Origin of the sequence: Streptomyces sp. NPDC060049, from assembly GCF_042736715.1 — a bacterium.
Classification (GTDB): Bacteria; Actinomycetota; Actinomycetes; order Streptomycetales; family Streptomycetaceae; genus Streptomyces.
The window spans coordinates 115,133-169,483 of record NZ_JBHWVV010000011.1; the positions used below are offsets into that span (position 1 = coordinate 115,133).

The 54,351-nt window shown below is 73.0% G+C and carries 55 protein-coding genes, 1 tRNA gene and 3 pseudogenes (2 of these 59 only partly in view); 26 read left to right on the forward strand and 33 right to left on the reverse strand.

The window, feature by feature from the left end:
- Positions 1-89, forward strand: the 3' portion of a protein-coding gene (locus ACFWBY_RS21790; RefSeq protein WP_385333793.1) for an MFS transporter. Its footprint begins 1,033 nt before the window's first position; 89 of the gene's 1,122 nt are visible here — the last part of the coding sequence; its start codon lies beyond the left edge, outside the window; its stop codon occupies positions 87-89.
- An 85-nt stretch (positions 90-174) separates the two neighbouring features.
- Here the strand turns inward: ACFWBY_RS21790 and ACFWBY_RS21795 are convergent, their stop codons facing one another.
- Positions 175-1,116, reverse strand: coding sequence for an NAD-dependent epimerase/dehydratase family protein (locus ACFWBY_RS21795; protein ID WP_385333673.1), 942 nt, complete (start codon positions 1,114-1,116; stop codon positions 175-177).
- 37 nt (positions 1,117-1,153) lie between these two features.
- Positions 1,154-1,990: pseudogene (locus ACFWBY_RS21800) on the reverse strand (ABC transporter ATP-binding protein); the annotation flags it as partial.
- A gap of 4 nt (positions 1,991-1,994) precedes the next feature.
- On the opposite strand from ACFWBY_RS21800, the pseudogene ACFWBY_RS21805 reads away from it, so the two are divergent.
- Positions 1,995-2,345 (forward strand): annotated as a pseudogene (locus ACFWBY_RS21805) (hypothetical protein); the annotation flags it as partial.
- A 113-nt stretch (positions 2,346-2,458) separates the two neighbouring features.
- A pseudogene (locus tag ACFWBY_RS21810) lies at positions 2,459-2,744 on the forward strand (hypothetical protein); the annotation flags it as partial.
- A 459-nt stretch (positions 2,745-3,203) separates the two neighbouring features.
- Here ACFWBY_RS21810 and ACFWBY_RS21815 read toward each other — a convergent pair.
- From ACFWBY_RS21815 to dhaK, 3 genes are read right to left on the reverse strand one after another with little or no spacing between them, the layout of a single operon-like run.
- Positions 3,204-3,632 carry a PTS-dependent dihydroxyacetone kinase phosphotransferase subunit DhaM gene (locus tag ACFWBY_RS21815; RefSeq protein ID WP_385333670.1) on the reverse strand — a complete coding sequence of 143 codons (429 nt, stop codon included), beginning with the start codon at positions 3,630-3,632 and terminating at the stop codon, positions 3,204-3,206.
- Positions 3,629-4,294, reverse strand: a complete 666-nt coding sequence (gene dhaL, locus ACFWBY_RS21820) for a dihydroxyacetone kinase subunit DhaL (protein ID WP_385333667.1) — start codon at positions 4,292-4,294, stop codon at positions 3,629-3,631. The genes ACFWBY_RS21815 and dhaL overlap by 4 nt, the downstream gene beginning before the upstream one ends.
- Positions 4,295-4,350: 56 nt before the next feature.
- Complete coding sequence (dhaK, locus tag ACFWBY_RS21825; RefSeq protein WP_385333664.1) at positions 4,351-5,355, reverse strand: dihydroxyacetone kinase subunit DhaK; 1,005 nt, start codon at positions 5,353-5,355, stop codon at positions 4,351-4,353.
- Positions 5,356-5,590: 235 nt separating this feature from the next.
- Here dhaK and ACFWBY_RS21830 point away from each other — a divergent pair, with 235 nt between their 5' ends.
- The 3 genes from ACFWBY_RS21830 (at position 5,591) to ACFWBY_RS21840 (ending at position 9,848) form a co-directional block, all read left to right on the forward strand.
- Positions 5,591-6,439 carry an MIP/aquaporin family protein gene (locus ACFWBY_RS21830; RefSeq protein WP_385333661.1) on the forward strand — a complete coding sequence of 283 codons (849 nt, stop codon included), beginning with the start codon at positions 5,591-5,593 and terminating at the stop codon, positions 6,437-6,439.
- Between the two features lie 74 nt (positions 6,440-6,513).
- Positions 6,514-8,031: a glycerol kinase GlpK gene (gene glpK / locus ACFWBY_RS21835; RefSeq protein ID WP_385333659.1), complete on the forward strand. Its 1,518-nt coding sequence runs from the start codon at positions 6,514-6,516 to the stop codon at positions 8,029-8,031.
- A gap of 104 nt (positions 8,032-8,135) precedes the next feature.
- Entirely contained in the window at positions 8,136-9,848 is a 1,713-nt protein-coding gene (locus ACFWBY_RS21840; protein WP_385333657.1) for a glycerol-3-phosphate dehydrogenase/oxidase, read from the forward strand.
- On the opposite strand, the gene ACFWBY_RS21845 is transcribed toward ACFWBY_RS21840, so the two are convergent.
- Both ACFWBY_RS21845 and ACFWBY_RS21850 read right to left on the reverse strand, forming a co-directional pair.
- A complete protein-coding gene (locus ACFWBY_RS21845) occupies positions 9,841-10,260 on the reverse strand; it encodes a cation transporter (protein WP_385333655.1) in 420 nt (139 codons plus the stop codon). The two genes, ACFWBY_RS21840 and ACFWBY_RS21845, sit on opposite strands and share 8 nt — an antisense overlap.
- Positions 10,261-10,452: 192 nt before the next feature.
- A complete protein-coding gene (locus ACFWBY_RS21850; RefSeq protein WP_385333652.1) occupies positions 10,453-10,710 on the reverse strand; it encodes a DUF2933 domain-containing protein in 258 nt (85 codons plus the stop codon).
- A gap of 91 nt (positions 10,711-10,801) precedes the next feature.
- On the opposite strand from ACFWBY_RS21850, the gene ACFWBY_RS21855 reads away from it, so the two are divergent.
- Complete coding sequence (locus ACFWBY_RS21855) at positions 10,802-11,194, forward strand: MFS transporter (protein WP_385333649.1); 393 nt, start codon at positions 10,802-10,804, stop codon at positions 11,192-11,194.
- Positions 11,195-11,403: 209 nt separating this feature from the next.
- Here ACFWBY_RS21855 and ACFWBY_RS21860 read toward each other — a convergent pair whose 3' ends face one another.
- Entirely contained in the window at positions 11,404-12,711 is a 1,308-nt protein-coding gene (locus tag ACFWBY_RS21860; protein ID WP_385409687.1) for a protein kinase, read from the reverse strand.
- 108 nt (positions 12,712-12,819) lie between these two features.
- Between ACFWBY_RS21860 and ACFWBY_RS21865 the strand changes: the two genes are divergently transcribed.
- The gene (locus ACFWBY_RS21865) at positions 12,820-13,437 is read left to right on the forward strand and encodes a tyrosine-type recombinase/integrase (RefSeq protein ID WP_385333646.1); all 618 of its coding nucleotides are present in this window, start codon (positions 12,820-12,822) and stop codon (positions 13,435-13,437) included.
- 28 nt (positions 13,438-13,465) lie between these two features.
- Here the strand turns inward: ACFWBY_RS21865 and ACFWBY_RS21870 are convergent.
- Positions 13,466-13,542 (reverse strand) — tRNA-Pro (locus ACFWBY_RS21870).
- Between the two features lie 119 nt (positions 13,543-13,661).
- On the opposite strand from ACFWBY_RS21870, the gene ACFWBY_RS21875 reads away from it, so the two are divergent.
- Positions 13,662-14,183, forward strand: a complete 522-nt coding sequence (locus ACFWBY_RS21875; protein ID WP_385333643.1) for a DUF309 domain-containing protein — start codon at positions 13,662-13,664, stop codon at positions 14,181-14,183.
- Between the two features lie 66 nt (positions 14,184-14,249).
- Here the strand turns inward: ACFWBY_RS21875 and ACFWBY_RS21880 are convergent, their stop codons facing one another.
- From ACFWBY_RS21880 to ACFWBY_RS21895, 4 genes are read right to left on the reverse strand one after another with little or no spacing between them, the layout of a single operon-like run.
- Positions 14,250-14,639, reverse strand: a complete 390-nt coding sequence (locus ACFWBY_RS21880; RefSeq protein ID WP_385333641.1) for a VOC family protein — start codon at positions 14,637-14,639, stop codon at positions 14,250-14,252.
- 5 nt (positions 14,640-14,644) lie between these two features.
- Positions 14,645-15,283 carry a lactate utilization protein C gene (locus ACFWBY_RS21885; RefSeq protein ID WP_385333639.1) on the reverse strand — a complete coding sequence of 213 codons (639 nt, stop codon included), beginning with the start codon at positions 15,281-15,283 and terminating at the stop codon, positions 14,645-14,647.
- Positions 15,280-16,827, reverse strand: coding sequence for a lactate utilization protein B (locus tag ACFWBY_RS21890; protein WP_385333636.1), 1,548 nt, complete (start codon positions 16,825-16,827; stop codon positions 15,280-15,282). Before ACFWBY_RS21890 ends, ACFWBY_RS21885 begins: the two co-directional genes overlap by 4 nt.
- On the reverse strand, positions 16,824-17,579 hold the full coding sequence (locus ACFWBY_RS21895) for a (Fe-S)-binding protein (protein WP_385333633.1): 756 nt from the start codon (positions 17,577-17,579) through the stop codon (positions 16,824-16,826). The genes ACFWBY_RS21890 and ACFWBY_RS21895 overlap by 4 nt, the downstream gene beginning before the upstream one ends.
- Positions 17,580-17,597: 18 nt before the next feature.
- On the opposite strand from ACFWBY_RS21895, the gene cobF reads away from it, so the two are divergent.
- The gene (gene cobF / locus ACFWBY_RS21900; protein ID WP_385333630.1) at positions 17,598-18,350 is read left to right on the forward strand and encodes a precorrin-6A synthase (deacetylating); all 753 of its coding nucleotides are present in this window, start codon (positions 17,598-17,600) and stop codon (positions 18,348-18,350) included.
- Positions 18,351-18,519: 169 nt separating this feature from the next.
- Here cobF and ACFWBY_RS21905 read toward each other — a convergent pair whose 3' ends face one another.
- Complete coding sequence (locus ACFWBY_RS21905) at positions 18,520-19,296, reverse strand: alpha/beta fold hydrolase (RefSeq protein WP_385333627.1); 777 nt, start codon at positions 19,294-19,296, stop codon at positions 18,520-18,522.
- A 139-nt stretch (positions 19,297-19,435) separates the two neighbouring features.
- Here ACFWBY_RS21905 and ACFWBY_RS21910 point away from each other — a divergent pair, with 139 nt between their 5' ends.
- Positions 19,436-19,975: a PadR family transcriptional regulator gene (locus ACFWBY_RS21910; RefSeq protein WP_385333624.1), complete on the forward strand. Its 540-nt coding sequence runs from the start codon at positions 19,436-19,438 to the stop codon at positions 19,973-19,975.
- Between the two features lie 69 nt (positions 19,976-20,044).
- Here ACFWBY_RS21910 and ACFWBY_RS21915 read toward each other — a convergent pair whose 3' ends face one another.
- Positions 20,045-21,223 carry an aminotransferase class V-fold PLP-dependent enzyme gene (locus ACFWBY_RS21915; RefSeq protein WP_385333621.1) on the reverse strand — a complete coding sequence of 393 codons (1,179 nt, stop codon included), beginning with the start codon at positions 21,221-21,223 and terminating at the stop codon, positions 20,045-20,047.
- 44 nt (positions 21,224-21,267) lie between these two features.
- Positions 21,268-22,188, reverse strand: coding sequence for a LysR family transcriptional regulator (locus ACFWBY_RS21920; protein ID WP_385333619.1), 921 nt, complete (start codon positions 22,186-22,188; stop codon positions 21,268-21,270).
- A gap of 137 nt (positions 22,189-22,325) precedes the next feature.
- Here ACFWBY_RS21920 and ACFWBY_RS21925 point away from each other — a divergent pair, with 137 nt between their 5' ends.
- The gene (locus ACFWBY_RS21925) at positions 22,326-22,709 is read left to right on the forward strand and encodes a YybH family protein (RefSeq protein ID WP_385333616.1); all 384 of its coding nucleotides are present in this window, start codon (positions 22,326-22,328) and stop codon (positions 22,707-22,709) included.
- 63 nt (positions 22,710-22,772) lie between these two features.
- Here the strand turns inward: ACFWBY_RS21925 and ACFWBY_RS21930 are convergent, their stop codons facing one another.
- Entirely contained in the window at positions 22,773-24,389 is a 1,617-nt protein-coding gene (locus ACFWBY_RS21930) for an endo-1,3-alpha-glucanase family glycosylhydrolase (RefSeq protein WP_385333613.1), read from the reverse strand.
- Positions 24,390-24,743: 354 nt separating this feature from the next.
- Between ACFWBY_RS21930 and ACFWBY_RS21935 the strand changes: the two genes are divergently transcribed.
- Positions 24,744-25,202: a hypothetical protein gene (locus ACFWBY_RS21935; RefSeq protein WP_385333610.1), complete on the forward strand. Its 459-nt coding sequence runs from the start codon at positions 24,744-24,746 to the stop codon at positions 25,200-25,202.
- A 69-nt stretch (positions 25,203-25,271) separates the two neighbouring features.
- Here ACFWBY_RS21935 and ACFWBY_RS21940 read toward each other — a convergent pair whose 3' ends face one another.
- The 3 genes from ACFWBY_RS21940 to ACFWBY_RS21950 form a co-directional block, all read right to left on the reverse strand.
- Entirely contained in the window at positions 25,272-25,805 is a 534-nt protein-coding gene (locus ACFWBY_RS21940) for a GNAT family N-acetyltransferase (RefSeq protein ID WP_385333606.1), read from the reverse strand.
- 146 nt (positions 25,806-25,951) lie between these two features.
- A complete protein-coding gene (locus ACFWBY_RS21945) occupies positions 25,952-28,171 on the reverse strand; it encodes an NADP-dependent isocitrate dehydrogenase (RefSeq protein WP_385333603.1) in 2,220 nt (739 codons plus the stop codon).
- Positions 28,172-28,394: 223 nt separating this feature from the next.
- A complete protein-coding gene (locus tag ACFWBY_RS21950; RefSeq protein ID WP_385333601.1) occupies positions 28,395-28,748 on the reverse strand; it encodes a DUF805 domain-containing protein in 354 nt (117 codons plus the stop codon).
- 271 nt (positions 28,749-29,019) lie between these two features.
- Here ACFWBY_RS21950 and ACFWBY_RS21955 point away from each other — a divergent pair, with 271 nt between their 5' ends.
- Positions 29,020-30,066, forward strand: coding sequence for an NAD-dependent epimerase/dehydratase family protein (locus ACFWBY_RS21955; protein WP_385333599.1), 1,047 nt, complete (start codon positions 29,020-29,022; stop codon positions 30,064-30,066).
- Here ACFWBY_RS21955 and ACFWBY_RS21960 read toward each other — a convergent pair.
- Together ACFWBY_RS21960 and ACFWBY_RS21965 are read right to left on the reverse strand one after the other, a co-directional pair.
- Positions 30,057-31,196, reverse strand: coding sequence for a sensor histidine kinase (locus ACFWBY_RS21960; protein ID WP_385333597.1), 1,140 nt, complete (start codon positions 31,194-31,196; stop codon positions 30,057-30,059). The two genes, ACFWBY_RS21955 and ACFWBY_RS21960, sit on opposite strands and share 10 nt — an antisense overlap.
- A complete protein-coding gene (locus tag ACFWBY_RS21965; protein ID WP_385333595.1) occupies positions 31,193-31,939 on the reverse strand; it encodes a response regulator in 747 nt (248 codons plus the stop codon). Before ACFWBY_RS21965 ends, ACFWBY_RS21960 begins: the two co-directional genes overlap by 4 nt.
- Before the next feature lie 123 nt (positions 31,940-32,062).
- On the opposite strand from ACFWBY_RS21965, the gene ACFWBY_RS21970 reads away from it, so the two are divergent.
- From ACFWBY_RS21970 to ACFWBY_RS21980, 3 genes are read left to right on the forward strand one after another with little or no spacing between them, the layout of a single operon-like run.
- The gene (locus tag ACFWBY_RS21970; protein ID WP_385333593.1) at positions 32,063-32,866 is read left to right on the forward strand and encodes a glycosyltransferase family 2 protein; all 804 of its coding nucleotides are present in this window, start codon (positions 32,063-32,065) and stop codon (positions 32,864-32,866) included.
- Positions 32,863-33,504 (forward strand): DUF2064 domain-containing protein, encoded by a 642-nt coding sequence (locus ACFWBY_RS21975; RefSeq protein ID WP_385333591.1) that lies wholly within the window; start codon positions 32,863-32,865, stop codon positions 33,502-33,504. Before ACFWBY_RS21970 ends, ACFWBY_RS21975 begins: the two co-directional genes overlap by 4 nt.
- On the forward strand, positions 33,501-34,214 hold the full coding sequence (locus ACFWBY_RS21980) for a class I SAM-dependent methyltransferase (protein WP_385333588.1): 714 nt from the start codon (positions 33,501-33,503) through the stop codon (positions 34,212-34,214). Before ACFWBY_RS21975 ends, ACFWBY_RS21980 begins: the two co-directional genes overlap by 4 nt.
- A gap of 31 nt (positions 34,215-34,245) precedes the next feature.
- On the opposite strand, the gene ACFWBY_RS21985 is transcribed toward ACFWBY_RS21980, so the two are convergent.
- Positions 34,246-35,208 carry a class I SAM-dependent methyltransferase gene (locus ACFWBY_RS21985; protein WP_385333585.1) on the reverse strand — a complete coding sequence of 321 codons (963 nt, stop codon included), beginning with the start codon at positions 35,206-35,208 and terminating at the stop codon, positions 34,246-34,248.
- A 47-nt stretch (positions 35,209-35,255) separates the two neighbouring features.
- Between ACFWBY_RS21985 and ACFWBY_RS21990 the strand changes: the two genes are divergently transcribed.
- The gene (locus ACFWBY_RS21990; protein ID WP_385333582.1) at positions 35,256-35,840 is read left to right on the forward strand and encodes a helix-turn-helix domain-containing protein; all 585 of its coding nucleotides are present in this window, start codon (positions 35,256-35,258) and stop codon (positions 35,838-35,840) included.
- Here the strand turns inward: ACFWBY_RS21990 and ACFWBY_RS21995 are convergent.
- Both ACFWBY_RS21995 and ACFWBY_RS22000 read right to left on the reverse strand, forming a co-directional pair.
- Entirely contained in the window at positions 35,832-36,293 is a 462-nt protein-coding gene (locus ACFWBY_RS21995; RefSeq protein ID WP_385333580.1) for a hypothetical protein, read from the reverse strand. The genes ACFWBY_RS21990 and ACFWBY_RS21995 overlap by 9 nt on opposite strands.
- Positions 36,290-37,468: a molybdopterin-dependent oxidoreductase gene (locus ACFWBY_RS22000; RefSeq protein WP_385333577.1), complete on the reverse strand. Its 1,179-nt coding sequence runs from the start codon at positions 37,466-37,468 to the stop codon at positions 36,290-36,292. The genes ACFWBY_RS21995 and ACFWBY_RS22000 overlap by 4 nt, the downstream gene beginning before the upstream one ends.
- A 114-nt stretch (positions 37,469-37,582) precedes the next feature.
- Here ACFWBY_RS22000 and ACFWBY_RS22005 point away from each other — a divergent pair, with 114 nt between their 5' ends.
- Positions 37,583-39,007 (forward strand): glycosyltransferase family 87 protein, encoded by a 1,425-nt coding sequence (locus ACFWBY_RS22005; RefSeq protein ID WP_385333574.1) that lies wholly within the window; start codon positions 37,583-37,585, stop codon positions 39,005-39,007.
- On the opposite strand, the gene ACFWBY_RS22010 is transcribed toward ACFWBY_RS22005, so the two are convergent.
- Positions 38,980-39,822, reverse strand: coding sequence for a chitosanase (locus tag ACFWBY_RS22010; RefSeq protein WP_385333571.1), 843 nt, complete (start codon positions 39,820-39,822; stop codon positions 38,980-38,982). The genes ACFWBY_RS22005 and ACFWBY_RS22010 overlap by 28 nt on opposite strands.
- Positions 39,823-40,102: 280 nt before the next feature.
- Positions 40,103-41,191: a magnesium/cobalt transporter CorA gene (gene corA, locus ACFWBY_RS22015; RefSeq protein WP_385333568.1), complete on the reverse strand. Its 1,089-nt coding sequence runs from the start codon at positions 41,189-41,191 to the stop codon at positions 40,103-40,105.
- Positions 41,192-41,408: 217 nt separating this feature from the next.
- Here corA and ACFWBY_RS22020 point away from each other — a divergent pair, with 217 nt between their 5' ends.
- The gene (locus ACFWBY_RS22020; RefSeq protein ID WP_385333566.1) at positions 41,409-42,002 is read left to right on the forward strand and encodes a hypothetical protein; all 594 of its coding nucleotides are present in this window, start codon (positions 41,409-41,411) and stop codon (positions 42,000-42,002) included.
- Between the two features lie 7 nt (positions 42,003-42,009).
- Here the strand turns inward: ACFWBY_RS22020 and ACFWBY_RS22025 are convergent, their stop codons facing one another.
- Complete coding sequence (locus ACFWBY_RS22025) at positions 42,010-42,402, reverse strand: molybdopterin-binding protein (protein WP_385333563.1); 393 nt, start codon at positions 42,400-42,402, stop codon at positions 42,010-42,012.
- A 100-nt stretch (positions 42,403-42,502) separates the two neighbouring features.
- On the reverse strand, positions 42,503-43,402 hold the full coding sequence (locus tag ACFWBY_RS22030; RefSeq protein ID WP_385333560.1) for a LysR family transcriptional regulator ArgP: 900 nt from the start codon (positions 43,400-43,402) through the stop codon (positions 42,503-42,505).
- A gap of 70 nt (positions 43,403-43,472) precedes the next feature.
- On the opposite strand from ACFWBY_RS22030, the gene ACFWBY_RS22035 reads away from it, so the two are divergent.
- Together ACFWBY_RS22035 and ACFWBY_RS22040 are read left to right on the forward strand one after the other, a co-directional pair.
- Positions 43,473-44,132: a LysE/ArgO family amino acid transporter gene (locus ACFWBY_RS22035; protein ID WP_385333557.1), complete on the forward strand. Its 660-nt coding sequence runs from the start codon at positions 43,473-43,475 to the stop codon at positions 44,130-44,132.
- Positions 44,133-44,248: 116 nt separating this feature from the next.
- Positions 44,249-45,298, forward strand: a complete 1,050-nt coding sequence (locus ACFWBY_RS22040; RefSeq protein ID WP_385333555.1) for an NUDIX domain-containing protein — start codon at positions 44,249-44,251, stop codon at positions 45,296-45,298.
- Position 45,299: 1 nt separating this feature from the next.
- On the opposite strand, the gene ACFWBY_RS22045 is transcribed toward ACFWBY_RS22040, so the two are convergent.
- From ACFWBY_RS22045 to ACFWBY_RS22060, 4 genes are read right to left on the reverse strand one after another with little or no spacing between them, the layout of a single operon-like run.
- Positions 45,300-46,646 carry a TfuA-like protein gene (locus tag ACFWBY_RS22045; RefSeq protein ID WP_385333552.1) on the reverse strand — a complete coding sequence of 449 codons (1,347 nt, stop codon included), beginning with the start codon at positions 46,644-46,646 and terminating at the stop codon, positions 45,300-45,302.
- Positions 46,646-47,821, reverse strand: a complete 1,176-nt coding sequence (locus ACFWBY_RS22050) for a YcaO-like family protein (protein ID WP_385333549.1) — start codon at positions 47,819-47,821, stop codon at positions 46,646-46,648. Before ACFWBY_RS22050 ends, ACFWBY_RS22045 begins: the two co-directional genes overlap by 1 nt.
- 20 nt (positions 47,822-47,841) lie before the next feature.
- A complete protein-coding gene (locus ACFWBY_RS22055; protein ID WP_385333546.1) occupies positions 47,842-48,651 on the reverse strand; it encodes an ABC transporter permease in 810 nt (269 codons plus the stop codon).
- A gap of 4 nt (positions 48,652-48,655) precedes the next feature.
- Positions 48,656-49,597 (reverse strand): ABC transporter ATP-binding protein, encoded by a 942-nt coding sequence (locus ACFWBY_RS22060; protein ID WP_385333543.1) that lies wholly within the window; start codon positions 49,595-49,597, stop codon positions 48,656-48,658.
- 331 nt (positions 49,598-49,928) lie between these two features.
- Here ACFWBY_RS22060 and ACFWBY_RS22065 point away from each other — a divergent pair, with 331 nt between their 5' ends.
- The 4 genes from ACFWBY_RS22065 to ACFWBY_RS22080 form a co-directional block, all read left to right on the forward strand.
- A complete protein-coding gene (locus ACFWBY_RS22065) occupies positions 49,929-50,750 on the forward strand; it encodes a hypothetical protein (protein WP_385333540.1) in 822 nt (273 codons plus the stop codon).
- A 13-nt stretch (positions 50,751-50,763) separates the two neighbouring features.
- Positions 50,764-51,213: an aroma-sacti cluster domain-containing protein gene (locus tag ACFWBY_RS22070; protein ID WP_385333538.1), complete on the forward strand. Its 450-nt coding sequence runs from the start codon at positions 50,764-50,766 to the stop codon at positions 51,211-51,213.
- Between the two features lie 67 nt (positions 51,214-51,280).
- On the forward strand, positions 51,281-54,238 hold the full coding sequence (locus ACFWBY_RS22075; protein ID WP_385333536.1) for an adenylate/guanylate cyclase domain-containing protein: 2,958 nt from the start codon (positions 51,281-51,283) through the stop codon (positions 54,236-54,238).
- A gap of 44 nt (positions 54,239-54,282) precedes the next feature.
- On the forward strand, positions 54,283-54,351 hold the 5' end (the start) of the coding sequence (locus ACFWBY_RS22080) for a S8 family serine peptidase (RefSeq protein ID WP_385333533.1). It continues 747 nt past the right edge of the window; 69 of the gene's 816 nt are visible here — the first part of the coding sequence; the start codon lies at positions 54,283-54,285; its stop codon lies off the right edge, out of view.

The window sequence follows — 54,351 nt, forward strand, 5'->3', positions numbered from 1 at the left end:
CGCTGGCCGTGCTCCCCCTGCTGGCCTGGGCGCTGGCCCGCCGCCTCCCGGAGCCGGCCGGGCCGGACGGCACCGCGGCGCGGCGGTGACGGCGAATCCCCGACGGGGGGTTTGCGACGGCCGTCCTCGACGCCACCGGACCGGCCGGGCCGGCGGGGCGACGGCGGGCGGACGTCACCCGGCGGTCGCCAGGCGCTCGCGCCACCAGTCCACGGTCGACGCGACCTGCTCGTCGACGGGGGTGGCCCGGACGGTGAACGCGGCCTCGTAGGCGCTCGAGTCGATGACGAACGGACGGTCGAACTGGTAGCGGACTTCCTTCAGTTCGCGCAGCAGAGGGGAGAAGAGCGCCGCCGCGCCCAGTACGGCCGAAGGGAGCCTGCGCACCACGGCCGGCCCCGTTCCGGACCGGGCGGCCAGGCGTTCGGCCATCTCCCGGACCGACTGCGCGGGTGCCGTCGGGACGTGCCAGGGCCGGCCCCAGGCCCGCTCCTCCCCCGCCACCTCGGCCAGGGCCCTGGCGACGTCGGGGAGGTAGGTCCAGCTGTGCGGGGCGTCCGGGTCCCCGAGCGTGGAGACGGGCTTGCCGCGCAGCAGCGGGGGTACGACGCGCGCGGCCAGGTGGCCGCCCTCGGTCACGCCGGGCCCGAAGAAGTCCGAGGCCCGCACTTCGACCGCCCTGATGCGGCCCTGCCGGTGCAGGTCGCGCGCCTGCTCCCACCCTGCGGCGCGCACCCGCCCCTTGGGCCCGGTCGCCGCGAGCGGCAGCCCCTCCGTCATGGGTCCGTCCACCGGGCCGTAGCCGTAGAGGTTCCCCAGCATGACCAGGACGGCCCCGGTCTCCTCGGCCGCGGCGCAGAGCGACGAGGTCAGCCGCGGCCACTCGTCCGCCCAGCGGTGGTAGGGCGGCGCGGCGCAGCCGTAGATCGCGTCCGCGCCCTTCACGGCTTCGACCAGCCGGTCGCGGTCGGTCGCGTCCACCGCGACGTGCTCGATTCCCGCTTCCGGGCTTCGGCCCGACGAGGTGACGACCCTTACGGAACGGCCCTGTTCGGCCAGCAGCCGAGCGGTGGCGGCCCCGGCGGCCCCGAATCCCACGACAACATGAATGCTCACCCCCGCAGACTAACCCGGGGCCCGTGCCGCGTCCGGGTCAGGAGCGGGCGGGGGTGCCGTCGAGAAAGCCGCCCGACTGGTGCTGCCACAACTTCGCGTATGCGCCTGCCGAGGTGAGCAGTTGCTGGTGCGTGCCCTGCTCGACGATCCGTCCGTGGTCGAGGACGACGAGCTGGTCCATGGTGGCGACGGTGCTGAGCCGGTGCGCCACCACGAGCGCGGTCCGGCCCTCCATGAGCCGCCACAGTGCTTCCTGGACGAGAATCTCGCTCTCGGAGTCCAGGGCGCTGGTCGCCTCGTCGAGCAGCAGGATCGGCGCGTCGCGCAGGATCGCCCTGGCGAGGGCGACCCGCTGGCGCTGTCCGCCCGACAGCTTGATGCCGCGCTCGCCCACCATGGTGTCGAAGCCGTCCGGGAGCGCGTCGGCGAACTCCGTGACGTGCGCGGCCTCGGCCGCGCGCCGGATCTCGGCGTCGGTGGCGTCCGGCCGGGCGAAGGCGATGTTGTCCCGCAGCGTGCGGTGGAACATCGCCGGGTCCTGCGGTACGTAGGCGATCAGGCTGCGCAGGTCTGCCTGTCGCAGTCTGCTGATGTCCTGCCCGCCGATCAGGATCCGGCCGGCGTCGATGTCCGTCATCCGCAGCAGCAGCCGGGTGAGTGTGGTCTTGCCCCCGCCGGACCGTCCGACGAGGCCGACCTTCGCCCCGCTGGGCACGGCCAGCTCCAGCCCTTCGAAGAGCGGCTCCGCGCCCCCGTGGGTGAAGGTCACCTGCTCGAAGTGGACGTCGGCGGCCCGGGAGCGCAGCGGCTCCGGTGACGGCGGGTCCAGCACGGTCGGCGGCTTCAGCAGCAGTTCGGTGAACTGTGCGGCTTCCCTCGAGAAGGTGGAGGCGCAGCGGACCCGGATCCGATATCACGGCCTCCTGGAAGACATGCACCGGACCGAGGCGAACATGCGCGAGTCGGGAGCCTCCGAGGAGGAGATCGCGAGGGAACTGGTCGACATGCGCAACCAAGCCAAGGAGATCACCCGCGCCGGCATGACCCCGGAGGAGGTCCGCATCCTGGAGGACCGGAACACGGCCAAGTACGGCAACCCTCTCGGGCCCACCGCGGACCAGCTCTACGCCAAGTACGACTCCTGGGAGAAGGTCACCGACGCGTCGGTGCGGACCAGCTACGCCGTCGACCGCGAACTCAGCCTCGAATACCACCCCTGCCCCGTGTGACAACCGGCCGTCCGAAGGTCATCCCCAGGCCATTGGACCGGCTGCCGAGCCGGCAGGAGACGACGACGAACGGCTCCGTCGGTGTCGGACGTGTTGTCGGGGTACCGCTGCGGATGCACTGGAGCGTGCCGCTGCTGGCGGTGCTGCTCGCGTACGGTCTCGGCCGCCAGGCCCTCCCCGCGTCGGCTCCGGGACGCTCGGATGCCGTGTACGCCTTCGCCAGTGTCGTAGGAGCCGCTGCCCATGGGCAGCCTGCTGCTCCACGAGACGGCACACGCCGCGACTCCCCGCAGGAAGAAGATCTCAGTACAGGACGTGACGCTGTGGGCGCTGGGCGGAATGACCCGGATGGGGCGCCCGCAGACCGCAGCGGCTGCCTTCGCGGTGGCGGTGAGCGGGCACTGCAGCCTCGCCGAACTCCTCCGGCTCCACCCCTGCCCCCTGCTCCCGCCCCGCTGCCACTACGTTGGGTAGCTTTTCCGGTCGCCCGGATCATCACTCCGGCCAGCGGAAATCCTCCATCAGAAGCAACCGCTGCTGGGGGGAATCTGGGGAGAATGGAGCTCCGTTGGGGGGCGGCTGGGGAGAATCGGCTGTACAAACGGGTAGCACGATGAAAGGGCCGGAAAGACGGATCGCCGCACGTCGGGGCGCCTCTCTCTTCGATTTCCGCAGGTCAGCAGCGTAAGGGTGACGACTTCAAGAAGATCTCCTCATTCTCCAGCGGCGAAGATCGAGCGAATGCCACACACAGGCCGCGTCGAGCCCAGGGCCTGTCGTCAAAGGTGCCGTCTGCCCTGCGGGCGACGACGGCACTTTGACGACAGGCCCTGGGCCGTCTCTCGCGGATCTTGCCGGTCAGGCCTTGCGGTACGTGTACGCCTCGCCGGCGGCCGAGGCGACCGCGTCGAGGGGGGCTCCCGCCGAGGCGGCGACGACCGCCGCCACCGCCCCCTCGACGAACGGCGCGTCCAACAGCCGCGCCCCGGTGGGCAGCTCGTCGTCCTCCAGGAGGGCCTTGACGGTCAGGACGGCGCTGCCGAGGTCCACCAGCAGGGCGATCCCGGCGCCGCGGTCCACATCCCGCGCGGCGGCGACGATCCGTTCGGCGCTCGTGCCCAGACCGCCGTCGGCCGTACCGCCCGCGGCGGCCACCCGGACCACCGGACCGCCCGCCGCCAGCCCCCGCGCGAGGTCCGCCACCGCTTCGGCAACCGCGGCGCTGTGCGAGACGAGGACGACACCGACGACCGGCCCGGACCCCGCACCGGCCCCCGCCCCCGTCACGACGCGCCGCCCGCGCCCGCGGTGTCCCCGCCCGCGGCGCCCGCCGCGCCCGTACCCGCGCCGTCCGCGTCCGCGGTGTCCGCCAGTGCCTCCAGCAGCAGCGCCGAAGAGGTGGCGCCGGGGTCCTGGTGCCCGATGCTCCGCTCCCCCAGGTAGCTCGCCCTGCCCTTGCGCGCCACCAGGGGGATCGTCGCCCGCGCGCCCTCCTCGGCCGCGTCCGCGGCCGCCCGGTAGGAGGTGGCGAGGGCCTCGATCGCCGGCGTCCAGGCGTCCAGCATGGTCTTGTCGCCCGGCGCCGCCCCGCCCAGGCGCGCCACCGCTTCCACCCCGGCCCGCAGGGCATCGCGCAGATCCTCGTCGCCGACCTCGCCCGCGTCCCCGAGCTCCTTGCCCGTGCGCCGCAACAGCGTCCCGTACAGCGGTCCCGAGGCGCCGCCGACGGTCGAGATCAGGGTCCGGCCCGCGAGCTGGAGCACGGCTCCGGGCGTGTCGGGGGGCTCGGCGTCCAGGGCGGACCGGACCGCGGTGAACCCACGCAACAGGTTGCTGCCGTGGTCGGCGTCCCCGATCGGGGAGTCGAGTTCGGTCAGCCGGTCCGCCTCGCGCTCGACGGAGGCCGCGGTGGCCACCATCCAGCGCCGGAAGAAGTCTGCGTCACGCATCGAATTCCTCGCCTCGCCTCGGTCCAGCCCGGTCACCGCCGCTCCGCCGCGGGCGGTCAGCACCCCCAGCGCAGCGCGGGCGTCCGCACGGGCGCGTCCCACAGCCGCAGCAGGTCCTCGTCGGCGCGGCACAGGGTCACCGAGCACCCCGCCATGTCCAGCGAGGTGACGTAGTTCCCGACGAGCGTGCGCTCCACGGGCACGCCCCGGGCCGCCAGGACCCGCGCGACCTCGGCGTGGAACCCGTACAGCTCCAACAGCGGTGTCGCCCCCATGCCGTTGACCAGGGCCAGTACCGGCCCGTCGGCCGGAGCCACCTGCGCCAGGTCCTCCAGTACGGCGCCCACCGCGAAGTCGGCGATCTCCCTGGACGTCATCATCGGGCGCCGCTCGCGGCCCGGTTCGCCGTGGATCCCGACGCCGAGCTCCAGTTCGCCGTCCGGCAGGTCGAAGGTCGGGCTGCCCTTCGCGGGGGTGGAGCAGGCGCTCAGGGCCACGCCGAAGCTGCGCGAGGACTCGTTGACCCGCCGGGCCAACGCGGCGACCCGCTCCAGCGGCGCACCCCCCTCGGCGGCCGCTCCGGCGATCTTCTCGACGAAGAGCGTGGCGCCGGTGCCGCGGCGGCCCGCCGTGTACAGGCTGTCGGTCACCGCGACGTCGTCGTCGACCAGCACCTTCTCGATCCGGATCCCGTCCTCCTCGGCGAGTTCGGCGGCCATGTCGAAGTTGAGGACGTCGCCGGTGTAGTTCTTGACGACGAACAGCACCCCTTGGCCCGCGTTCACCGCGCCGGCCGCCCGGACCATCTGGTCGGGCACCGGCGAGGTGAACACCTCTCCGGGGCAGGCGGCCGACAGCATCCCGTACCCGACGAAACCGCCGTGGAGGGGTTCGTGTCCGGAGCCGCCGCCGGACACCAGGCCGACCCGGCCGCCCTCGCGGGCGTCGCGTCGTACGACGACCCGCCCGTCCACGTCCACGTCGAGTTCCGAGTGGGCGGCGGCCATCCCCCGCAGGGCATCGGCGACCACCGTCTCCGCACTGTTGATCAGCATGTTCATCAGGTACCTCCCGGGTGGCCGGTGGCGGTCGGCGGGCGGGGGTGACCGCACGCCTCACCCAAGTGTGCCGCCGCACCACGCGTGTCTGCGAGGGTGCCACGCCGGTCTGCAGGTCAGACCGGTCCCGCGTGCGTGGGCGCCACCCGCGAGGGAAAATATTGCGTATTGCACCGCTTTGTGGGGAATGTGGCGCGATACGACGGCCGGCCCTCGGGCCGACGGGAAGGGGGCCCCCATGGCCAACCGACTCAAGAATTCAGGGCTCATCGGCGAGCTCTCGGCCGAATTCGCCGGCACCATGATCCTCATCCTCTTCGGATGCGGCGTGGTGGCCCAAGTGGTGGCCGGCGGAGCACTCACCGATCCGGCGGGCGGCCTCGGCAACCACGACAGCATCGCCTGGGCCTGGGGCCTCGGCGTCACCCTGGGCGTCTACGTCGCGGCGCGACTGAGCGGCGCCCACCTGAATCCGGCGGTCACCGTCGCCCTGGCGACCTTCAAGGGCTTCCCGTGGCGCAAGGTGGCCCCGTACGCGGTGGCCCAGACGGCCGGCGCCTTCGTGGCGGCCCTGATCGTCCGGTGGAACTACACCGAGGCGCTGGCGAAGGCCGACCCCGGCCACACCATCAAGACGCAGGGCGTCTTCTCCACGCTGCCGGCCAACGGCAACACGAACCTGCCGGTCACCGAGTGGGGAGCGCTGCGCGACCAGGTCATCGGCACGGCGATCCTGCTGCTGCTGATCCTCGCGGTCACCGACCTGCTCAACACACCCCCCGGCGCCAATCTGGCCCCCTTCATCGTCGGTCTGATCGTGGTCGCGATCGGCATGGCCTGGGGCACCAACGCCGGCTACGCGATCAACCCGGCCCGTGACTTCGGCCCCCGACTGGCCAGCTTCCTGACCGGCTACGGCGGAGCCTGGCGCGATCAGTACGGGCACTTCTACTTCTGGGTCCCGATCATCGGCCCGCTGATCGGCGGCGTGCTCGGAGCGGGTCTGTACAAGTTCTTCATCGGCCGGTTCCTGCCGACCGCCGAGCCGGAGCTCCCCGGCCGGATCCCGGCCCCGGACGAGTCGTGAGCGTGTCACCGTGACCGCTCCGGAGATCCGTGACCGCGACAGAGACGTGACCGGCGCAAGAGAGGAGGCCTCCCATGGCTGACTTCGTCGGAGCAGTGGACCAGGGGACCACGAGCACCCGGTTCATGGTGTTCGACCACGCGGGCAACGAGGTCGCGAGGCACCAGCTGGAACATTCCCAGATCCTCCCCCGTGCGGGGTGGGTGGAGCACGACCCGGTCGAGATCTGGGAACGCACCAACTCGGTGATCCAGAACGCCCTGCGGCACGGGAACCTCTCGGCTTCCGACCTGACGGCCATCGGCGTCACCAACCAGCGGGAGACGACCGTCGTCTGGGACCCCCGCACCGGCCGCCCGTACTACAACGCCATCGTCTGGCAGGACACCCGAACCGACTCCATCGCGGCGGCGCTGGAGCGTTCGGGCCAGGGCGACGTCATACGCCGCAAGGCCGGCCTGCCGCCGGCCACCTACTTCTCCGGCGGCAAGATCCAGTGGATCCTGGAGAACGTCGACGGCGTCCGCGAGGCGGCCGAGCAGGGCCACGCCCTCTTCGGCAACACCGACTGCTGGGTGCTGTGGAACCTCACCGGCGGCCCCGACGGCGGCATCCACGCCACCGACGTGACGAACGCCAGCCGCACCATGCTGATGGACCTGGAGACCCTCGACTGGGACGACGAGCTGCTGGGCTTCTTCAACGTCCCGAGGTCGATGCTGCCGACCATCAATCCGTCCTCCCATCCCGAGGCGTACGGTCGGACCCGCACCTCCCGACCGCTGCGGGAGGCCATCCCCATCACCGGCGTCCTCGGCGACCAGCAGGCGGCCACGGTGGGGCAGGTCTGCTACGCGCCCGGCGAGGCCAAGAACACCTACGGCACCGGCAACTTCCTCGTCCTCAACACCGGCACCGAACTGGTCCGCTCTGAACACGGTCTCCTGACCACCGTGGCCTACCAGTTCGGCGACGAACCGGCCGTCTACGCCCTCGAAGGATCGATCGCCGTCACCGGTTCCGCGATCCAGTGGCTCCGCGACCAACTGAAGATCATCAAGGACGCCGCGGAGAGCGAACGCCTGGCCCGCACCGTCGAGGACAGCGGCGGCATCTACTTCGTCCCCGCTTTCTCCGGCCTGTTCGCCCCCTACTGGCGATCCGACGCGCGCGGCGCCATCGTCGGCCTCGCCCGCTACCACGACGACGGCCACCTGGCCCGAGCCGCCCTGGAGGCCATCTGCTACCAGAGCCGCGACGTGGTCGAGGCCATGGAACAGGACTCCGGCGTCCACCTCGACGTGCTCAAGGTCGACGGCGGCGTGACCGCCAACGACCTGTGCATGCAGATCCAGGCCGATGTACTCGGCGTACCCGTCAGCCGGCCGGTCGTCGCCGAGACGACCGCGCTCGGCGCCGCCTACGCCGCGGGTCTGGCCACCGGGTTCTGGCGGGACACCGACGAACTGCGCACCCACTGGCAGGAGTCCAAGCGCTGGCAACCCCAGTGGTCCGAGGAACAGCGTGCCGAGGGCTACGAGGGCTGGAAGAAGGCGGTGGAGCGGACGCTCGACTGGGCCAAGGTCGAATAGGTCTCGGGCCTCGGGTCGAACAGGGGGCACGCCCCGGAGTGCAGGGGCGCCGTGGCACAGGGCGTAGGGGCGCAGTCGTGGGGAGGAGAGGAAAGGAGAAGACTATGGTCGATCCTGCGGCCCTCTCACCCGAGGCGCGCACCAAGGCCCTGGCCGACATGGCGGAGGGCGAACTCGACGTCCTCGTGGTCGGGGGCGGCGTCGTCGGCGCCGGAGCCGCCCTGGACGCGGCCACCCGGGGCCTGCGGGTCGGGCTCGTCGAAGCCCGCGACTGGGCCTCGGGCACGTCCAGCCGATCCAGCAAGCTCATCCACGGCGGCCTGCGCTACCTGGAGATGCTCGACTTCCGCCTGGTGGCCGAAGCCCTCAAGGAGCGCGGCCTCCTGTTGCAGACTCTCGCCCCGCACCTGGTACGCCCGGTCCCGTTCCTCTATCCCCTGCAACACCGGCTCTGGGAACGCCCGTACGTCGGCGCCGGCGTGCTCATGTACGACGCCATGGCGGTGGCCTCGGGCCACTCCAGCGGGCTGCCGCACCACCGCCACCTGCTCAAGCGCCGGGCCCTGCACGAAGCCCCCGCGCTGCGCTCCGACGCCCTGGTCGGCGCCGTCCAGTACTGGGACGCCCAGGTGGACGACGCCCGGCACACCATGTTCCTCACCCGAACGGCGGTGGCCTACGGGGCGCTGGCCGCCAACCGCGCCCGTGTCAGCCGCTTCCTGCGGCAGGGCGAGCGGGTGGTGGGGGCGGTCGTCACCGATCTGGAGACCGGCGACGAGAGGCCGGTACGGGCCCGGCAGGTCATCAACGCGACCGGCGTGTGGACCGACGACACCCAGGCCTTGGCCGGCACGCGCGGCCAGTTCCACGTGCGCGCGTCCAAGGGCGTCCACCTGCTCGTCCCCCGCGACCGGATCAACTCCCGTACCGGGCTGATCCTGCGCACCGAGAAGAGCGTGCTCTTCGTGATCCCCTGGGGACGGCACTGGATCATCGGGACCACCGACACCGACTGGACACTCGACAAGGCACATCCCGCCCTCAGCTCTCAGGACGTCACCTACCTCCTGGACCACGTCAACAGCGTCCTCACCACACCGCTGGCCCCCGAGGACGTCGAAGGAGTCTACGCCGGCCTGCGGCCCCTGCTGTCCGGCGAGGCCGCGGAGACCAGCAAACTCTCCCGGGAGCACCTGGTCGCCCACCCGGTCCCCGGGCTGGTCGTCGTGGCCGGCGGCAAGTACACGACGTACCGGGTGATGGCCAAGGACGCGGTCGACGAGGCGGTGCGCGGTCTGGACGAGAAGGTGCCCGACTGCACCACCCAACGCGTACCGCTGCTCGGCGCCGACGGCTACCCGGCCCTGTGGAACTCCCGGCAACGCCTGGCCCGGGCCTGCGGACTGCACGTCGCCCGCATCGAGCACCTCCTGAACCGCTACGGCTCCCTGGTCCACGAACTGCTCGCCATGGTCGCGGCGGACCCCTCGCTCGGGGAGCCGCTGCCCAGTTCCGACGACTACCTGCGCGTCGAGGCCGTGTACGCGGTGACCCACGAGGGCGCCCGCCACCTGGAGGACGTCCTCGCCCGGCGCACCCGGATCTCCATCGAGTCCTGGGACCGCGGGGTGGACGCGGCGCAGACCGTCGCCGAACTGATGGCACCCCACCTCGGCTGGGACCGGGCACACCGGGACCGCGAGGTGGACCACTACACGAAGCGGGTGGCGGCCGAACGCGAGGCCCAGCAACAACCGGACGACCGCACCGCCGACGCGGTCCGCCTCGGCGCCCCCGACATCCTCCCGGTCAACTAGTAGTGCTTTGTTGGCTGGTCTTGTCACGGTGGGTGTTTGGTTCGCTGGTTGTATGAGGGCTGGGGAACTTGCCGTGCGCGGGCGAGACGGCTTCGGCTGTCGCGGGACCGGGCGGGTCCGGCTCGTCCATCGGGTCGCAGATGTGGGCCGGCACCGACTGGCCCGCGCAGTGGTAGCCGCACTCGGTCACCCATCCGCGCAGCTCGGCCAGCGAGGTCCGCCGCGGGTCGAAGACGACCGTGGCCGACTGCGCCACCGGGTTGACCTCGACGTCCAGCACACCCGGCCGACGGCCCAGCACGGCGACGACGGTGTTCTGCTGGGTGGCGCGGACCATGCCTCGCACGTCCAGTACTGCCGTGCTGCGCTCCTTGCCCACATCGCTCGGCTCGACGTCCCGCGGGTGGCGCATGCCCGTTCATCTCCCCGGCGCATCGGTGGCCCCACTCGGCGAGAGCGCTTCCCTTCGCCTACCAGCAGCCTGTGGCCATCACGGCGGCCCTGCAACGGCAGAGCGGCCTCCCGGAGCGCTCGGCGACATCCGTGACAGTGATGTCGGTCTGGACGTGCCGAGCACGCCCGGCCCGCTGCAGGGCGGGGGCGGTCACTTCCGTCCGGGCCGGGTATGGCGGTCATGCGTGCGGTCCACGTCTTGCATGTCGTGGTCACCGCTGTTGTCGCGCATGCCTCGCATCATGAAGAACATCATCAGCGGGCAGGCGGCGATAATCACGAGCCAAGCCAGGGCCGCCAGCGGTATTCCCAGTGCGAGGGCTCCGACCAGGACGATCGCCGCGGCGACGGCGTAGAGGCCGCAATTGCGGTTGGCGTTCACAGCGTCGCAGTTCCAGGCGTTTTCCACTGCTCAGTGCCTTGCCCCTGAGGGCGAAAGCGTCGTACAGGGCCGACTTGCGTGCGGCGTCTCCTACCCGGCCGTCTGGGGCGCCGGCCAGATGCTGACGGGCTGGTGGTCCGACCACATCGGCCGCAAACACCTCATCACCGCAGGCATGCTGCTCCAAGCCGCCGCCATCGCCCTCGTCGCCGCCGGCACCACCTTCGGCGTCTGGGCCACCGCCCAGATCCTCCTCGGCATCGGCACCGCCCTGGTCTACCCCACCCTGCTGGCCGTCATCGGCGACGTCGCCCACCCCGCCTGGCGCGCCCGCGCCGTCGGCGTCTACCGGCTGTGGCGAGACGGCGGGTTCGCCGTCGGCGCCCTCCTCGCCGGCGTCCTCGCCGACGCCTACGGCCTGACCACCGCCATCTACGCCATCGCCGCCCTCACCGCCGCCTCCGGCCTCTTCGTCGCGGTGCGCATGTACGAAACACACCCCCGCACCTGACCACCACACCGTCAAGGTTTCCCAGTCACGCGAGGCGACAGGGCACCTGTCGGCATCGCCGCACGGCCGCTTCTCGCCCGTACCGGGGTACTGGTTCGCCCCAGCCTACGAGTGTGCTCTGCCTGCGTCGCCGGAGTGTCCCCCAGCCCACTGTCCGGGTGTGGGCCTGGTTGGGCTGTGTGATGGTTGGGACGGGTGCGGAGGTGGCCCTAGTTTTCCCGGCCCTTCTTGCCATGCTGCTTCTTCCGGTCCTTGCCGCTGCCTCCGTCCTCGCTCTCCTCGCGTTCATCATCCGGCTCGTCGGACGACGCCGAAGGCCCGGGCGAAGCCAGGGAGGGCGACGGGCGCGGCGGGCTGATCACCGAGCCGGACGGATCCGCTTGCGGAGTCTTGTCCGAGCCCTCGGGCGAGAGCCAGACCATCCCCATCAGGGATGCGGCGACCAAAACAACAATCCCGGCGATCAGCCGTGTTGCTCGCGGCATGGAGCGGACCCGCGCGGTGATCCTGCGGGACCGTCCGGGCGCTGCCCGGTGCCAGCCGGCAAACGGCGGCGCTGTCAGGCCAGGCATGTGAGCGGTTTCGGCCGCGGTCGGCGCTGTGGACGCCTTCCCGTACGCGGTCGGCGGTGCCGTCGAGGGACCGGGAGCGGTGCGGCCCCGCCACGATTCCGTAGCGAACCATTCAGCCACGTGCTGTGCCGTCGGACGGTCCTCCGGCTGCTTCGCGAGAAGCCGCAGCAGGTACGCCTCGAACGCGACCGGCAGATCCGTGCCCAGCTGCCGTGGCGGCACCGGCTGTGCGTCGACGTGCTGGTAGAGCACGCCGGTCATGGTGTCGGACTGGAACGGCGGATGTCCCGCGAGCAGTTGATACAGCACGCAGCCGAGCGAGTATACGTCGGACGCGGGACCCGCCGGCCGGCCTAGGGCCCGCTCAGGGGCCAGATAGAGACCGGTTCCCAGGATCTGGCCGGTGGAGGTAAGAGCCGCGGAGGGATCGTCGACGAACTTCGCGATGCCGAAGTCGGCGATCTTGACCGTCCCGGCGGCATCCGTCAGGAGATTGCCGGGCTTTATGTCACGGTGCACGATGCCCTGCCCGTGGGCTGCCGCCAGTCCCGCAGCAGCCTGTGCGGCGATGCGGGCCACGCGCTCAGCCGACAGCCGGCCGCCCAACTCCAGTTCCCGGGCCAGGCTGACGCCCTCGACCAGTTCCATCACGAGGTAAAAACGGTCGTCCCAGGACCCGAAGTCGAAGACTCCCACCACATAGGGATGATTCAGACGCGCGGCAGTCTGCGCTTCGAGGCGGAAGCGGCCGTCCGCCGACGGATCGGCGGCTCCCCCCAGCAGCAGCTTCACGGCAACCGGCCTGCCCAGCACTTGGTCAGAGGCCCGATAGACCTCTCCCATGCCACCGCTCCCGATAGAGGCGTCCAACCGGTACCGCTCTGCCACCAGCACGTGCACACAACCCCGATTCTCGCGAGCTCCCCAGGCGAACGCGGCCCGCACTCGACAGCATCAGCTCCTGCTCGGGACTCCGCGACGGCCTCAGCCTACCGACACCAAGAGGCAGCGCAGAAAGCACCGTTCACCCAAAGGTCGACCTCCCTCCTGACGATGTCCGCCCTACTCATACCCGGCCCCGCCCCGCCGACGATGGACTCGACGTACACCAGAGCCATCGACACCGCCCGCGAGGCAGCAGCCTCCTCCCGAACCCTCCGCGACCTGAGCGACCCGTTCACCGGACTCGTCTTCTGCAGACCCGACGGCCGGCCACTGCGACCCCACACCGCCCTCGACCGGCTCCGACAACTGTCCCAAGAAGCCGGCGTACCCCGGGTGACCGTTCACGACCTGCGGCACCTGGCCGCCACGATCACCATCACCGCCGGCGTCCCGCTCACCGTCGTCTCCAAGACCCTGCGGCACTCCACCCTGTCGACCACCGCGAACATCTACAGCCACCTCACCCAACAAGCCGCCCGCGAAGCCGTCGACACCATCGACCACACCCTCACCCGGGCCCAGAAGCGAAACGACCGACGGGCCTGGCTGGAACGGCTGCGACCACCGCGCGACCACCTCCAGCACCTCCGCGAAGCCCTCCACCGGCTCCGCTCCCCCGCCCCGACCGGCTTCCACCCCACCGCCAACCAACCCCAAAGCGGGCGTGCGACCACACTGCGACCACCAGCATTCCGGGCACGGAAAAGGCCGCCCTCTCACGGATGAGAGAACGGCCTCCGACCTGCGTAAACGCTGGTCGGGACGACAGGATTTGAACCTGCGACCCCTTGACCCCCAGTCAAGTGCGCTACCAAGCTGCGCCACGTCCCGATGTGCTTCCGACTGGGCTTCCCACTTGGGGTTTCCCCGTCCCGGCGGCACATGCAGAACATTACCCCACGACGAGGGGTGTGCACGCACCGGTAATCGCCGGGAGGGAGGATGAGGGGATGGACGCACGGGATCGGGACGCTGAGGGGCGGGCGCGCAGCGCCAGGCCCAGGGACGGGCTGGGGCGGCCCCTGCCCCACGGGGCGCAGGGGGTGGAGCGGCAGCCCGAGGGGGTGGTCCGGACGCCGGGCGAGACCGTCGCGCGGGCGCAGCGGCTGCTCGACGCGGGGATGCCGTTCCACGCGCACGAGGTGTTCGAGGACGCCTGGAAGTCCGGGCCCGAAGCGGAGGCTCCGCTGTGGCGGGGGCTCGCGCAGCTGGCGGTCGGGCTGACGCACGCCGCGCGCGGGAACGCGGTGGGCGGGGCGCGGCTGCTGCGCCGCGGAGCGGGTGTCCTGGCCGGGCGGGAGGAAGCCGGGGACGCGGCCGCGACCGCACCCTGGACCGGCCCCGCGTACGGGATGGACCTGCCCGGGCTCGTCCGCTGGGCGCGGGAGCTGGCGGCACGGGTGGAAGCCGGCGCGGCCGTCGACGCGGCCGCCGAGGCCCCGCACCTGACGGCCCGGCCCGGCCCCGGCTGATCCGGCCGGGGCCCGGGGGCCGCCTGAGGCACGGGGGCTGCCTGGGGCCCGGGGGCCGGCCGGGGCCTACGCCGGCTGGAGGAGGTCCCAGCGGTTGCCGTAGAGGTCCTGGAAGACGGCGACCGAGCCGTACGGTTCGTGGCGCGGCTCCTCCAGGAAGCGGACGCCCTCGGCCGTCATCCGCGCGTGGTCGGCCGCGAAGTCGTCGGTGTACAGGAAGAAGCCGACCCGGCCGCCCGTCTGGTCGCCGACCCGGGAACGCTGGGCGTCGTCCTTGGCCCGCGCCAGCAGCAGGGCGGACTCCTCGGCGCCGCGCGGGCGGACCACGACCCAGCGGGAGCCGTCCGGGCGCGCCGTGTCCTCCACGAGGTCGAAGCCGAGGGCGCGGGTGTAGAAGTCGATGGCCTCGTCGTAGTCGTGGACCACGAGGGCGGTGAGGGCGATGCGTGCGGACATGGTGCCTATTGTGCGCCGAGGAGCACGACCTCCAGGGTGCGGGGACCGTGTACGCCCTCGACCCGGTCCAGCTCGATGTCGCTCGTGGCCGAGGGGCCGGAGATCCAGGTCAGCGGCCGGGCCGGGTCCAGCAGCGGCAGCGCCCGGGGCACCGAGTCCACCACCTGGTCCGCGACCCGCACCACACAGATGTGGTGGTCCGGGATCAGCGTGATCCGCCGCCGCCCCTGGCCGGGGCCGCCGTCCAGGACGATCGTGCCGGTTTCGGCGATCGCGAGGGCGCAGCCGGTCACCACGCTGTCCACCGCGTCCAGTTGGCGGGCGGTGGAGACGGCCCGGTCGTGGATCCGGGTCGGGCCCCCGTCCGCGGGCCAGTACGGGGGCAGCCCGGCCGGTACGAGGACCGACGCGGCACCCCGCTCGGCCAGGAGCCGCGTCACCAGCCCGGCGACGCCGTCCTCGTCGACCCGGTGGACCTTCGCCCGGTACTCCGTGAGGTTCGCGGCGAGCAGGTCGACGGTTTCGGCCGGGGTGCGGACGCCGTGGACCCGGAGGTAGTCCCGGGGGATCACCGGGTCGGGACGGGAGCCGCCGTCGGCCGTCGCCCGGCGGATGCGGCCCAGGATGCGGTCCCTGTCGCTCATGCCCGCCCCTCCCCTTCCCGTGCCCGCGCCGCCCACCAGTCGCGGAACGACTGCGCCGGGAGCTCCGGCAGCTCGCGGCTGTCCGTCCAGGCCCGCCCGGGCCCCGGCAGCCGGCGCGGCCGCAGCCGCCGGGCCCTGGCCAGCAGCCGCTCCCCCGCGCGCAGCGCGCCCGGGCGGTCCAGCAGCAGCCGGGCCGCGCGCATGGCGGCCCGTTCGGCGGCGTGGCCGTGGGCCGGGCGGATCCGGACGCGGATGCCCTCGCGGGTCACCGGCCCGCCCTGGGCCACCCGTTCGCGCAGGTGGACGAGGACCTCGGGAATGTCGATGGCCACCGGGCAGACCTCGTAGCAGGCCCCGCACAGGGTGGAGGCGTAGGGCAGCGAGGCGTCGATCTCGCTGCCGGTGCCGCGCAGTTGGGGGCTGAGGATGGCTCCGATCGGCCCCGGGTAGACGGAGCCGTAGGCGTGGCCGCCCGCGCGCTCGTACACCGGGCAGACGTTCAGGCACGCGGAGCAGCGGATGCAGCGCAGGGCTTGGCGGCCCACCTCGTCGGCGAGGGTGTCGGTGCGGCCGTTGTCGAGGAGGACGAGGTGGAAGGCGGCGGGGCCGTCGCCGTCCGTGGTCCCGCTCCACATCGTCGTGTACGGGTTCATCCGCTCGGCCGTCGAGGAGCGCGGCAGTGTCTGGAGGAAGATCTCCAGGTCCCGGAAGGTCGGGATCACCTTCTCGATGCCGACCACCGAGATCAGGGTCTCGGGCAGCGTCAGGCACATCCGGCCGTTCCCCTCGGACTCCAGGACGACCATGGTCCCGGTCTCGGCGACCATGAAGTTGGCGCCGGAGACGGCGACTTTGGCGCGCAGGAACTTCTCGCGCAGGTGCAGGCGGGCCGCCTCGGCCAGTTCGCGCGGGTCGTCGCCGAGCCCCTCGGGCGCCGGGCGGCCCCAGCCGCCCATCTCCGCGGCGAAGACGTCCCTGATCTCGGCTCGGTTGCGGTGGATGGCGGGGACCAGGATGTGGGAGGGCCGGTCGTGGCCGAGCTGGACGATCAGCTCGGCGAGGTCGGTCTCGTACGCGGCGATCCCGGCGGCCTCCAGCGCCTCGTTGAGGCCGATCTCCTGCGTGGCCATCGATTTGACCTTGACCACTTCCCGCTCGCCGGTGGCCAGGACCAGCTCGGTCACGATCCGGTTGGCCTCCGCGGCGTCCGCGGCCCAGTGGACGGTGCCTCCGGCGGCGGTGACGGAGTCCTCCAGTTCCAGCAGGTAGCGGTCGAGGTGGCGCAGGGTGTGGTCCTTGACCGCCTTGCCCGCGGCGCGCAGTGCGTCCCAGTCGGCCAGTTCGGCGACGGCGCGGGCCCGCTTGTCGCGGATGGTGTGGGTGGCGCGGCGGAGGTTGGCGCGCAGCACCCGGTCCGCGACCGCCTTCGCGGCGGCCGCCGGGAAGGCGGGGAAGTCCGGGAGGCCGGGGGCGGGGCGGCCGGGTGGGGCGGGGAGGCCGGGGGCGGCGGGGAAGGCGGGCATTCCGAGAGGGGTGCGGGTCATCGCAGCGGTTCCTCCTCGGTCGAGGCCAGGATCTCAGCGAGGTGCAGCGCCCGCAACGGGGCGCCCTCGCGCCGCAGCACTCCGTCCAGGTGGGCGAGGCAGGAGTTGTCGGCCCCGCAGAGCACCTCCGCACCCGTCGCCAGCGCGTTGCCGATCTTGTCCGTGCCCATCGCGGCGGACACCTCGGGGTTCTTGAGGGCGAAGGTCCCGCCGAAGCCGCAGCACTCCTCGGCGCCGGGCAGCTCGCGCAGTTCCAGACCGCGCACGGCCGCCAGCAGCCGCGCAGGCCGCTCCCCGAGCCCGAGGGCCCGCAGGCCGTGGCAGGACGGGTGATAGGTGACGGTGTGCGGGAAGTACGCGCCCACGTCGCTCACTTCGAGGACGTCGACCAGGAACTCGGTGAGCTCGTACACGCGCGGTACGAGGCCTTCCGCGAGCGCGGCCAGCGCGCCGCCGCGCCCCTCCGCCTCGGCGGTGCGCCCGATCCGGGGGTAGTGGCCGCGGATCATGGCGGCGCAGGAGCCCGACGGGGTGACCACGTACTCGTACCCGGCGAAGGCCTCGGCGGTCCGGCGTACCAGGGGTTCGCACTCGCGCCGGTAGCCGGTGTTGTACTGCGGCTGGCCGCAGCAGCTCTGCGCGGCCGGGAAGTCCACGCTCACACCGAGCCGCTCCAGGAGGCGGACGACGGCGATGCCCGTGCGGGGGTAGAGGGCGTCGTTGACGCAGGTGACGAACAGGGCCACACGCATGACGGGCAGAATAGCCGGGTGAAGAAGTTCTCAGTGATCGGCATAGGCGCGGGCGACCCGGACCACCTGACCCTCCAGGCGGTCAAGGCGATCGGCGCGGCGGACGCATTCCTCATCCTGGAGAAGGGCGAGGAGAAGGCGGATCTGACGGGGCTGCGGCGCGCGATGCTCGACGCGCACGCACGCCCCGGACACCGGCTGGTGGAGGGCCGCGACCCCGACCGCGACCGCACCCCCGCCGAATACACCCCTACCGTGGACGGCTGGCGCAGCGCGCGGGCCGAGCTCTTCGAGCGGTTCATCGCCGAGGACCTGGCGGAGGGCGAGACCGGGGCGTTCCTGGTGTGGGGCGACCCCTCGCTCTACGATTCCACGCTCGCGATCCTCGACGAGGTGCTGGAGAAGGGCCGGGTCGCCTTCGAGCACGAGGTGGTGCCCGGCATCAGCAGCATCTCCTCGCTGCTGGCCCGCCACCGCACCCAGCTCAACCGGGTGGGCCGCCCGGTCCAGATCACCACCGGGCGCCGGCTCGCGGAGGGCTGGCCGGCCGACGTGGACGACGTGGTGGTGATGCTGGACGCCCGGCACGCCTTCACCGCCCACCTCGACCAGGACCTCTACATCTACTGGGGGGCCTACGTCGGCACCCCCGACGAGATCCTGGTGTCGGGAAAGCTGGCGGAGGTCGCCGGCCGCATCGAGGAGCTGCGCACCGAGGCCCGCACCCGCAAGGGCTGGATCATGGACACGTACCTGCTCCGGCGCGGCTGAGCCCCCCGGGATCCCGCCGGGGCGGCCGCGCCCGGCAGGACCGGGCGGGAGGTCCGGACGGCAGGACCGGACGGCAGGACCGGACGGCAGGACCGGACGGCAGAACCGGGCGGGCAGTCCGGGCGGGAGGTCCGCCGCGGGAGTGCGGGTGAGCGCCGCGCCCGCCGTGTCAGGCCTCGCGCAGGGCGCGGGCGGTGGCCCGGGCGAAGGCCTCCGGGTTGTCCAGCATGATGTTGTGCCCGGTGTCCGGGATCGTCACCACCTCGACTCCCGTCTCGGTGAGTTCCCGCGCGCCGGGAAGCGGCTGGTCCGCCTCCGGCCGCAGGCAGGTGCGGGGAATCGGCAGGGCCATCAGCAGACCGCGCAGGGCGGGCCCGGCGCCGTGGGCCCGGTGCACCGCGCTGCGGTACAGCGCCTCTCGTCCGGCCAGCCGCATGGTGGACCACCAGTGCGGTCCGGCGCTCTCGCGGACCTGGTCCCACCCGCCGGCGAGGAACTCCTCCTCGGTGTATGCGGCGATCCCGCTCGCCCCGGGCCCGCCGTGCTCCACCGGTACCGCGTCGAGGGTGGCGTCGACCAGGACGAGCCGGCCGACCAGGTGCGGGTGGCGGGCGGCCAGCAGGACGGCAACCGCGCCGCCCATGCTGTGCCCGATGACGTCCGCCGCCCTGACCCCGGCCGCCTCCAGGGCCGTCGCCACGGCGTCGGCGTGGTCCTCCAGGGTGTAGGCGAAGTCGGTGGGGCGGTCGCTGATGCCGAAGCCCAGCAGGTCGACCAGCAGCGAGCGGTGGCCGGCCAGGGCAGGGTGCGCCGCGGAGGCCGCGAAGTACGGCGCGGCGGAGGCACCGAGCCCGTGCAGGTAGACCCGGGTGGCACGCCGGGGGTCTCCGGGCATCTCCACCCAGCGGATCCGCGCTCCTTCGGGGGTCACCTGGGCGTCGCGCATGACTCCTCCTCCTCGATCACTTGATCGCTCCCCTTCGCCCGGTCGCCTGCTCGGTCGCCAACCATCCCGACCGCCCGGAAGCATCGTCGAGACTATACATCGGTGCCGATGTATAAAGACAGTGAGGCATGATGGTGCCGTGTTGGAACTGGCGATCCTGGGTTTCCTGTACGAGCAGCCGCTGCACGGCTACGAGCTGAAACGGCGCGTCGCGCATCTCACCGGCCACGTCCGGCCGATCGCGGACGGCACGCTCTATCCGGCCATCAAGCGACTGGAGAAGGCCGGCCTGCTGAGCCGGCAGACCGAGCCCGGCACCCGGGCGGCCCCCCGGCACGTCCTCACGCTGACCGGCGAGGGCCGGGAGGAGCTGCGCCGCCGCCTGCGCGAGGCCGACGGCGTCGAGATCAGCGACGAGAACCACTGGTTCACCGTCCTGGCCTTCCTGCGCCACCTGGACGCCCCCGACCGGCAGGCCGCCGTGCTCCTGCGCCGACTGGCCTTCCTCCAGGAGCCGAGCAGCTTCTTCTACGAGGGGGAACGCCCGGTCGGCGCCGAGGAGTTCGACGACCCCTTCCGCCAGGGCGTGCTCACCATCGCCCGCGCCACCAGCCGCGCCGAACTGCACTGGCTGGACACCACCCTGAAGGACCTCGCCTCCCGGGCCGGCACGGACTGACGCCCCGGCCACCGGGGCATCGCGCGACCCCGCGGCCAGGCAAGATCCGGAAGCGACGACCCGGGCCGCCTACCCGAGGAAGCGGGGCAGGACCTCGGCGAGGCGCTCGTACTCTTCGGCCCGGTTGTAGATCTGCCCGCACACCCGGATCCCGCCACCGCCCGGCCACGGCCAGATCAGCACCCGGATCCGCTGTTGCGCCGCGATCCGCTCGCGCAGGACGCGGGCGGCCTCCGGGGTCTCGGCGATGCCCGGGGGCAGCCGCAGCGCGCGCATGGCGAGGCCCTCGGTGTACGGGAGCGGGGTGAGCCCGGGGAGCTGCGCGAGCAGCGCCGCGCCGTAGGCCGCCAGCGCGTTGTTGTGCGCCCGGACCTTGGCGGCGTCGAGCTCCTCCAGCAGGTCGAGCCCCTCCGGTGCCGCGAGCCAGCCCGTGTAGTCGACGGTGGCGCGGTTCTCGACGGAGCGCGGGAACCCGTGGTGGTCCTCCCAGGAGGGCACCAGCGGTTGGATCCGGCCGCGGTGTTCCGCGGCGACGGCGAGGAGCGCCGTGCCGGACGGCGCGTAAGCCCACTTGTGCAGGTTGCCGAACCAGAAGTCGGCGCCCCCGCCGAGGGGGTCGGCCAGCATGCCGGGGGCGTGGGCTCCGTCCACGATGGTGGTGACGCCCCGGGCCGCCAGGTCGGCGAGCAGCCGGGGCGAGGCGATGAGCCGGGCGGTGGGCGAACTGATGTGGTCGAGCACGGCGACCCGGGTCCGCGGGGTGACCCCGGCCAGCACGGCTTCCCGTACGGCGTCCTCGTCGGGGAGGTGCGGGTCCAGGGCGACGGTGGTGAGGGGGGCCCGGCGGGCGGCGGCCGCGACGACGGTGCCGTATCCGTGGTCGGTGACCAGGATCTCGTCGCCGTCGGCGAGCCGCAGGGCGTCGAGTGCGACGTTGGCGCCTTCGGTGGCGTTGGAGATGAAGGCGAGCCCGTCGGGCTCGGCGCCGAGCCGGTCGGCGATCCGGCGCCGGGCCTCGGCGAGCCGGTCGGGGGCGCCGAGGAAGAAGGCGTCGGGGTCGCTGTGCGCCTGCGACCGCAGGGCCGCGTGGGTCTCCTGCACGGGGAGCGGTACCGCCCCGAAGGAACCGTGGTTGAGGTGGCTGACTGCGGGGTCGAGCCGGAACAGGTCCCGCCCGCAGGGGAATTCGGCGGGGCGTATGGCCCCGGCGGACCCGGATGGATCGGCGGAGCGGGCTGCGTCGTTCATGTACGTGGACCTCCGTGGGTGCGGCGCGGCTGTCGTCAGCTTGATCATGCCCCGACGCCGCCCTCGGCGGCACCCCCTCCCCGCGGTGGCGCCGCGAAGGCGCGGCGGCAGTGCGGGAGCAGCTCCCGCACGGCGGGCCGGCGGGCGTCGCGCCAGACGAGGGAGAGCAGGGCCGGGATCTCCACGTCCGCGAAGGGCCGGGCGACGAGGCGGTCCTCGTAGGACTCGGCCATGGAGGCGCTGAGAACGGCGACCCCCAGCCCGCGCGCGGCGAGGTCGGCCATGGCGTCGGAGGCGCCGGCCTCCAGGGCGATCGCGAGGTGCAGGCCCTGGGCGGCGCAGGCCCGGTCGAAGACCGTGCGCAGCCCCGTACCCGGCGGCATGCAGATGACGGGGTGGCCGCCCAGGTCGTGGAGGGTGACCCGGTCCGTCCCGGCCAGCGGATGCCCGGGCGGTACCGCCGCGACCAGGTGCTCGCTGACGATGGTCAGCGCCTCCAGCCCCTCGGGGGCGGTGGCGGCGGTTCCGACGAGGGCGAGGTCGACGGCGCCGGTGCGCACCGCCTGGACCAGCCGGTCGGAGTTGTCCTCCAGCAGCGCGAGCTCCACGCCGGGGTGGGCCCGGTGGAAGGCGGCGAGGGCGTCGAAGAGCGGGGTGAGGGTGCAGCCGACGACCATGCCGACCGTGAGGCGGCCGCGGATCAGGTCGGTCACCTCGCCCACCGCCTGCGCGAGGGCCCCGGCGGCGGCCAGGGCGGTGCGGGCGTGTTCGAGGGCGGCCTTCCCGGCGGTGGTGAGGGTGGCGGTGCGGCCGGACCGGTCGAAGAGCTCGGCGCCCAGTTCCCGTTCGAGCTGCCGGATCTGGGCGCTGACCCCGGACTGGCTGATGTGGACGCGCTCGGCCGCGCGGGTGAAGTTGCGCTCCTCCGCGACCGCGACGAAGTAGGTGAGCTGCCTGAGTTCCATGACTGCTGATTCTAGTTCCGAGCAGAACCAGCTGTTGGACTTCTGATGAGGGCCACGGGAGCCTGGATGCACCCGCAGGGGGCACGACCGGGAAAGGCACCGGGCAGTGCTCCGAGCCCGCGAACCAGGAGGAAGCGATGACGGACTACGCGTCGTACGAGAAGGCCCTTCGCCCCGAGGACATCACCCGCCTGTTCGTCGAGCGGTCCAACGCCGGTGACGCGGCCGGGGTCGCCGCGCTCTACGAGGAGGGGGCGGTGATGGCCTTCCCGCCCGGCGAGCTGACGGTGGGACGGGAGGCCATTCGCGCCCTGTGGGCGAAGGTGCTGGAGCACCGGCCCCGCTTCGAGCCCGAGCCGCCGCTGCCGACGCTGGTCAGCGACGGGATCGCCCTCACGTCCACCCCGCCCAGTGACGGCACGGGCGCCCGTGCCCAGGTGGTCCGCCGTCAGAGCGACGGCAGCTGGCTCCGACTGCTGGACCAGCCCGAGTTCGCTCCGCCGCCCGCCGCGCGGGGCTGAGCCGCCGCGGCCGGTCCCGGTGGGGGTAACGGCCGGTCCCGGTGGGCGCCGGGCTGGTTCCGTCTACTCCCGGCCGCTCGTGGCGGCTTGGTACTGGAGGTCCTGGACCTCCACCTCGCGGTCCACGGGGAAGGGCAGCCGTACCTGGGCCCCGGCCTTGCCCTCGCGCACCACGGTCGCCGAGCTGGTCCCCGCGTTCAGCGGCAGCAGCTCGGCGTGGACCCCGGCCGGGGCCTCGTGGGCGCCCTTGGCCGGCCCGACCGTCCTGACGACGGACGCGGGCGCCGTCAGGAAGCTGAGCACCTCCACCGTGTCCCGCGAGGCGGCGCTGCCCTTGCGCAGCGACATCACGAGGGACTGGTCGCCGGTGGGGTCGGCGGCGGCGAACTGGGTGCGCGAGGTCAGGTACAGCGTGTCCCGGACGATCTTCGGCCAGCTGCCCGTCTTGAACTTGGCGAGGTAGTAGGAGGACAGGTCGAGGTAGGCGTGCCCGTTGTGCTGGGAGGGGGCGAACTGGCTGCCCTCGCTGTAGTCGTTCCAGGTCGTGAGCTGGACCCAGTCGGCGCCGTCCTCGATCGCCCGGGTCCAAGTGGTCCGCAGCGTGGCGGTGTTGCCCGCCTCGTCGTAGATGCCCTGGTTGGGGCGGGCGTCCTGGACGGACACGGGCTGCATCCAGATCTTGCCCATGCCGTGCGCCTTGCGGACATCGGCCGCGGCGCCCTCCTGGCCGACGTAGCTGCGGCTGCCCCACTCGGAGAACCCGAAGCTGATCGGCGCGAACCGCTCGCCGTTCGCGCCGAAGTCGAGGAAGAGCGGGACGAAAGCGGTGCGGACGCCGTGCTTGGAAGCGAGGATCTCGATGACCTCGGTCCACCAGGCCACGCCCTTGGCCTCCGCCTTGAACGGCGAGACGACCAGCCGCCCGTCGGGGAGCCGGTGCGCGGCCGGGGAGTCGGCGAGGTCCGCGAGGGCGTCGGCGAGCACGCCCGGTTCGTCGGTCTTCACGGAGGTCATGTCCGGCATCAGCATGATCTTGAAGGCCGGGTCCACCGAACGGGCCGCCTCCATCAGGAGCTCGGAGCGCTCCCAGTTCTTGCCCGAGAGCGAGAGCAGGTCGAGGGTGAACCCGTCGATGCCGGCGGCGCGGGCGGTGCGCACCTCCTGCTGGAGGTTGGCGAGTTCCCAGTCTCCGCTCTTGGGCGGGACCGGGAGCGGCCGGTCCCGCAGCAGGCCGCCGTACTTCTGGTGCTTTCCGCTCTCGCCGTCCGGGTTCAGGTAGTTGCGGGTGTAGTAGTCGGAGCCGGCGCTCGCGTTGTCGAGGGAGAGCGGGTACGGCGTGAAGTAGTGGGCGAAGACCAGCTTCTTGGCGGCGGCGCCGGAGCGCAGCGCGGCGGGCTGCGGCAGGTCGAAGGGCAGGGCCCCGGCAGGGCGCGCCCCCTCGTCCGGAACGGACTTCGGGGTGGCCTCGGGCTTCCCGGTGGCGTCCGGGCTCGGCGGGCCGGGTGTCGGGGCGCCCTGGCCGGTGGCGCCGGGCGTGGCGCCGGAGCCGTCGGCCGGGCCGTCGGCGAGGGCGGATCCCGGGCGCTCCGTCAGGCCGGAGACCGTCAGGGGCTCCCAGGCGATACCGGCGGCGGCGCAGACGCCGAAGAGGAGGAAGGCGGACAGGAAGAGGGCAGACAAGGGTCTGCCGCCCCGGAAGCCGGGTCGGCGCCGGTGCGACACGGGGCCCTTCCCCCGCCCGGCCGGCCGCTGGTCCGCGTCCATCGAGATGTCCTCCCCCGCATGCGCCCGCGTTTCGGGCCGCACCGCAGTACATCCGATTCCCGCCGCCCGGACAACTGTTCTCCTGGGGAGGGGCCCTACCCCGGCAGGACCGCGGGCGGCGTGTACATCTGCGGTGATCGCCGGGCGGTACGGGCCTTTCAGCGGAATGGGCAATTCCCCTGGTCTTACGGTGAAACTGACCCATAATCATCTTCATGCGGCTCGAAAGAACCTCTTGCCGCGTAGGGTCACGCATGCGTGGGGGGCATCGTGCCGATGGGGGAATCCGCCAGTGCCGGCACGTTACCGGCGACGACCGCCGAGCTGTCCCGCCTGCTCACCGCCGTACGGCGGGGCCGGGTGCTCACCGTCACCGGGGGCTTCCGGGAGCCCCGGAGCCTGCTGGTACGGGAGATCGGGCAGCGGCTCGCGTCCAACTTCTACGACGGGGTGGCCGTGGTCGCCATGGACCACCGCTCCGGGGTCCGCGATCTGACGGCCGCGCTGGGCTGCGTACCGGGCATGCCCTTCCTGCCGTGCGGTACGCGGAACGCGGCGTCGTGGCTGGCCGAGCGCGACGTCCTGCTCGTCCTCGACGGCTCCGACCATCTCGCGGCCGAGGCCCTGGCCTGGCTGCGCGACCTGCTCGCCGTGGCGCCCGGGCTGCGCATCCTCGCCGCCGGACGCCATCCGCTGGGCTTCCCGCGCGAACGCGTGCACCGGCTCTGAGCGGGGGCGAGCCCGCGGCGGGCCCGGGGGCAGCCGGGCGGGGCCGGGACCCGGCCGCGGTACCGCGGGCTACTCGCCCCGCCACTCGTCCGCCCGCAGGCCCATGACGACCTCGTCCAGGAACTTCCCGCACACCCAGGCCGCCCCGCGCAGGGTTCCCTCCACGGTGAATCCGGCCGCGCTCGCGGCGCGGATCATGGCGGCGTTGTCCGCCAGGGTGTCCACCTGGAGCCGGTGCAGCCCGCGCACGGAGAACCCGTAGCCGCACAGCAGCGCCACGACCTCCGCGCCCAGTCCGCGCCCGCGGCAGCCGGGGCGCAGCGAGATGCCCAGGTGCGCGGAGCGGTTGTGCGGGTCGATGGCCCACAGCAGGGCCTCGCCCGCCAGTTCGCCGGTGGACCGTTCCACCACGGAGAAGACGGCGACGTCGTCGGACGGTTCGCCCGGCACGTACGGCGAGTGTCCGCTCTCCGCGCCCACCGGCCGCCAGGGCCGGGTGTCGGCGCGCGCACGCGTGGCCACGTCCTCGTAGAGCTCGGCGTGCAGGACGGCCACGTCATCAGGGTGCCGGGCGCGCAGCCCGGCCAGTTCTCCGTTGATCATGCGGTCTTACTAGCCTTCGCGGGGCCCGGACCACAACCGGGTTTCCGCGCACGCGCCGCCGGGGCACGCGCGAACGGGTCCGCCCCGGCCGGCTGCTGCCGACCGGGGCGGACCCGTCAAACGGTGGAGCGGCTGGGGCGCGGACCTCAGCCGAGGATCGCGAGCGCCTGGTTCAGCGTCGCGGACGGCCGCATGATCGCCGCGGCCTTGGCGGCGTCGGGACGGTAGTAGCCCCCGATGTCGGCCGGCGAGCCCTGCACCGCGATGAGCTCGGCGACGATGGTCTGCTCCTGCTCGCCCAGCGTCTTGGCGAGCGCCTCGAAGGAGGCGGCGAGCTCGGCGTCGTCGGTCTGTGCGGCCAGCTCCTGCGCCCAGTACAGGGCGAGGTAGAAGTGGCTGCCGCGGTTGTCGATGCCGCCCAGCTTGCGGCTCGGCGACTTGTCCTCGTTGAGGAAGGTGCCGGTCGCGCGGTCCAGGGTGTCGCCGAGGACCTTGGCGCGGGCGTTGCCCGTGGTGGTGGCGAGGTGCTCGAAGGAGACGGCCAGCGCGAGGAACTCGCCGAGCGAGTCCCAGCGCAGGTAGTTCTCCTTGACGAGCTGCTGCACGTGCTTGGGGGCGGAGCCGCCGGCGCCGGTCTCGAAGAGGCCGCCGCCGTTCATGAGCGGCACGACCGACAGCATCTTGGCGCTGGTGCCCAGCTCCAGGATCGGGAACAGGTCGGTCAGGTAGTCGCGCAGCACGTTGCCGGTGACCGAGATGGTGTCCTCGCCGCGGCGGATGCGCTCCAGGGAGTACGCGGTGGCCTCGACCGGGGAGAGGATCTCGATGGTCAGACCGTCGGTGTCGTGCTCGGCGAGGTACGTCTTGACCTTGGCGATGAGCTGCGCGTCGTGCGCGCGGCCCTCGTCGAGCCAGAAGACGGCCGGGACGCCGGTGGCGCGGGCGCGGGTGACGGCGAGCTTGACCCAGTCCTGGATCGGCGCGTCCTTGGTCTGGCAGGCGCGGAAGATGTCGCCGGCGGCGACCTGCTGCTCCAGGACCGTGGCGCCCGAGGCGTCGACGACGCGGACGGTGCCGGCGGCGGCCAGCTCGAAGGTCTTGTCGTGGCTGCCGTACTCCTCGGCCTTCTGGGCCATGAGGCCGACGTTCGGCACCGAGCCCATCGTGGACGGGTCGTACGCGCCGTGCGCGCGGCAGTCGTCGATGACGACCTGGTAGACGCCGGCGTAGCTGCTGTCGGGGAGGACGGCGAGCGTGTCGGCCTCCGCGCCGTCCGGGCCCCACATGTGGCCGGAGGTCCGGATCATGGCCGGCATCGAAGCGTCGACGATGACGTCGGACGGGACGTGCAGGTTGGTGATGCCCTTGTCCGAGTCGACCATCGCGAGGGCCGGGCCCTCGGCGATCTCGGCGTCGAAGGAGGCCTTGATCGCGGCGGCGTCGGGCAGCGCGCCGAGGCCGTTCAGGATGGTGCCGAGGCCGTCGTTCGGGGACAGGCCGGCGGCGGCCAGGGTCTCGCCGTAGCGGGCGAAGGTCTTCGGGAAGAAGGCGCGGACCACGTGGCCGAAGATGATCGGGTCGGAGACCTTCATCATCGTGGCCTTGAGGTGCACGGAGAACAGGACGTCCTCGGCCTTGGCGCGCTCGATCTGGTCGTTCAGGAAGGTGCGCAGCGCGTCGACGTGCAGGACGGACGCGTCCACGACCTCGCCGGCGAGGACCGGTACGGAGTCGCGCAGCACCGTGACGGCGCCGTCGGCGTCGACGTGCTCGATGCGCAGCGTGCCGGGCTCGGCGATCACGGCGGACTTCTCGGTGGAGCGGAAGTCGTCGGCGCCCATGGTGGCGACGTTCGTCTTCGACTCGGGGACCCAGGCACCCATGCGGTGCGGGTGGGCCTTGGCGTAGTTCTTGACCGAGGCGGGGGCGCGGCGGTCGGAGTTGCCCTCGCGCAGGACCGGGTTGACGGCGCTGCCCTTGATCTTGTCGTAGCGGGCGCGGTTCTCGCGCTCCTCGTCGGACTTCGGGTCGTCCGGGTAGTCCGGAAGCGCGTAGCCCTGGCCCTGGAGCTCGGCGACCGCGGCCTTCAGCTGCGGGATCGAGGCCGAGACGTTGGGCAGCTTGATGATGTTGGCCTCGGGCGTCTTCGCCAGCTCGCCGAGCTCGGCGAGGGCGTCCGCGATCCGCTGGCCCTCTTCCAGGTACTCGGGGAAGCTGGCGATGATGCGGCCTGCCAGGGAGATGTCACGGGTCTCGACATTCACACCGGCCGTCGACGCGTATGCCTGGATCACAGGCAGGAACGAATACGTCGCGAGGGCCGGGGCCTCGTCAGTGTGCGTGTAGATGATGGTCGAGTCAGTCACCGGATGCTCCGCTCCACAGTCTGCGTCTCTCGTCTGCAACATTGCTCGACATCAAGATATCTCGTGAACCGGCCGGTCTGGACAGTCCCCCCGCGCAAGCGCGGACGAGACGCGTGTCACGCACGGTGTCCGGGAGTGCCGGGACACCCGAAAACACCGAAGCGCCGCCACCGGCTGTTTCCAGCCAGGGGCGGCGCTCACGCTCTACAGGTCACGGACCTGCTCAGGCGTGGACGGCCTTGGGGCTCGGGCCGAACTGGTTCGGGTTCGGCTGGCCCTCGGTGGCCAGCAGGACCAGCAGCCAGATGCCACCGATGAGCGGGACGATGCCGATGAGGATCCACCAGCCGGACTTGCCGCTGTCGTGCAGGCGACGGACGGTGACCCCGAGGTTGGGCAGGAAGGTCGCCAGCGCGTAGAGCAGGTACAGCCACGGGGAGGTGCCGATGACCGCGTCGATGATGGCGACGACGATCAGCGCGCCCAGGTTGAAGAGGAAGAACATCCAGTACTCCTGGCGGCGCGCGCGGCCGGAGAAGTCGGCGTACTTCTTCAGAACGTCGGTGTAGTAGTGCATGGGTCCCCCCAGAGGACGGTTCGTCGGCCCGTCCTGATGGAGCAAGCCGGGGCAGAACTTATGCCCCGCTTACGGCGCGGTCAAGCCAGTTGGCAAGGCATCAGAAGGGTTACTTTTCGTCGCTCGGCGGCCTAAACACATCGGTACCGGGAGCAACTTGGGACCCGCAGGTCCCATATGGTCACCGGTCGTGACGAAATGACCTGACGGAAGTCTTACGGAGGGGCGTGGGAGCCGCCCGCCGGCCCCGCAAATCCGTAGCGTCGCCGCCATGCGCGTACTCGTCACCGGAGGAGCCGGGTTCATCGGCTCCCACATCGTTACCACTCTGCGGCTTCACGGCCATGATCCGCTCGTGCTGGACCTCAGGCCCCCGTCCGGCGGCGAGTTCGTACGGGCCGACGTGCGCGACGCCGAAGCCGTGCGGTCCGCCCTGCGCGGCGTGGACGCCGTCTGCCACCAGGCGGCCATGGTCGGCCTGGGCAAGGACTTCGCGGACGCCCCGTCGTACGTCTCCCACAACGACCTCGGCACGGCGGTGCTGCTGGCCGCGATGGCCGGGGCCGGTGTGCGGAACCTGGTGCTGGCGGGCTCGATGGTGGTCTACGGGGAGGGGCGGTACGCGTGCCCCCGCCACGGGGACGTCCGCCCGGGCCCGCGCCGCGTCGCGGACCTGACCGCCGGACGCTTCGAACCGCTCTGCCCCGCCTGCGGCGCGGACCTCGCGCCGGGGCTCGTGGACGAGGACGCGCCGACGGACCCGCGCAACGTGTACGCGACGACGAAGCTGGCCCAGGAGCACCTGTCCGCGTCATGGGCGCGGTGCGTCGACGGCCGTGCGGTGTCGCTGCGCTACCACAACGTGTACGGGCCGGGGATGCCGCGCGACACCCCGTACGCGGGGGTCGCCTCCTTCTTCCGCTCCTCGCTGGCGCGGGGCGAGGCGCCCCAGGTGTACGAGGACGGCGGCCAGCGGCGGGACTTCGTCCACGTACGGGACGTCGCGGAGGCCAATGCCCTGGCGCTGGAGGCATCGACGCCGGCCGGCGCGTGCACTGCGTACAACACCGGCAGCGGCACCCCCCACACCGTCGGGGAGATGGCCACCGCCCTCGCGCGGGCACACGGCGGCCCCTTCCCGGTGGTCACCGGCGAGTTCCGCCTCGGCGACGTCCGCCACATCACCGCCGACTCCCGCCGCCTGCGCACCGACCTGGGCTGGTGTCCCCGCGTCGGCTTCGAGGCAGGCATGGAGGAGTTCGCCCGCGCCGGCCGGCGCCCGGCCGAAGCCGCTCAGGCCGACGCCGCTCAGGCCTGAGCCGGGTCCGGCAGGGTCACTTCGAAGCGGCAGCCGCCGGGTACGTTGCGCACCGCCGCCCGTCCCGCGTGCGCCTCGACGATCCCCCGGACGATCGCCAGACCCAGCCCCGCCCCGGCGGGCGGCACCTGCCCCGCCCCCGACGGAGGGGTCCGCGCCGGCGTGCCCCGCCAGCCGGTGTCGAAGACCCTCGGCAGGTCCTCCGACGGGATGCCCCCGCAGCCGTCCGTCACGGACACCACCACCGCGCCCTCCCGGCGCGCGGCGGCGATCGCGACCGTCCCGTCCGCCGGCGTGTGCCGGATCGCGTTGACCAGCAGATTCGCCAGGACCCGGGTCATCTCCTTGCCGTCCACCTCCACCGGCACCCGGTCGACCGCCTCGCCGATCAGCCGTACGCCGTGCTCCCGCGCCAGCGGGTCCACCCCTGACAGGGCGTCACCGACCAGGTCGTACACGGACATCCGGCTCGGACTCAGCGCCAGCGCCCCCGCGTGGATGCGGGACAGCTCGAACAGGTCTGCGACCATGCCGTTGAGCCGGTCCACTTCGGTCCGGATCTGCCGGTGGTACCGCGCCGGATCCGTGGCCATGCCGTCCTCCAGCGCCTCCGACATCGCCCGGAGCCCCGCCAGCGGCGTCCGCAGATCGTGCGAGATCCAGGCCACCAGCTCGCGGCGCGACTTCTCCAGGGCCCGCTCGCGCTCCCGGGACGCGGCCAGCTTCCCGCTCGTCGCCGCCAGCTCCCGGGACAACGCCGCCAGTTCCGCCGTCGCGGGCACCGCCGGCGCCGCGAAGCTGCCCCCGTCACCGAAGTCCCTTGCGGCCAGCGACAGTTCCCGGCTCCTGGCCACCACCCACCGCCCCAGCAGCAGAGCGGTCGCCAACGAGACCACCGCCGCCATCGCCACGACCAGGGTGACCACCCCGAGGTCGTGGCGGGAGAGGAACATCGCCCGGGCCACCGCGAGCGTTCCGGCCAGCATCGCGGTGACCGCCACGGCGGCGATCACCGTCAGGGACACCGCCACCGACCGGCGGCGCACCAGACGCAGCACGACCGCGCCCAGGGCGCCCGCGCACGCGGCCCCGCCGAACGCGAACAGCGCGATGAGCAGTATGTCCCTCATCGCGGAACCACCGCTTCCGGGTCGCCCGGCTCGAAGCGGTAGCCGACGCCCCACACCGTCTGGATCAACGCCGGTCGGCCCGGGTCCTCCTCGACCTTGGACCGCAGGCGGCGTACGTGCACCGTCACCGTGGACAGGTCCCCGAAGTCCCAGCCCCACACCTCGCGCATCAGCTCCTCCCGCCCGTGCGCCTGCCCGGGGTGCCGCAGGAAGTGGGCGAGCAGGTCGAACTCTCGTACGGTGAGGGCCAGTTCGCGCCCGTCCTTGGCGGCCCGGTGGGTGGCCGGATCGAGCGTGATCCCGGCGCCCGTCAGCCGGTCCTCCCCCGCGCCGGCCACCGCGCTCCCCGCGGACCGCTCGCTCCCGCCGCGCCGCAGCACGGACGCGACCCGCAGGACGAGCTCGCGCGGGCTGAACGGCTTCGTGACGTAGTCGTCGGCGCCGGTCTCCAGTCCCGCGATGCGGTCGTCCTCGTCCCCCCGCGCGGTCAGCATGATCACCGGTACGGGTCCGCCCGCCCGGAGCCTGCGGCACACTTCCAGCCCGTCCAGGCCGGGCAGCATGAGGTCCAGTACGACCAGGTCCGGCCGGAACCGCCCGGCGAGGGCGAGTGCGGCCGGGCCGTCGGCGGCCGTCTCCACCGTGAAGCCGGCACCGCGCAGGTACCCGGTGACGACCTCGGCCACGGTCGGGTCGTCGTCGACGACGAGGATCCGACCGGATGCTGTTTCCCTACCGCTCATGCCGTCCAGCCTCCCATCCGGCGGACCGCGGCGGGACTGCGGACCGGGACCGGGAGGGCGACGTCCGCGTTTCGTAAGGAGTCCGCGGCCCTTTCGCGGCGCCGTGGTTCCTACGGTGGAGCCGTGAGCGAAACCGTGACGGTCGACGTCGTACTCCCCTGTCTGAACGAGGCCGGTGCCCTGCCCTGGGTCCTCGCCCGCATCCCGGCCGGCTGGCGGGCCCTGGTCGTGGACAACGGCTCCACCGACGGCTCCGCGGACCTCGCGCGGTCGCTCGGCGCGACCGTGGTCACCGAGTCCCGGCGCGGTTTCGGCGCCGCCTGCCACGCCGGGCTGCTCGCCTCCGACGCAGACGTCGTCTGCTTCTGCGACTGCGACGCCTCGCTGGATCCCGGGCTGCTGGTCGGCTTCGTACGCACCCTCGCCGCCGGGGAGGCCGATCTGGTGCTCGGCCGGCGCCGTCCGCAGGGCCGTGGCGCCTGGCCGGCGCACGCGCGGGCCGGGAACCTGGCGCTGGCCCGGCTGCTGCGCCGGCGGACCGGGCTGCGGCTGCGCGACCTGGGCCCGATGCGGGCCGCTCGCCGGGAGGACCTCCTCGCGCTGGACCTGTCGGACCGGCGCTCCGGATACCCGCTGCAGATGGTGGTCCGCGCGGCGGACGCGCACTGGCGGATCCGGGAGGTGGACGTGGCGTACCTGCCCCGGTCGGGGAAGTCGAAGGTGACGGGCACCTGGCGGGGCACCTGGCAGGCGGTGCGCGACATGAGCCGGGTCCTGGCCGAGCCCGCCGCCCCGCCCGCCGCCGCTCCGCCGGGGGCGGGCCACGGCTCGGCCCCCGGTCCGGGCGCGGGTTCGGCCCCCGGTCCGGGCGCGGGTTCGGCCCCCGGTCCGGGCGCGGGATCGACCCCCGGTCCGGGCGCCCGGTGAACCGTACGACGGCCCGCGCGGGCACCACGCTGCTCGTAATCGCGAAGGAGCCGGTCCCGGGTCGGGTCAAGACGCGGCTCACCCCGCCGTTCACACCGGCCCAGGCGGCGGAGCTGGCCGAGGCCTCGCTCGCCGACACCCTCGCCGCGGTCGCCGCGACCCCCGCGGCGCGCCGGGTCCTGGTCCTGGAGGGCCGGCCCGGTCCGTGGCTCCCGGTCGGGTTCGACGTCGTCCCGCAGCACGGGGGGACCCTGGACCTGCGGCTCGCGGCCGCCTTCGGGGCCTGCTCCGGGCCGACGCTGCTGATCGGCATGGACACCCCGCAGGTCACTGCGCGACAGCTGGAAGTCGACTGGTCGGCGTACGACGCATGGTTCGGCCCGGCCTTCGACGGCGGCTTCTGGGCACTCGGACTGGCGGTCCCGGACCCGGCGCTGCTGCGCGGCGTACCGATGTCGGTCCCCCGGACGGGCGCCGTCCAGTACGAGCGGCTGCGCGCGGCCGGGCTGCGCACCGGCCGGCTGCCCGTCCTGCGTGACATCGACACCGCCGAGGACGCCCGGCTGGTCGCCGCCGCGGCCCCGGCGGGTGCCTTCGCGGCGCGGCTGGCGGACATCGACGCGGCGGTCCGCCGATGAACACGCTCACCTCCGCGAAGGCACCCCACGCGTCGGGTCCGGCGGGCACGGCCGCCGCCTGGTCCGCCGACCCCTACACGGCGGCCCTGCGCAGCGGCCGGGGCCCCCTCTACCTGCGGCGCGGCGACGGATGGCTGCTGCCGCTGGACGTGGAGCGCTGGTGCGAGGCTCCGGACGGCGCGGACCGGACGGTCCTGAGCCGCTGCCGGGGCGCCGTCCTCGACATCGGCTGCGGCCCGGGCCGGCTGGTGTCCGCGCTCGCCGCCCGGGGGCACCGGGCGCTGGGCATCGACGTCAGCCCGGAGGCGGTGGCCCGGACGGCTCGCGCGGGCGGCACGGCGCTGCACCGGTCGGTCTTCGACTCCCTGCCCGGCGAGGGCCGCTGGGACACGGCTCTGCTGATCGACGGCAACATCGGCATCGGCGGCGACCCGGCGGCACTGCTGCGGCGGCTGTCCGAGGTGCTGGCGGTGAGCGGCTCGCTGATCGTGGAGTGCGCTCAGGCGGAGCCCGAGACGGAGGTGGACGAGCGCTGCGAGGTCCGGGTCGCCGACGGCCGGGGCGGCCTCGGTGCCCCGTTCCCCTGGGCCCGTGTCGGCCCGGCCGCCCTGGCCCGGCACGCGCGGAGCGCGGGCTGGGCCCCGGCCGACCGCTGGGCCGCCGGGGGGCGGGCCTTCAACGAACTGATCCGCCCGGGCGGGGCCTCGTAGAGCAGGACGCGTCCGTCGGGCGGGCGCCGGCTCACGGCCGGCGGGCCACCCACAGCGCGCGCTCCGTGCGGACGCCGAGGCCCGTGCGGTGCAGGAGGGCGTCCGGGCCGTCGTCGTCGAGGAGGGCGTCGAGGGCGGCCAGGTCCTCGGGGTCCAGCGCGTCCGCGAGGTGGTGGCGTACGCGGCCCAGGGAGGCCCGCGCGTAGCGGCCGGTGGCGGCGGGCAGCGGAGCCGTCAGCTCGACGGCGACGATCCGCTCGGTCTCGACGGTGAAGCCGGCGGCCGTCAGCAGGGCGCCCCAGTCGGAGCCGAGGTGCGGCACGCCGGCGGAACGTGCGGCGTCGACGGCGGCGTGGACGCGCGCTTCGAGACCGGGGCGGCCGATGCCGATGTCGTCGGGGAGGAAGCGCGGGAAGCCTTCGAACTCGGCCACCGCGAGCAGGCCTCCGGGGCGCAGTGCGGCGAAGACCTCGGCGAGGGCCCGGCCGGGGTCCGCCATGTGGTGCAGGGACACGGACGCCCACACCAGGTCGGCGGGGCCGACGGCCGGCCAGGCCCCGTCCAGGTCGGCGCGTACGGTCCGGACGCGGTCGGTGACGCCGAGGGCGCGGGCCTTGGCGCCGAGGCGCTCCAGCATGCCGTCGGAGACGTCCAGGGCCGTCACCCCGGCCTGTTCGAAGCGCCGCAGGAGGGCGAAGGTGCCGGTTCCGGTGCCGCTGCCCACGTCGAGGATCCGGCGGACCGGCTGCTCCGGGGCGACGAGGTCGCTGATCACTCCGGTGACCTCGGTGAGGTAGCCGGCCAGGACCTCGCCGTCGAGGTCCAGCAGCTCGGCGAGGGCCGCGTCGTCGGCCGGGACGTCGTGGGCCGAGACGTCGTGGGCGTGCCCGTGGGCGTGGCCGTGGGCGTGGCCGGGCCCGTGGCCGTGTCCGCGGTCCTGGTGTTCGTGTACGGCCTGGCGGCGGTGCTGCTCCGTGGTGCTGTCGCTGTCCATGGATCCAGCCTACGAGGGGGTTGCAGTCCTGGCATACCATCTTGCGTATGACGCAAGACAGCGAGCTCGACACCCTGGTCCGCACCCGGATCCGGGGCCTGCGCCTGGCCAAGGGTTGGTCGCTCGACGACCTGGCCGCGCGCTGCTACCTCAGCCCGTCCACGCTCAGCCGCATCGAGACGGGCCACCGGCGGATCAGCCTCGACCAGCTGAGCCCCATCGCCCGGGCCCTGGGAGCCACGCTCGACCAGCTGGTGGAGTCCGCCACCGATGACGACGTCGTGATCCGGCCGCACCACGACGAGGCGCGGGGCATGACCAGCTGGCTGCTGAGCCGCGACGGCGGACCGCACGGAACCACCGTGGCGAAGATCCGGCTCACCAAGCCGGCCCCCGCCCGGGACACGGCCACACTGGGCGTCCATCCCGGCAAGGACTGGTTCACCGTCCTGTCGGGCACGGTCGAACTCCTGCTGGGCGAACGGAACATCCTGGTCAGGACCGGGGAGGCGGCCGAGTTCTCCACGATGGTTCCGCACGCCTTCGGCGCGTACGACGGGCCCGCCGAGATCCTTTGCATCCTCGACCACGACGGACAGCGCACCCACCTGCGGCCCTCCGCCTCAGCCTGAGCCCGGCCGCGCCGGTGTCCCCGGTCGCCCTCCCCGTCCCGGCTCCCGCCCCGGGTCCGACGGGGGGCGGGAGCGCCGCCACCGGCCCGCCAGTGCCACCACCCCGGCGGCCACCGCCACCGCCACGAGCACCAGGGCCAGGTTCCGCCCGTAGGGCAGCGGCAGGGCCGACGGGTTCGGCGGCGGCCCCGGTCGCAACAGCAGGGGCAGGGTGACCAGTACGAGCGCGCTCGCCGTCAGCAGGGCTCCCCGTACGACGCCCCGCGCGGGTACGGCCGCGACGGCGAGGCCGCAGGCCAGGACGAGCGGTGCGACGACCGCGTCGTGCAGGACCAGCGCGCCGCCCAGCCACACCATGACGTCCAAGGGGTCGGGCAGGACCGACAGCAGCCGCCCGCCGATCGCGATCAACAGCAGCCCACAGCCGCCCAGTAGCCACCGCAGGGTCCTCACAGCACCTCCAGCAGGGTGACCCACTTGGTCTGCAGGACGCCTGGCCGGTTCGGCGCGATGACGCGCGCCGGGTAGCCGTGGTCGACGGTCAGCACCTGGCCGTTCAGTTCCAGCGCGAGCAGCGTCAGCGGGTCCTCGGCGTAGTCGCGTCCCATCTCCATCACCCGGTAGGAGCCTCCCGTTTCCAGCGAGGTGACCCGCAGTCCGGCGCCGGGCGGGGCGCCGGCCCGCGCGAGCAGGTCACTGATCCGGACACCGCTCCAGTGTGCTTCCATGCTCCAGCCCTCCACGCAGGCGATCGGCAGCCGCGCCGCCGACCGTGGCAGCGAACGGAGTTGGCCGAGCGTCAGGCTGTACGGGGTCGGCCCGCGCACGTGCAGGCGCCAGTCCCGTACCGCCCGCTCGGTGATCCCGGCGGCCGCGGCCGTGCGGTTGACCGGCAGTCCCTGCGGTCCGTGGCCGGGGTGGCGGGGCGCGAGCAGGTCCAGTCGGCCCAGGGGGGTGAAGGACTGCCCGACGGTGGTGAGGGTCACGGCTCCGACGGCCGCGCCGACTCCGAGCATCAGCGAGCGCCGGTCCGGGCCGTCCCCGGCGGGCAGTCGGAGCGTGCCGGGCGAACGGCGCGTCCAATGCCCTTTGATCTCGGGGGCTTTGACGGCGATGTGCAGGAGCAGCGAGCCCGTGACCACCCAGGCGAGGGCGAAGTGCGTCTGGATGAAGCCGAACGGCCACGGGTACCACTCGGCGATGTTGAGGAGCCCGGTGAAGACCTGCAGCACGGAGGAAGCCACCAGCACCGCCACCGAGAGCCGTTCCAGCGCGTGGCGGAGTCCTCGCACCGGCGGCCACACGAAGAGCCTCGGGTACACCGTCCACAGCTTCACCAGCAGCAGCACGATCGCGGCGAGCCCGGTGGCGATGTGCAGGCCCTGACTGAGCCGGTAGCCCCATACCGGCCGGCTGGGCAGCGAGTCCGCGGCCCAGCCCGGCGGATGCTGGAGGTAGTGGCTGATGAGGCCGGTCACGAAGCAGACGGCGAAGGCGGCCCCGAGCCAACGGCCGACCGAGGTGGCGGTGCGGGCGTCGTGGAGGCGGCCGGTGAAGGTGGGCGGCCGCAGAGCCGGTGGGGCGAGCCGGGCGGGCCGCCGCGAGGGCCGTGGAGCGGGGGATCTCATGGCGTCCATCAGAGCGCCGCGCGACCCCGCGCGGGCGGTTCGACACCTTACGAAACGCGGACGCCGGGCGCGGTCGCCGGCCCGGCGGCGCCCTTCGCTGCCAGGCTGGCCCGCATGGACCACCCCCGCGCCCGGACCTTCCCCACCGTGCTGCTGCTCGCCGCGCTGACGGCCGCGCTGCTGCCGGCAGTCCGCGAGGAGGGCCACTTCGCCGACCCCGCGCGGCTCACCTGGTGGTACGCGGCCGCCTGGGCCCTTTTCGGCGCGGCCGCCTGGTCGCTGCGCCGGGTGCCGGGCCGGCACGCGGTCCCGCTCGTGCTGGCGGGGGCGGTGGCCTGCTGCGCGGCGGGGCTGGCCGGGCCGCCATCGACCAGCACCGATTCCTTCCGCTACGCCTGGGACGGACGGGTGCAGGCCGCGGGGATCTCCCCGTACGACCACACCCCGGCCGATCCGGCGCTGCGCGCGCTGCGTGACGACTGGCTGTTCCCGCGCGGCGCGGCCGGCTGCGCGGGGCCCGACCGGGTCCCCGTCGAGCCCGGGGTGTGCACGCGGATCAACCGGCCCGGCGTGCACACCGTCTACCCGCCCGTCGCGGAGGGCTACTTCGGGCTCGTCCACGTCCTGTCCCCGCCGGGCGTGCGCCACAAGGCCCTGCAGGCGGGCGGGGCCCTGCTGGCCCTCGGCGTCACCGGGGCGCTGCTGCTGATCCAGCGCCGCCGGGGCGCGGAGCCCCGTACGGCCGCGTACTGGGCCTGGTGTCCGGCGGTGGCGGTGGAAGGGGTGAACAACGCGCACGTCGACACGCTCGCCGTGCTGCTCTCGGTGGCGGCACTGGGCGTCGTGGTGCGCCGACGCGCCCTGGGCGGCGCCCTGTTCGGGTTGGCGATCGCGGCGAAACTGCTGCCCGCCGTGGCGCTCCCGGGCGCGCTGGCCGGCGTACGGCGGTGGCGGGACGCGGCGGCGCTGCTGGTGCCGGCGGCCGCGGTGGCGGGTCTGGCGTACCTGCCGTACGCGATGCTCTCGCGCGCGTCGGTCTTCGGGTACCTGGGCGGCTACGCCGAGGAGGAGGGGTACGGCGATCCGGGCGCGGGCGGCCGCTACGCGCTGCTGCGCCTCGTTCTCCCGGACTCCTGGTCGGTGCCGGCGGTCGCGGCCGGGATGCTGACCGTGGTGGCGTACGTGTGGTGGCGCGGCGACCCCCGACGGCCGTGGAGCGCGGCCCTGTCGGTGACGGGCACGGCGGCCCTGCTGACGACCCCGGGGTACTCCTGGTACGCGCTGCTGCTGATCGCGCTGGTGGCACTGGACGGGCGCGCCGAGTGGCTGGGGGTGGCGGTCGCGGGGGCGGCGGCGTACGTCTCGGTGCGCACGCTCGGCGGCGCGACGATCCCGGTCGCGTACGGGCTGGCGGGCGCGGCGGTCCTGGTGGGGTGGGCGGTGCGGCGGCGGGCTGCGGCCCGGGACGGGGAGGAGGTCCGTCCCGGGCCGCCGCCTACCGGCCGGGCCGGTCAGCCGATGTGGAAGGGGTCGCCGTAGACCTTCCAGTCCAGCGGGGTGTTGAGGTTGAGGTTGCCCTTCTTGACCCACACGCGCTGCGCGGTGTCGACGCGGCTGGTGTCGCTGTGCGCCTCTTCCTGCTTCATCGCCCAGACACGGGCGTCGAGGAAGGCGTTGAGCCAGGTGGTCTCGTTGCCGCCCTGGGACGGGGGCTTGGCCTTGGAGAGGGCGCGCTTGCGGATGTTGCGGAAGCTGGTGGAGTCGGTGCCGTCGCCGTGCATGACGATGGCGTCGTAGTAGATGAACTGGCCGAGCACGCCGACCCCGTCGGACTTGCCCTGGCCCACGGCCGGGTTGAAGTAGACGCGGTCGCGCTCGTGGTCCTGGGCCTTCTTGAAGTCGGTGTCGGAGGCCGCCTTGACCCAGTCCTTGGTGAAGTTGGGGTCGAGGCCCGCGTGCGAGTCGCTGCCGTCGACCTTCTTCAGGGCCGGGAGGTACTTGGCGAGCACGTTGCCCGGCTTGACGCTCGTGTAGTACTGCACGAGTTCGAGCATGTCGTGGGTGCCCGAACAGAAGCCGATGATGCCCGCCGTGTAGCCGCGGCCGTCGTCTATGTCCTCGATGTACTTGTACTGCGCCTTCCAGTTCAGCGAGGAGTTCTCGGCGCTGGAGACGATCTGCATGGCGATGTCCTTCTTCACCGGATCGTCGAGCCCGACGGCGGCGGCCGCCGAGACCCGCGCGGCGGGCGCGGCGTCGGGGGCCGCGGTCGCGTGGGCGGTGACCGGTACGGCGAGAAGGGCAGTGCCGAGCACGGCACTGACGGCGAGTCGTTTGCGGCGGGGGGTGAACACTGGGCCTCCATAAGGGAGTTGCTGCTCCGGCGTCTTCGTTAGGAAACTTTACTACCAGAGCTCGGGCCACCTCAAGCCCCCGGAACGGAACTACTGAGACCGGAAAGGTCCGGTGAGACCGCGCCACCGGCCCGGCGGGCCTGCGGCTTCCAGGCGACGCGTCGACTCCGGCAACTTCGGGCGCGCCCTCCGCCGACGGCGGGACCCCACCCGGCGTCGACGACCGGCTCGACGGGGACTCGCATCGGCGCCGGCGAGGCGGATCGCGCGAAGCCGGCGCTCAGAGCCAGCCGTTGCGCCGGAAGCCGCGGTGGATCACGAAGCAGGCGACCGCCATCACGCCGACGACGAGGGGGTACCCGTAAGTCCAGTGCAGTTCGGGCATGTTGTCGAAGTTCATGCCGTACACCCCGCAGACCATCGTCGGGACGGCGACGATGGCCGCCCACGCGGTGATCTTGCGCATGTCCTCGTTCTGGGCGACGGTCACCTGCGCGAGGTGCGCCTGGAGGATGGAGTCGAGGAGGGCGTCGTACGCGCCGATCTGGTCGGTGGCGCGCGTGAGGTGGTCGGCGACGTCACGGAAGTACGTGCGCATCTCCGGAGGGATGACCGGCACCGGCTGCGTGCTCAACTGCTGGAGCGGCCGGCCCAGCGGGGCCACCGCCCGCCGCAGCTCCAGCAGTTCGCGCTTGAGCTGGTAGATCCGGCCGGCGTCGCCGCGGCCGCCGTGCTCGCTGAAGACCATGGTCTCGACGGCGTCTATGTCGTTCTGCACCGCGTCCGTGACGGCCACGTACTCGTCGACCACGTGGTCGGCCATCGCGTGCAGGACGGCGACCGGCCCCCTGGCCAGGTGGTCGGGGACCGCCTCCAGCGCCTCGCGGACCGGCCCGAGCGTACCGCGGCCGCCGTGCCGGATGGTGATGACGAAGTCGTCGCCGGCGAAGGCCATGAGCTCGCCGGTCTCCACGACCTCGCTGGTCGCGGTCAGCTCCTCGTGCTCCACGTAGCGCACGGTCTTGAGCACGGCGAAGAGGGTCTCGTCGTAGCGCTCGATCTTGGGCCGCTGGTGGGCGTGGACCGCGTCCTCGACGGCGAGCGGATGCAGGCCGAACAGCTCGGCGAGGCCGGCGAGCTCGGTCTGCGAGGGCTCGTGCAGGCCGATCCAGACGAAGGCGTCGCCCGTCTTGCGGACCCGGCGCAGTGCCTCTTCGGCGTCGGCGCAGCCGTCCTGGCGCACGCCGTCCCGGTAGACGACGCAGTTGACGACGGCGCTGCCGAGCGGAGAGCGCGCGGGGTGGCTGAGGTCGACGGTCCGCCGGTAGCCGCGGCGTACGGCCCGGCGCAGGGTGCTGAACATGGACATCGACGGACTCCCCTTCGGCTGATCACCGGCCAGTGTGCCACCGGGGCGGCCACGGGTCGCCGTCGGGCGGGGTGGGGGCACGGCGCGGGCGGGCGGGCCGTACGGGGCGGGGGCCGGGCCGGGCCGACGCAAGGGCACGGCCCGCACGGCCTCCCCCGGGAACGCGCGTACGGGAAACGTTTGTGCTGTCATCGGCCCCGGCCCCTATGCTGCCGCGGTGACCACACCCCCCGGCATGCCCGCGCGCCGCCCCTTCCGCGAACGGGCCTCCCTGATCGCGCTCGTCGTGATCGGCCTGCTCATCGTCACGGGCCTGTCCTTCGTCGGGTGGAGGCACTGGCAGCGCAACCACCCGGGCGATTTCACGGCCGAGCCCCGGCCCTGCACGCTCGTGTCCCCGCAGACCGTCCACCGGCTGGTGCCCACCTCCTACGGCGGCCGCGGCGACGCGGACTCGTGCAGCTGGTCCGCCCCGCGCGAGGAGAGCCCGACCCGGGCCGGGGTCTTCCTGCAGGCCTTCGTCCTCACCGAGGACCTCGCCGTCGAGGACCTCCGGGAGGACCGCGCCGACACCCTGGGCTGGGAGAAGACCCCGCCGGTGGACGTCACCGGCATCGGCGACGAGGCGTTCGTCCGCTTCCGCTCGACCGGTCCCGAGCGCCCCGCCGCCGCGCAGGTCTGCTTCCGGCTGAGCAACATGGTCGTCAGCGTCACCTACACCCGCGCCGACACCGACCGCGAGGCCGCCCGCGCCGGGGCCGTCGACGCGGCGCGCGAGGCGTCCGACCACCTCAAGGCCTCCGTACGCTGAGAACCGATCACGCGCGATCGATGAAGACGCTCGTCGACTTCACCCGCGCCGTCGCCCGCGCACCCACCTCCAGGCCGAGTTCCTCCACCGCCTCGCGGGTCAGCAGCGACACGATGCGGTGCGGTCCCGACTGGATCTCGACCTGCGCGTCGACCGTGCCCAGCTTCACGCCGGTCACGATGCCGGGGAAGGCGTTGCGCGCCGAGGTGTGCGGGGCCTCCTCGCCCTCGGCGCCCTCCTGCGCGACCTCCACGCAGAACGCGGCCAGGTCCGGCCCGTCCACCATCCGCCGCGTGCCCTCCCGGCGTGTGGGGAACCGTTCCGCGTCGGCCCACCGCCGGGCCGTGTCGACGCTGACGCCGAGCAGCCGCGCCGCCTGGCCGATCGTGTAGGACTCCATGCCCGCAGCCTATGTCCTGGTCCCGGCGCTCCCGCGGGACGCCGGGGCGTACCGGACGCCGACTCGGCGGCCCGTCACCACGCCGGCCCGTCGGCCGGGGCTACTGGAGCAGCGCTGTCGCCGCCGCCCCCGCGACCGCCTCCGCCACCATCGCCAGTGCGGGCGAGTCCAGCTTCCACTGCTGCCAGTAGAGCGGTACGTCCAGGCTGCGCCCGGGCGCGATCAGCACCAGCTTCCCGGCCTCCAGCAGCGGCTCGGCCTGCGCCTGCGGCACCATCGCCCAGCCCAGTCCGGCGACCGCCGCGTCGCAGAACCCCTCCGACGTCGGCACGTAGTGACGCACCGTCGACGCACCGGCGCCGGCGTCGCCGGTCAGCATCCGGACGAAGGCGTCCTGGATCAGGTCCCGCCGGTCGAAGATGACGACCGGCACCTGCCGCACGTCCCGTTCCACCGGGCCCCGCAGATACCGGGCCGCGAATCGCGGGCTCGCCACCGGCAGGTACCGCGCGAGCCCGAGGCGCCGTACCGTGCAGCCCGCAACCGGTTCGGCCTGCGAGGTCACCGCCGCCATCACGCGGCCGTCCCGTAGCAGCTCGGTGGCGTGGCCCTCGTCCTCGCGGTGCAGTTCGAAACAGACCGGCGGGTCCTGCGGCACCCCCGTCAGCGCGGGCAGGAACCACGTGGCCAGCGAGTCCGCGTTGACGGCGATCGGCAGCCGCACCGGCCCCAGGCCCTGCGCCATGCCGAGCTCGGCCCGCGCGTCGCGCTCCAGCCGGGCCAGCTGCCGCGCGAAGCGGACCACGACCTCCCCCGACTCGGTGGCGCGTACCGGCTTGGTCCGCATCAGCAGCACCCGTCCGGTCCGCTGCTCCAGCGCCTTGACGCGCTGGCTGACGGCGGACGGGGTCACGTGGAGGGCGGCCGCCGCCGCGTCGAAGGTGCCCTCGTCGATCACCGCGAGCAAGGTCCGTACGTGGTCCACAGGCAGCTCATCCATCACAGCAGCTAATGCTACGTAACAATCTTTAGCTGTACTGCTCACCTCACCGCTGCATACGGTCGAAGACATGACACACGGCATCATCCCGGCGGCCCTCGCGGGCTTCGGAACCGGACTCTCCCTCATCGTCGCCATCGGCGCCCAGAACGCCTTCGTGCTGCGCCAGGGCGTTCGCCGCCACTCGGTCCTCGCCGTGGTCGCCATCTGCGCCCTCTCCGACGCGGCCCTCATCGCCCTCGGCGTGGCCGGAGTCGGCACCTTCGTCACCGCCTGGCCGCCCGCCCTCACCCTCGTAGGCCTCATCGGCGGCGCCTTCCTGATCTGCTACGGAGCCCTCGCCGCACGCCGGGTGCTGCGCCCCACCCCGGGCGCCGCCCTCACCGCCGAGGCCGCGGGCTCCGGCGCGGACTCCGGCAAGGGCCCCGGCGCCGGCTCGGCCGGCGCCCGCCGCGCCGTCCTGACCTGCCTGGCCATGACCTGGCTCAACCCGCACGTGTACCTCGACACCGTGCTGCTGCTCGGCTCGCTCGCCGCCGACCGAGGCGACCTGCGCTGGGCGTTCGGCATCGGAGCCTGCCTGGCGAGCCTGACCTGGTTCGGCACGCTCGGCTACGGCGCCCGGCTGCTCAGCGGCCTGCTCGCCCGGCCCTCGGCCTGGCGGGTGCTGGACGGCATCGTGGCCGCCACCATGGTCACGATGGGCGGCATGCTCCTCGCCCGGGCCTGACCCCGGCCAGTACGGGACGGGGCGGGAGCACGGACGCTCCCCGAGCGGGTAGGGATCACGCGCGCGCACCACACGCACGCCGCACACCCCGCACCCCCGCACCCCAGGAGCCTTCCGTGCCGGATCAACCCCCCTACACCGACTCGGTCCGTGCCTACTACGCCGCCCAGCCCGCCCCCCTCGTGGCCGCCACCGGGATCGTGCTGGACCCGCGCGGGCGGGTCCTCGTACTGACCACTTCGTACAAGACGGAGCTGGAGCTGCCGGGCGGAGGCGTCGAGGACACCGAGACGCCGGAGGAGGGGCTGGCCCGCGAGCTGAAGGAGGAGCTGGACCTGAGCGTGCCGGTCGGGCGGCTGCTCGCCGTGGACTCCCGGCCGCCGGGTCCGCTGGGCCGTTCCCTCGTCGTCCACCTCCACCTCGTCGGACCGCTCACGCCCGCGGAGGCCGCCGCGATCTCCTTCCCCGACGGCGAGGTCACCGAGGCCCGCTGGCTCACCCCGGACGAGGCCTACGAGGCCCTGCCCGCCCGGATCGCACCGCGACTGCGCGCCTCCCTGTCGGCCCTGTACGCCGGTTCGATCGCGCACCTGGCCGGCGGTGTCCCCCAGCCCGGCTCCCCGGCCGGCCTCGACCCGGCGCGCCGGGCGGAGCTGGAACACTCCGGCGCCTTCGACCCCGCCGGCCACCGGGCCGCCCGCCCCAAGGCCCTCACGGCGGCGAGCGTGCTGTTCACCGAACCCGGGGGCGGGGTGCTCCTGGTGCAGCCCGCCTACGGCAACCCGGACCACTGGAACCTGCCGGGCGGCGGCGTCGACAGCGATCTCGGCGAGATCCCGCGCGCCGCTGCCCGGCGCGAGGTGCTCGAGGAGCTCGGCCTCGACCTCGCACCGGGCCGCCTGCTGGCCGTCAACTGGTCCCACCATCCCGGCTATCCGGCCCGCGTCCGCTTCCTCTACGACGGCGGCACCCTCGACGCCGCCGCCCTGGACCGCATCCAGCTGCCCGGCACGGAACTCCTGCAGTGGCGGGCGGTACGCCCGGCCGAGCTCCCCCGGTACGTCAAACCGGCCCTCCGCCGCCAGATCGAGGCGAGCCTCGCAGCCCGCTCCACGGCCTCCGGCCCCCTGGAACTCCACGCGGGGCGCCCGGTCCCGCTCGCGTGACTCAGCGTCCGGCGGCCTTGCCGCGTTCACGGCCGCGCCGGACGTCGAAGGCGAAGAACCGCTTGACCGCCCCGCCCAGTCCGTCCGGGCCGGAGAACCCGCGTCGGGCCATCTCGACATCGGGTGACGTGCCGTGCCGTTGCCAATGGCGCAGGAAGAGCTTCGCGCACATCGCGGGCGGCGGGACCACGAGCCGGGGCCGGGCCTCCTCCGCGGCCTCGTCCGCGCGGGCGACGACGTCGCACCACTCGTCCCAGCGCTCGGATTCCCGCAGCCGGGCCAGGACCGCGGGCCGCCAGTCGACCGACTGCCACACCGGCCACACCCTCACCATGAGGGTCCGGATCCGGTCGGCGGCGGCGAGCTGCTCCAGCTCTGTCTGCGTGAACCAGCGGGTGAAGGGGTCCGGCAGCGGCGAGCGGTCGTCGAGTCCGAGCTTGGCGAGCGCGTACGCGTCGGCCGTCATGCCCCTGGCGCCGGCGAGGTCTTCCAGCAGCCCTGACAGCACGTCCTCGTGCAGGGCGGGGTAGTCCTCGTCGAACAGCCGGGCGGCGTCCAGGACGTCGAGGTCCGACATCCACCGCCCGGGAGAGTACTCGCGCCGGGTCCGGCGGACCAGGGACTGGCTGCGGCTGATCCCGGTGAAGGGCACTGCGCCCGTCACGGGAGCGGGCGCCGCGGCGCCGCGGCTCGCGACCTCGGTGAGCGCCGCCACGGCGTCGAGCCGCTTGAGGTCCCAGACGCCGGAGGCGATCATCTCCTCCAACGTCCGCAGGGCGTCGTGGTCCTCGTCGTCCAGCGCCCGCTCGATGTCCTTCCATCCGCGGTGGGTGAAGGGCAGGGCCGCGGCCGCCGCGACGATCCGCCGCCCGGACCGCGCCTCGACGAGTTCGGTCTCGGCTCCCTCCTTGCAGCCGTAGCGCAGGTTCACCAGCGCCACGGTCTGCGCCGGGTACCCCATCTCCGCCGGACCGTGCAGAACGCCCACCTCGTCGTCCCCGTCGATCTCGCCCGAGGCGTACATCCCGTAGACGACGCCGAGTCCCCGCATGCCGCACGGGGCCAGTTCCGCGGCCCGCAGCGCGCCCATGCTCGCGGCGCCGACGACGTCCGCTCCCTCGGTGAGCACGTGGAGGATCTCCTTGTGGCCGACGGAGCGCCGTTCCCGGAAGTAGCCGTCGATGACGACGGCGACGTCCCCCGGCCGCCAGTGCTCCGCCAGCAGATCGCCCCGGCCCGCGGGAGGCCGTACCTCCGCCCGCGGGAGCACCGCGTGGACATCGGCCGCGGAGATCGTCGGCCCCGCGTAGACGACGACCCTGGATCCGCTCACTACAGAACCGCTCACTACAGCACCTCCGGACACACGCGACTGCCCGGCGCCACGACCTTGACGACCGGTACCCCGATCTCGTCGCGCGTCAGGTCGACGACGAGGGGCGGGTGGGAAAAGGCGGCGGCCGACCGCCGGACCACGTATTCGAGATCGCCGAGCAGGCTGTCGTGCCGGACGGGCTCCGCGACCAGGCTCCCGATGTCGGCCCCCACACCGGACGGCGCGCTGGTGAGGCGGCCGACGTCCACGTGTCCGAAGTCGTCCCGGAGGTCGTCCCTCGCCCCCGATATGTACGCGAGCCTGGCCTGAGCCGCCTCGGAGACGGCGCGGGTGAGTGCGATCCCGGGATCGAGGTGACATCCGAAACCGAACATCGGAGCGGGGTACTCGTGGCTGGCGACCCAGGCCAGGAAACACGGCAGACCGGTGGGCGACGGTACGTAGCGGACCTCGAGGGTGACGTCGGCCCGCTCGATCAGGGCGCACAGCTCCGCGGCCTCCGGCGCTCCCGAGGTCCGCGGGTCGACGCGCACGCCCATCTCGCCGCCCCCGGCGACCGCCGCGGTCATGGCGTCCCGCTCGATGACCTCGCACAGGGCGTGCAGTGCGGCTTCCACCCGGGTGTTGCCACTGGCCAGCCCGTTGGTCGACTCGAAGAACACCGGCGGGTTCCAGTCGGTGTGCTCCTCCAGCGTCAGCCGGACCACGTTCACGGGGACGTAGGTCCGCGCGCCGTCGACCAGCGACCGGGCCGCCACCCAGTCCAGCGGCAGCCCGTCGTGGAGCAGGCTCGGTGCGCAGGGCGCCAGGGCGGAGACCTCGTAGCCCAGCTCCCCGCCGATGTCCCGGGGGGCGGCCGTCAGCGCGGGCGGCGCCGGCTGTTCCACGTGCCAGGTCTCGACCGACTCCATCACCGCCGACAGCTTGGCCAGTTCGGCCGTCATCCCCTTGCCCTGGGAGACGGCGAGCGTCCTGGACAGCGGCCGGACGGCCTGGAAGGTCGGGATGCCGATGCTGTCGAGCCGGGTGATGTCGGCGACCCTGGTGACGCCCACCTTCGCCGCCGCGCGCGTCGCCATCTCCCATGTGGCTGCCGGCGGTTGGGCCCTGTTCGTCCCCGGCAGGCACAGCACCGAGCGGTCTTGCCGGGAGGCGAGCCAGGACAGGGACGTGTGTTCGTTCTGCACGGTGAGGGACTCCCTGGGGGTCAGAGGTTCCGGGTACGCCGCAACAGCGCGCGGCCGGCGACGAAGTTGGCGACGAGGGCGACCGCGGCGAGGACCGCGAGGGAGGGCCACGCCTCCTCCAGGCCGAAGATCGCGGCGTCGCGCATCGCGGTGACGGCGTACGACACCGGGTTCACCGTCGAGATCCACTGGAGCACGGTGGGCAGCTGTTGCGCCGTGGACAGGGACGGTGCGGCGAAGACGAGGACGGGCACCGACACGCTGGTGAGCACCATGAAGGTGCGGTAGTCGGTGATGAGGACCGCCGCCGCGAGGTAGATCCCGTTGAACGCGACCGAGGACAGCACCAGTGCCAGCAGCAGCCAGATCCAGTGGGACGCCTGGAACGGGTAGTCGAAGATGAGCGCGGCGACGATCAGGGCCAGCAGGCTCTGGGCCAGCACGAGGGTGACCCCGGCGAGCAGTTTGCCGGCCAGGAAGCGCGACCGGCGCAGCGGCCAGCTCCACAGCTGGGTCGAGACGCCGCTCATCTCCTCCTGGAACATCGCCATGCCCGTCGTCCCCGACGCGCTGACGACCGACATCGCCAGCACCATGGGGAGGAGGAAGACCGAGAACGGAAGGGTTTCGCCCCGGTAGGTGATGTCGCCGACGACGTTGCCCAGCGAGGTGTTCACCAGCAGCAGGTAGACGAGCATGGGCGTCAGGCCGAGGATGAGGTTGACCCTGTTGCGGGCGAGGAGCGCGTACTCGCGGTAGAAGACGGCGGTGAAGTCGGCCGGTTTTCCCGTTCCGACGGGTGCGGTGGTCTTGAATCCGAGGTCGGCCACGGTCTCAGCCCTCGTTCCCGGTCATGCGCAGGAAGACCTGCTCCAGCGAGTCGGTGACGGTCGAGATCCCCGAGATCACGACACCGGAGTCGTGGCAGTGCCTGGACAGCTGCGGCAGCACGTCCCGGACCTGCGCGTTCTCGATGCGCACCTCGGTGTCCTGGGCGGTCGCGGTAAGTCCTGCCGCGGCGGCCCACTCCTTGACGACCTTGGCCGCGACCGTGTCGTCCACGCTCACCATGAGGTGCGCGCCGCCGAACTCCCTCACGAGCTCGCTCGGCTGGGCGAAGCGGACCACTTTGCCCTTGTTGATGACCAGGACGCGCTGGGCGTTGCGCTCCAGTTCCTCGATGATGTGGCTGGTCCAGATGACGGTCATGCCGTTCTCCTCGCGGAGCCAGCGGACGAACCGCTCGATCTGGTGCCGGCCGGCCACGTCCAGCCCGGCGGAGGGTTCGTCGAGGATCAGGAGTTCGGGGATGGTCAGGAGCGCTCTGACGAGCTGCAGTCGCTGGCGTTGTCCCCCGGACAGCTGGAAGACGAGCTGCGAGAGGTGGTCTTTGAGTCCGAGGTACTCGGCCACCTCCATCGCCCAGGGACGGGTGGTGCGCCATGAGAGGCCTCTGAACCGCGTGGCGATCAGCAGGTTGTCCAGGGCCGACAGCATCTCGTCGTAGGGGGCGGACTGGTGCATCGCACCGATGCCGCTCTTGGCGGCGACCGGGTCACGGGCCGGGTCCACGCCGAACACGCGGATCTGCCCGGTGGTGGGAGGGGTGACGCCGCAGATCATCTTCATCAGGGTCGTCTTGCCGGCGCCGTTGGGCCCCAGCAACCCGATGGTCTCGCCTTTGGCGATGTCGAATGAGATCCGGTCGACGGCCGGAGTCTCTTTTCCGCGGTAACGCTTGGTCAGTTCTTCGGCGTTCACCACACCATTCGCCACGGTCCGCCCTCCACAATGTGATTGATGTTTCCTCAGGATTGCCGATCGAGTAGCTGGGGCTGGAGGTTACGCCTATCGACCAGTGCGGAAGCGGCCGTTTCCCAAGCTGCCGTGCAACTGCCTCTGTTCTGCCGCCTCGCTCACCGTCCCGTTGGCTAGCATTCGCAGCATGAGCCGTTCAGGACATGCCGAAGACCGCGACGGAAAAGCCGTCGTGGTTCTTGTGAATTGCGCGGGCGGCCGTGAATTGGAGATCGTTCGCGACGCATTGACGGGGCCGTTGGAAACACCCACGATATTGATCCGGCAGGACGAACTCACTTCGACGCCCATGGCGCTCGACGTGGACACCGGTCTGCTGGACGTCGCCGGACGCCGGGTCAGGCCGGCCGTGGTCTGGGTGCGCCACGGGTCGGCTTGCGCCTTGCTGGCGCAGGCCCGGCCGGCCGGCTCGATGACACCGTTGCAGGCGCAGTCGTGGTCCGGGTTCCTCGGGCAGGTGGCGTCCTCGGCGAGCGCCGCTCTGCCCGGCGGCACGGTCGTGGGACCGGGCCAGTTGGCGCAGGCCCGCCGCCTGGGCGTGAAGACGCCCCGGACGGTCGTCACCAACGACGTCCGGGCGGGTGCGCGCGACGTGGGAGCGCGGACCCTCGTGGTCAAGACGCCGGACTTCCGGCTGTTCGAACCGGACCGGGGGAACTGGAAGGCGTGCCTGCCCTCGGTCGTCGGCGGCGAAGGGGTGGCACGGGATCCCGCGACGGCCGCCCCGGCGGCCGACGGGCGTCCGGTCGTCGTCCAGGAGTACGTGGCTCACAGCCGTGAGCTGCGCGTCTACCACCTGGACGGCGGGATCTGCGCCTTCGATGTCCGCAAGCCCGATCCGTCGAGCCCGATGACGGATCCCGACAGTGTGACGGTGACACGCGTCGACTGCCCGCAGCCGGCGGCGGACGCGGTGCGCACCCTGTGCGCGGCGTGGAACCTGCGCTACGGGGCGTTCGACCTGCTCGTGTCCGACACCGGGGAACCGGTGTTCCTGGAGGCCAACCCGGACGGCGACTGGCTCTGGTTCGAACGCAAGGCGCGCTGGCACGGCGTCTCGTTCATGGCCGCCGTCATGGTTCGTGAGTTGTTCGTACGGAGTACGTCGTGAGGAGATCGCGCTGATGACGGCGATACGGGGTGCTGAGATCTCCACCCGGGGCCTGGTGCTCGTGGCCATGGTGGCGCGGGGTCACACGACCGACCGCGTGGCCCGGGCGCTGCGCCTGAGCAGACACACCGTCGGCGAGGAGATCAGCGGTCTCCTCGACCGGTTCAACTGCAGGAACAGAGCGGAGCTGGTGGCCTACTGCTACGTCAACCGGATCTTGCCGATCGACATCTGGCCGCCGCCGTGCGGCCCCGTGAAAGGGGTGGATGACGTGTTCGACCCTCTGATCAGTCTGCGCGAGGCGGGACTTCCGGTCGACCAGCTGAGCGCGGCGCAGCGCGACGTGCTGGCTCACCTGACCGAGGAGGAGACCGCCGTCGTCGTATCGGTCCAACACCGTTTGGTCCAGGCGGATGCCGGGTCCGACGCCGAGGTGTGGGCCCACGACCTCAAGCTGCTCTGATCCCCGCCGCTCCTATTCCCGACGGCCGCCCCGATGGGCGGCGGACGCCCCCGGAGGAGGACCCCGTATGAGCCGCAGACTGGTGGTCGTCCTCTTCCTCGACCTCGTCGGATGGACGCGGCTCGCCGAGCGCGTCGATCCGGAGGCGCTGCAGCAACTCCTCGAGCAGTACTACGAGATCTGCTCGGCAGTGGTGGAGGAGCACGGCGGGGTGGTGGAGAAGTTCATCGGCGACGCCGTCATGGCGGTCTTCGGCGCGGACACCTCCCAGGAGGACGACGCGCTGCGGGCGCTGCGGACGGCCATCCGCATCCGGTCCGACGTGCGCGAGCTGCGCACGCCGGCCGCCGGCGCGGCGCCGGTCGAGGTCCACTGCGGCATCGCGGCCGGCGAGGCGCTGGTGACGCGTTCGGCCCGGGCGGGCATCCGGGTCGTCGGCGACGTGGTCAACCTCGCCGCGCGCCTGCAGTCGCTGGCGGTCGCCGGGGAGATCATCGTCAACGAGACCGTGGGGCACCTGGCCCGTCCGCACTACTCCATGGCCGCGCTGCCGCCGGTGGTGCTGAAGGGCAAGGCCGAACCCGTTCCCGTACTGCTGGTGACCGGCGAGGCCGCCGCCGACCGGACGCGCGACGGTTCACCCATGGTGGACCGCGGCGCCGAACGCCGGCGGCTGCGCCGGATCTACCACCGGGTGGCCCGCGACCGGCGGCCGGAGCTGGTGACCGTGCTCGGGCCACCGGGCATCGGCAAGACCCGCCTGGTCAGAGAGACCGTGGACGACCTGGTCGCGGCGGGGGCGCGGCCCATCGCCGTGTTCGGCAGCTGCCAGTCCTACGGGACGAACGGGAACTACGCGGCGCTCCTCGAAGTGCTGGAAGCCCTGACCCGGCAGGTCCCGTCCAGCGCGGAGCTGCTGCGCGCGGACGAGCGCGTCGCCGGGGTGCTCACCAGCCTGCGCGACGCCTCGCTCTCGCGCCTCGCCGGTTCCGTTCCGGGACCGGGCGTGGAGGAGGTGTCCTGGGCCGCGCGCGAACTGCTGACCGCGGCGGCCTCGCGCCCGCTCGTCGTGGTGTGGGACAACCTCGCGTGGGCGGGGAAGTCGCTCCTGGGACTCATCGGTGAGCTGATGGAGAGCCTGCGCGACATCCCGCTCCTGATGGTCTGCGTGTCCAGACCGGAACTCGCGGGGCTCGAAGGTCCCTGGTTCCCGGACGACGTGATCGACGTCGGAGCGCTGGTCCCGATCGACAGCGCGCGCCTGGCGATCTCGCTGGCGGGGCGCGGAGGCGGCGCGGAGGTAGAACTGCACGACCTCGACCTGGTCGACCGGGTCGCGCTGTACAGCGCGGGCAACCCGCTGTACATCCGGCTGATGATGGACTGGCTGCGGGACGGCCGCACTGTCGAGGAGGTCCCGCCGACCATCACGGCCATGGTGGGCGCGATGATCGACCGGCTGCCCGCGCCCGCCCGGCGGCTGCTGGGCGCAGCGTCCGTGATCGGCCCCTCCTTCACCCTGGAGCAGCTCGCGCTGCTGGGCGAGACGGAGCCGGCGGCGGCCGTCGACGCGCTCACCGAACAGCGGCTGTTCCACGCCACGGGCGAGGACGGCGGCTACCGCTTCGTCCAGCAGCCGGTGCACGAGGTGGCCTACGGCCGGCTGGAGAAGGAGCAGCGCATCGCGTGGCACCGGCGCCTGGCCGGGGCCGGCTTCGGTGCCGGTTTCCACCTCGAGGCCGCGACCCGGCTGCTCAGCGGTCTTCGCCCGGACGACACGGAGCTGCCGCGGTTGGCGCGGCAGGCGGCCGAGGCGCTGCTGGGCGAGGGCACCGTGGCGCTGCGCCAGCGGGACGTGCCGACCGCGATCGGACTGCTCGGACGAGCGCTCGTACTGGCACGGAGCAGGCCGGACCAGTGCCGCTCGGTCGCGGCCGTCCGCCTCAGCGACGCCCTCATGCTGTCCGGGGACACCGCGGGTGCGCTGGAGGTGGTGGCGGCGGGCGCGTGGGACGGCCCCGGTGAAGGCTCCGCCGCAGGCCCGCCTGGGCGGCGGCCGTGCCTGGTTCAGGTGCAGCGGTCCCTGCTGGCGGCGCGGCTGGGCAAGGTCACCGAGGCCGAGGTGGAGGAGCTGCGGGCCGAGCTCGGCGGCGAGGAGCCCGACCGGTTCGCCTGGTGCCGCTTCGAGCAGCTGCGGATGCTGCTCCACTTGGACCAGGGCCGGTTCGGGGCGGCCGAGGAGGCGGCGGGCTCCGCGCTGGAGCACGCCCGGGCGGTCGGTGACGCGTACGAGGAGGACCGGCTCCTCGTGGCGCTGTGCGAGATCCGGCAGTGGTCTCCGACTCCGGTGCGGGAGAAGCTGTCGGGATGCGCGGAGCTCATCGAGCGGTTCGCCGCCGACCGGTTCCTGGCACTGCCCGCGCTGGCCGCCCGTGCCCGCTGCCTGGCTCTGATCGGGGACGGCGCCGGCGCGCGCTCGGCACTGGCCGGGGCCCGATCGGTCGTGGAACAGCTCAGGTTGACCCTGGGCGGTGTCCTGGTCGATCAGGTGGCCGCCCTGGCCGCCTCGCTGGACGGCGACCACGACGAGGCCGAACGGCGCTACCGCGGCGCGGCCGATGCCCTCGAACAGGCCGGCTACGTGCCGGTCGCGCTGACCATGCGGGTGCAGGCGGCACGCGAGCGCGCTCGGTGTGACCGGGCGGACGGAGCCGCCGGCCGGATCGCGCAGCTCCTCGGACGGCGTGACGAGATGGACGTCCGGGGGCGGATCCTGTGCATGTCGGCCGCCGTGCTGAGCGCCGCCGAGGAGGGCCGCCGCGACCCGGTGCGCGCCGAGGTGCTGGCCTTGCTGGAGGACATCGACGACCCTTGCCTGCGCGGCGAGGTCTGCTTCGACCTGGCCCGCGCCCACCGGTGCCTGGGCGAGCGGGCCGAGGCCCTCGCCATGGCCGGGCTGGCCGCCGACGCCTACACCGCGGTCGGTGCGACGAAGCCCCTGGGAACGGTGCGGGTATGGATGTGAGCGGTGTGCCCTGGCGGCGCGAACGGCTGCCGCACGCTTCGGGGATGCCCGCGTGGAGCATGCCGGCCGACGGCGGTCCCAGCGAGCCCGTGCCGACGGCCCTGTTCGAGGGG

Coding starts and splice junctions, on each gene's coding strand:
- dhaL (WP_385333667.1), bottom strand. CDS start 4,294: ATGCGTGACGCAGACTTCTTCCGGCGCTGGATGGTGGCCACCGCGGCC.
- dhaK (WP_385333664.1), bottom strand. CDS start 5,355: ATGAACATGCTGATCAACAGTGCGGAGACGGTGGTCGCCGATGCCCTG.
- ACFWBY_RS21830 (WP_385333661.1), top strand. CDS start 5,591: ATGGCCAACCGACTCAAGAATTCAGGGCTCATCGGCGAGCTCTCGGCC.
- glpK (WP_385333659.1), top strand. CDS start 6,514: ATGGCTGACTTCGTCGGAGCAGTGGACCAGGGGACCACGAGCACCCGG.
- ACFWBY_RS21840 (WP_385333657.1), top strand. CDS start 8,136: ATGGTCGATCCTGCGGCCCTCTCACCCGAGGCGCGCACCAAGGCCCTG.
- ACFWBY_RS21845 (WP_385333655.1), bottom strand. CDS start 10,260: ATGCGCCACCCGCGGGACGTCGAGCCGAGCGATGTGGGCAAGGAGCGC.
- ACFWBY_RS21855 (WP_385333649.1), top strand. CDS start 10,802: ATGCTGACGGGCTGGTGGTCCGACCACATCGGCCGCAAACACCTCATC.
- ACFWBY_RS21865 (WP_385333646.1), top strand. CDS start 12,820: ATGTCCGCCCTACTCATACCCGGCCCCGCCCCGCCGACGATGGACTCG.
- ACFWBY_RS21875 (WP_385333643.1), top strand. CDS start 13,662: ATGGACGCACGGGATCGGGACGCTGAGGGGCGGGCGCGCAGCGCCAGG.
- ACFWBY_RS21880 (WP_385333641.1), bottom strand. CDS start 14,639: ATGTCCGCACGCATCGCCCTCACCGCCCTCGTGGTCCACGACTACGAC.
- ACFWBY_RS21885 (WP_385333639.1), bottom strand. CDS start 15,283: ATGAGCGACAGGGACCGCATCCTGGGCCGCATCCGCCGGGCGACGGCC.
- ACFWBY_RS21890 (WP_385333636.1), bottom strand. CDS start 16,827: ATGACCCGCACCCCTCTCGGAATGCCCGCCTTCCCCGCCGCCCCCGGC.
- ACFWBY_RS21895 (WP_385333633.1), bottom strand. CDS start 17,579: ATGCGTGTGGCCCTGTTCGTCACCTGCGTCAACGACGCCCTCTACCCC.
- ACFWBY_RS21905 (WP_385333627.1), bottom strand. CDS start 19,296: ATGCGCGACGCCCAGGTGACCCCCGAAGGAGCGCGGATCCGCTGGGTG.
- ACFWBY_RS21915 (WP_385333621.1), bottom strand. CDS start 21,223: ATGAACGACGCAGCCCGCTCCGCCGATCCATCCGGGTCCGCCGGGGCC.
- ACFWBY_RS21920 (WP_385333619.1), bottom strand. CDS start 22,188: ATGGAACTCAGGCAGCTCACCTACTTCGTCGCGGTCGCGGAGGAGCGC.
- ACFWBY_RS21925 (WP_385333616.1), top strand. CDS start 22,326: ATGACGGACTACGCGTCGTACGAGAAGGCCCTTCGCCCCGAGGACATC.
- ACFWBY_RS21940 (WP_385333606.1), bottom strand. CDS start 25,805: ATGATCAACGGAGAACTGGCCGGGCTGCGCGCCCGGCACCCTGATGAC.
- ACFWBY_RS21950 (WP_385333601.1), bottom strand. CDS start 28,748: ATGCACTACTACACCGACGTTCTGAAGAAGTACGCCGACTTCTCCGGC.
- ACFWBY_RS21955 (WP_385333599.1), top strand. CDS start 29,020: ATGCGCGTACTCGTCACCGGAGGAGCCGGGTTCATCGGCTCCCACATC.
- ACFWBY_RS21960 (WP_385333597.1), bottom strand. CDS start 31,196: ATGAGGGACATACTGCTCATCGCGCTGTTCGCGTTCGGCGGGGCCGCG.
- ACFWBY_RS21965 (WP_385333595.1), bottom strand. CDS start 31,939: ATGAGCGGTAGGGAAACAGCATCCGGTCGGATCCTCGTCGTCGACGAC.
- ACFWBY_RS21980 (WP_385333588.1), top strand. CDS start 33,501: ATGAACACGCTCACCTCCGCGAAGGCACCCCACGCGTCGGGTCCGGCG.
- ACFWBY_RS21985 (WP_385333585.1), bottom strand. CDS start 35,208: ATGGACAGCGACAGCACCACGGAGCAGCACCGCCGCCAGGCCGTACAC.
- ACFWBY_RS21990 (WP_385333582.1), top strand. CDS start 35,256: ATGACGCAAGACAGCGAGCTCGACACCCTGGTCCGCACCCGGATCCGG.
- ACFWBY_RS22000 (WP_385333577.1), bottom strand. CDS start 37,468: ATGAGATCCCCCGCTCCACGGCCCTCGCGGCGGCCCGCCCGGCTCGCC.
- ACFWBY_RS22005 (WP_385333574.1), top strand. CDS start 37,583: ATGGACCACCCCCGCGCCCGGACCTTCCCCACCGTGCTGCTGCTCGCC.
- corA (WP_385333568.1), bottom strand. CDS start 41,191: ATGTCCATGTTCAGCACCCTGCGCCGGGCCGTACGCCGCGGCTACCGG.
- ACFWBY_RS22025 (WP_385333563.1), bottom strand. CDS start 42,402: ATGGAGTCCTACACGATCGGCCAGGCGGCGCGGCTGCTCGGCGTCAGC.
- ACFWBY_RS22030 (WP_385333560.1), bottom strand. CDS start 43,402: ATGGATGAGCTGCCTGTGGACCACGTACGGACCTTGCTCGCGGTGATC.
- ACFWBY_RS22035 (WP_385333557.1), top strand. CDS start 43,473: ATGACACACGGCATCATCCCGGCGGCCCTCGCGGGCTTCGGAACCGGA.
- ACFWBY_RS22065 (WP_385333540.1), top strand. CDS start 49,929: ATGGCGCTCGACGTGGACACCGGTCTGCTGGACGTCGCCGGACGCCGG.
- ACFWBY_RS22070 (WP_385333538.1), top strand. CDS start 50,764: ATGACGGCGATACGGGGTGCTGAGATCTCCACCCGGGGCCTGGTGCTC.
- ACFWBY_RS22075 (WP_385333536.1), top strand. CDS start 51,281: ATGAGCCGCAGACTGGTGGTCGTCCTCTTCCTCGACCTCGTCGGATGG.